Source organism: Collinsella sp. AM41-2BH (assembly GCF_003468085.1).
In the GTDB taxonomy this organism is placed as follows: Bacteria; Actinomycetota; Coriobacteriia; order Coriobacteriales; family Coriobacteriaceae; genus Collinsella.
The window spans coordinates 1-57,671 of the sequence record NZ_QSGH01000004.1; the positions used below are offsets into that span (position 1 = coordinate 1).

Here is a 57,671-nt window from a genome sequence, read left to right on the forward strand (position 1 = left end):
CATCGAAATTTATCGGTGGCCCACTTCAGACTGTAATGGGGTTATAAAAGGCTGTGGTCAAAAAAGGGCAAATATGAGTACTGTTACTAAATAAGTAACAGCAAATTTTGCCCTAAGAGGCTATTTTGGCAACGCCTGGACGTTATATCAAAGAGCATTGCTCCTCACATGTCCAATAAACAGGGTCCCAAATGAGAATAAATCTCATTTGGGACCCTGTTTTAGCCCAAAATAATGCTATCAACCAGACAGCAGTACTCATTTTTGCCCTTTTTTGCCCACAGCCTCTCCGGAGCAGTCATCCGGCACCTGGGGACGTTCCTAAACTGCCGGCAAAAAAGGAACGTCCCCAATGACTAGGGGGCGCCGTGGGATTGATCCCGCGGCGCCCCCTTTGCGTCGGCGTGTCGGTTATGCCTTACAACTCGTACAGCGTGGTGAACTTGTCCTGCAGGTAGCTGCAGTAGTAGCGGGCATCGAACGCCATGCCGCAGGCGCCCTTGATGAGCTCCGGCGCGTCCTTGGCGCGGCCCCACTGCCAAATGCGCTCACCCAGCCAGGCGCGGACGGGCGCCAGGTCGCCGCTCGCACAGGCGCCGTTAAGGTCGACACCGTCGCGGCACATGGCCGGCACAAACATGGCGTCGTAGGCGCTACCCAGCGCATAGGTGGGGAAGTAGCCAAACGAGCCGCCGCTCCAGTGCGTATCCTGCAGGCAGCCGTGCGTGTCGTCGGGAACGGGAATGCCCAAGTACTCGTTCATAAAGCGGTTCCAAAGCGCGGGGATGTCCTTGGCCGTGGCCTCGCCGGCAAACAGCATGCGTTCAATCTCGTAGCGCACCATAATATGCAGCGGATAGGTGAGCTCGTCGGCCTCGGTGCGGATCAGCGACGGCTGCGCAATGTTCACGGCGCGGTAGAGCGTGTCCTCGTCCACGTCGCCGTAGGCCTCGGGCGCGTGACGGCGCAGCACCTGCAGCAGCGGTCCCATAAAGGCGCGGCTGCGGCCCACGGTGTTCTCAAAGAAGCGGCTCTGGCTCTCGTGGATGCCCATGGAGGTGCCGCCCTCCAGGCACGTGCGCGCATAGGCGGGATTGACGCCTAGCTCGTAGGCGGCGTGTCCTGCCTCGTGGATGATGCTGTAGACGTTGGAGATGCAGTCGTCCTCGTAGATGTGCGTCGCGATGCGCGCGTCACCCACGGAAAAGCCCTCGCTAAACGGGTGCTCGGTAAAGGCAAGCGTGGTGTCGTCTAGGTCCAGGCCGACAAGCTTCATAAGGTCGAAGCTCATGGCACGCTGGGCGGCCTCAGGCACGCGGGCGTGCAAAAAGTCGGCAGCCGGCTGCTGGCCGCGCTCGCCGATGGCGTGCACGAGCGGCACGACCGTCGCCTTGACCTCATCGCAAAACGCGTCGAAGCTCTTGGCGGAAAGGCCGCGCTCGTACTGGTCGAGCCAAACATCGTATGGGTCGCGCTTGGGGTCCATGAGCTCGGCCTGATGCTTAAGTTGGGCGACGATTCTATCCACATAGGGCTCAAAGCTCGCCCAGTCATTGGCCGTCTTGGCCTTGTGCCACACGGCGTCGGCCTCGCAGGTGAGCCTGGTCCAGGCCTCGGCTTCCTCGGTGGGGATGACGCTTGCCTCGCGCTGGTCGCGGCCGAGTACGCGAATCTCGTCGAGCAGCTGCGGGTCGTCGATCTTGCCACCGGCGACGGTCTCGCGTGCCAGCGAGCGCACAAGTTCGACAGACTTTTTGCTGGTCAGCAGCTTGTGATGCTCGCCAGCAAGGGTGCCCATAGCATCGGCGCGGGCCGCGGCGCCGTTGGCGGGAGCAATGGTCGCGCCGTCAAACTCGGCAATCTTGAGCAGGTACTCGCGAGTCCACAGCTTGCCCTCGAGCTTACGGAATTTTTTGACAGCCTTATCGACCTTCATGCCTTTGGGCGTCTTATCCGCTGCGGGCTTGGCCATCTTATCCTTGTTCTTTCCCATACCTATATCCTTGATCTCGCAGACCGGACGCCACGGGTGGGCGTACGGCCAGTTTGCACAGCTACCTACCTTGTACCCAGTGCGAACAAAACGGAACGCGGCGATATGCTCGCAGAATGTGTTATCCTATAGCCCAATGCGTTGACGGAGAGGGTTTTGCCCGCCGCGTCGCCGGCAAGAGAGGGAAGGTCATGGGCTGCAAGCCTTCCTGCGGTGGCAAGGGCCAAGCGTTCACTCCCGAGCAGCGACCTCAACGGGCGCGCGGCTAGCGGCGGCGAAGCCCCAGTAGGGAAGCCGTGAGCCTCGCGATAAGGGGTGCAGAGTGGGCACGGCGGGCCAGACATCCGCTGGGTCAAACAAGGTGGTACCGCGGAATTCAACCGTCCTTGGGCAATGCACATGCCCGAGGACGGTTTTTTGTTACCGAACCGGGCCGCGCATCCGCAGCATCGGGCGGCGTCAGCCGTCCCGGAGCGCGGATGCGCGAGAGACGAAAGGGAAGACATGAGTCTGATTGATGATCTGGTCAAACTCGAGGAAGAGGCCAAGGAGCTCGTCGCAGGCGCCGACGACGCAGCCAAGCTCGAGGCTGCGCGCGTTGAGCTGCTCGGCCGCAAGGGCCGCATCACCGGCCTGATGCGCATGATGGGCAAGCTCGCCCCCGAGGATCGTCCCGTGATGGGCAAGCGAGCCAACGAGATGCGCCAGCTGATTGAGGGCATGCTCGACGAGCGCAACACCGAGATGAAGGCCGCCGCCCTCAAGCGCGCACTGGAGCACGACGCCGTCGACATCACGCTGCCGGGCATCCGTCCGCAGATCGGCCACCAGCACCTGATCAAGCAGATTATCGAGGAGGCCGAGGACATCTTCTGCGGCATCGGCTACACCGTCGAGTCCGGCCCCATGGTCGACACCTCCTACTACAACTTCACCGCGCTCAACGCCCCCATGGATCACCCGAGCCGCTCGGCCCGCGATACCTTCTACGTGGTCGACAACAACCCCGGCAGCGTCGCGCACCCCGAGGCTCACGCCCACGGCGAGTCCGACGTGCTGCTGCGCACCCAGACTTCGGGCGTGCAGATCCACACTATGGAGTCGCAAAAGCCGCCCATCTACATGATCTGCCCGGGCACCGTCTACCGTCCCGACACGGCCGACGCCTGCCACCTGCCGCAGTTCAACCAGATCGAGGGCCTGGTCGTCGACGAGGGTATCACCTTTGGCGACCTGAAGGGCACGCTCGACTACTTTGTTAAGTGCATGTTTGGCGAGGATCGCAAGACGCGTTACCGCCCGCACTTCTTCCCCTTCACCGAGCCCAGCTGCGAGGTGGACGTGAGCTGCCACGTGTGCGGCGGCAAGGGCTGCAACTTCTGCAAGCACAGCGGCTGGATCGAGATCCTGGGCTGCGGCATGGTCGACCCCAACGTCCTGATCAACTGTGGCATCGATCCCGAGAAGTACACCGGCTTCGCCTTTGGTATTGGCGCCGAGCGCGTCGCGGCCCTGCGCTACGACCTGCCGGACCTGCGAACGCTCATGACGGGCGATATGCGCTTCTTGAATCAGTTCTAGGCTTGCCCAGGCACCCCATCTTGGCGTTCAAACCGTCGCTCGCGTACCTTTAGTACGCGTCGCTCCTCTTTCACGCCAACCTGGGGCACCTGGACAACCCTAAGGCGAACGTCTTCATTTGATATTTCCTCCCTATGCGGAGATTAAGAACTAGGAGAGCTACATGCGCGTTTCTTACGACTGGCTCAAGACCATGATCGATATTCCGGAGGATCCCAAGACCCTTTCGGACGAATATATCCGTACCGGCACCGAGGTCGAGGCGATCGATACCGTGGGCGAGTCCTTCGACCACGTGGTGACCGCCAAGGTACTCACCAAGACCCCGCACCCCGATAGCGACCACATGTATGTGTGCTCGGTCGACGTGGGCGACAAGAACCTCGACGCTGACGGCAACCCCGCTCCGCTGCAGATCGTCTGCGGCGCGCAGAACTTTGAGGCCGGCGACCACATCGTCACGGCCATGATCGGCGCTGTCCTGCCCGGCGACGTCAAGATCAAGAAGAGCAAGCTTCGCGGCGTCGTGTCCATGGGCATGAACTGCTCTGCGCGCGAGCTCGGCTTGGGTGGCGACCACTCCGGCATCATGATTCTGCCCGAGGACACGCCCTGCGGTATGCCGTTTGCCGAGTACGTGGGCTCGAGTGATACTGTGCTCGACTGCGAGATCACGCCCAACCGTCCCGATTGCCTGTCCATGATCGGCATGGCCCGCGAGACCGGCGCCATTTTCGATCGCGATTTCCACGTTGAGCTGCCCGCCATCAAGGCGGAGACTGGCCGCGCGACCGACGACGAGCTTTCCGTCGAGATTGCCGACGAGGGCCTGTGCGACCGCTATGTCGCCCGCATCGTGCGCAACGTGAAGGTCGGCCCGTCGCCCGACTGGATGGTCAAGCGCCTCAACGCCCTGGGCGTGCGTCCGCACAACAACATCGTCGACATCACCAACTACGTGATGATGCTCACCGGTCAGCCGCTGCACGCCTTTGACCTGGACACCTTTGCCGAGCGCGATGGCCACCGTCGCGTGGTGGTTCGCGCCGCCCAGCAGGATGAGAAATTCACGACGCTCGATGGCGAAGAGCGCGTGCTCGACGCCGGCATGGGCCTTATCACCGACGGCGAGCGCCCCGTGGCGTTGGCCGGCGTTATGGGCGGCATGGATTCCGAGATTGAGGACGACACCGTCGACGTGATGGTCGAGAGCGCTTGCTTCAACGCCGGTCGCACCTCGCACACCAGCCGCGATCTGTCGCTGATCTCCGACGCCTCCATTCGCTTTGAGCGCCAGGTTGACGAGACTGGCTGCGTGGATGTCGCCAACGTTACCTGCGCGCTCATCGAGGAGATCGCCGGCGGCGAGGTTGCTCCCGGCTATGTCGATGTTTTCCCCGCGCCCAAGACCATCGACAGCATCAAGCTGCGCCTGACCCGCGTGCATGCCATCTGCGGTGCCGACATCGAGCCCGACTTTATCGAGCGTTCGCTTACCCGCCTGGGCTGCACCGTCGAGCGCGACGGCGAGGACTTTATGGTTACCCCGCCGAGCTTCCGTCCCGACCTGCCGCGCGAGATTGACCTGATCGAGGAGGTCCTGCGCCTATGGGGCATGGGCCGTGTGACGGCGACCATCCCGGCTGCCAAGAACCACATCGGCGGCCTGACCCGCGAACAGAAGCTCACCCGCAAGGTCGGCGAGATCCTGCGCGCCTGCGGCCTCAACGAGACCACGACCTTTGGCTTTGCCGCCCCGGGCGATCTGGAGAAGATTGGCATGTCCACCGAAGGCCGCGGCTGCCCCGTGGTGCTCATGAACCCGCTGGTGGCCGAGCAGACCGAGATGCGCCGCTCGCTGCTGCCGGGTCTGCTGCAGTCTGTGGCCTACAACGAGGCCCACGGCACGCCTAACGTGCATCTGTACGAGGTCGGCAGCCTGTTCCACGGTCGCGAGAACGCCAGCCTGCCCAAGGAGACCAAGTCCGTGGCGGGTGTGCTCTCGGGTCAGTGGAGCGAGCAGTCTTGGAACATGAAGTACCGCAAGCTGCGTTTCTTCTTTGGCAAGGGCATTGTCGAGGAGCTGCTCGCCCAGCTGCGCATCGAGAAGGTCCGCTTCCGTCCCGTCGAGGGCGAGGGCTACGCTTTCTTGCAGCCGGGTCGTGCGGCCGAGGTTCTGTCCGGCGGAACCGTGCTGGGCTGGGTCGGCGAGATTCACCCCGAGGCGCGCGAGGCGATGGGCATCGATGAGGTCGTCGTTGCCTTTGAGCTCGACTTGGACAAGCTGATCAAGGGCGCCCGCAACCAGGAGAACTACCGTGAGTTCTCGCAGTACCCGGCCGTTGAGCACGACCTTGCCATTGTGGTTGACAACTCCGTGACCTGTGAGGATCTTGAGCGCCGCATTACGAGCGCCGGCGGTAAGTTGCTCGAGGGCGTGCGCCTGTTCGACGTCTACCGCGATCCCATCCGCATCGGAGCGGGCAAAAAGTCCATGGCCTTTGCGCTTACGTATCGCTCCGACGACCACACGCTTACCAGCGAAGAGGTCGAGAAGGCGCACCAGAAGATCGTCACCAAGGTGTGCAAGGGCGTAAATGGCGAGGTCCGCTCGTAATCTTTGCTGTTCGGAACCCGCCCCCTGCGGGGTTTTCACGGCAACGTCCTCGCCGCTTCGCGGCTGCGGGATGTTGCCTTAGAAAACCCCTCTCGGGGGCGGGTTCCTGCGCTAACCTTGTTGCGAGCGGACCGCACCTTCTTCCGGGTGACCGGATAGTTGGGAGTGCAAGGGCCCTTTATTGGGCGGTGCGTGGGCCTGGGTTAATAACGTACGTATTGCAAGGGCGTGCTGCGTTGTGGGCGGGGCGCCTTTTTGTTAGTATGCAGAGTCGGTGTTACGGATTGTTAGAAACGTAATACGCAACGTTCTGATTGAGAGGGCTCATGCATATTCCCGATAATTATCTGTCCCCGCAGACCGATGCCGTTATGGCGGTGGCGATGGTGCCCGTATGGGTTCACTGCATCAAGAAAGTGCGCGCCACGCTCGATCGCGAGCATATGGCCTTTCTGGGTATTTGCGCTGCGTTCTCCTTTTTGCTCATGATGTTCAACGTGCCGCTGCCCGGCGGCACCACTGGTCACGCCGTCGGCGGCGCACTCATCGCGCTGCTGCTGGGCCCCGAGGCCGCGGCTATCGCTGTCTCGGTCGCGCTGGCGCTGCAGGCGCTGCTGTTTGGCGACGGCGGCGTTCTGTCGTTTGGCGCCAACTGCTTTAACATGGCCTTTGTGCTGCCGTTTGTCGCTGCTATCGTGTTCCGTGCGCTCAACAGCCGTCTGCACGACAAGAGCTGGGGCACCTCGGTTTCTGCCATCGTGAGCGGTTGGGTCGGCCTGTGCCTGGCGGCCCTGTGCGCGGCAATCGAGTTTGGTATTCAGCCGATGCTCTTCACCAACGCTTCGGGCGCCCCTCTGTACTGCCCCTTCCCGCTGTCCGTGGCTATTCCGGCCATGTTGATCCCGCATATGCTGGTTGCCGGCGTGATCGAGGGCGTGGCGACGGCCGCCATCTACGGCTTCATTAAGAAGACGGCGCCGAGCATTATCGTCGGCCCCGAGGCTGTCGATGGCCAGCTTGCTGCCGAGGACGCTGCTGCCAAGAAGACCTCGCTGGTCCCCACGCTCATCTTGGTTGCCGTGCTTGTCGTAGCCACGCCGCTGGGCCTGCTGGCCACGGGTGACGCTTGGGGCGAGTGGGGCGCTGAAGGCGCCGCGACCGCCGTTCAGGAGGCTGGTGACGACAGCCTGCAGGCTTCGGTCGGTCTCGATACCCCGACCTTTGCCGATGCCCTGCCCACGGGCGATTATCTGCAGGCCTATTCCGAGGAGCAAGGCCTTGGCTTTGCCGGCCAGGCCGCGATGTATATTCTTTCGGGCGTGATTGGCGTGGCGGTGCTCACCATCGCATTCCGCCTGGTCTCGCTGACGGTCAAGGAAAGCGGTGCTCATGGCAATAGCCGAGCTGCCTAGCTGGCTTACGGTCGAGCAGCGATACGAGCCCGCGGGGGCTCGGCATCGTGTGATGCAAAAGAATGTCCTACACCTGGCGAGCCTGCTTGAGCGGGTTCGCCTGGGTGGAGGCGCGCACGAGGGCGGGTCGATGGTCGACCGCGCCCTTTCTTGCGTTTCGGCTCCGGTGCGCCTGGTGGGGATGTTCGTCTGCGTTCTGTGCGTGTGCCTGACGCAAAGCCCGCTGTATCTGATGTTGATGGCGGCTATCGCGCTGGTGCTCGTTGCCGTGCGCCCCGTACGCGGGCTGCGGGCAACCTTTGTGCCGGCACTTGGCGCTGCGGGGCTCGCGGTGGTTTTGGCGCTGCCTGCCCTGCTGCTGGGCGCTTCTGCCGCGGGCGCCATGCTCAAGATCGCGCTCAAGACGTTCATTAATGTGTCGCTTGTGCTGGGCGTTTCATGGACGCTTACCTGGAGCCGCATGTCGGCGGCGCTCAAGACGTTGCATCTGCCCGACGAGGTCATCTTTACGTTTGATATGACGCTCAAGCATATCGAAGTGCTGGGACGCACGGCGCACGATCTGTGCGAATCGGTCATGCTGCGCAGTGTGGGTCGTGCGCCTGCGGGTTTTTCGCGCACCGACTCGCTGGCGGGTATCATGGGCATGACGTTTATCAAGGCGATGGAATGTAGCCACGCGATGGACGAGGCTATGCTTTGCCGTGGCTTTGCCGGTGCGTATCCGGCGCCCGCGCGCGCCGGGTTTGGCTGGCGCGATGCGGTCTATGCGGCCGGCGTGGCACTGCTGGCAGTGTTGTGCGCCGTGCTGTAGGCGCTGCTGGTTCTTGCTGGGGATGCAAATAGGGAAGGGCGACGTTTTGACGATCGATATGAATAGTGCGGCGGGCACGAACGGTGCGGGCGGCGAGGCCGCGCCGCTCATCGAGCTGCGCAACGTGGTGTTCTCATATACGGGGCATACGGTGGTCGACGGCGTTTCGCTGCAGGTCGATCGTGGTGAACTCGTTGCCCTGCTTGGTCCTAACGGTTGTGGCAAGACGACGATCATGCGCCTTATTAACGGCCTTGAGCTTACGGACGCGGGTGCGTACCTGTTCGATGGGCGCGTGGTCGATGCGGCATATCTCAAGGATTCCGCAGCCGCTCAGCGTTTTCATCAGCGCGTGGGCTTTGTGTTCCAGAATGCCGACGCCCAGCTGTTCTGTGCCACGGTGGGCGAGGAAGTTGCTTTTGGTCCCGCGCAGATGGGGCTGCCGACAGACGAGCTCGAGCGCCGCGTCCGCGATGCCATGGAGCTGTTCCAGGTTGCCGATCTGGTCGATGCCTCGCCCTATCAGCTTTCGGGCGGGCAAAAGAAACGCGTTGCGCTGGCGGCGGTCGTATCGATGAACCCCGATATCCTAGTGCTCGATGAGCCCACCAACGGGCTCGATGAGGACTCGTGCGACATCGTAGTCAACTTTTTGCTGGCCTACGTTGCTGCCGGTAAGACGGTTTTGATGAGTACGCATCATCAGGATTTGGTGCGGCGCCTGGGTGCCCGCGCCATCTATATCGATCGATATCACCATGTGGTCGAGGCGCCGGTGTCGTCGTATGGAACCGAGAGCGGCGCTGCGGAATAGTTGCTGCGTAGAGCGTGCGTAGCCGCCCGCGCGGCTTTGCCGTGATGGTATAGTTATCCAGGTTTTTATGGGGGTGGCTATGCCAAGCTGGAACATTCATATCGCTCAAACGGAGCGCTTGCTGACACGTGCTAGCGTGCTTGCCGATAGCGTGCGCGACCGCAATGCCTTTTTGTTTGGCTGCGTGGTTCCGGATATCTTTGTGGGCTACATGGTTCCCGGCATTGCCGATCCCATCCCGTACCGCATCACGCACTTTGCTAAGCCCGAGCCTATCCCCAAACCACGCGAGCACGAGTTCTGGGATACCTATGTGACGCCGCTGCTTAAAAGTTCGCCCACCGGTGCGCCAGCCGCGGCGACCTCGATTATCGAGGAGCGCGAGCGACTGAACCGCGTGCACTATCCCCAGCGCTACAAGGATGCCGAGCCGGTTGCCGGTCCCGGCGCCTGTGAGTTCTCGCTTGCGCCCGAAGATGTGGCGCAGTCGCTGCTCGATTTAACGCTGGGCGTCTGGTCGCATCTGGTGGCCGATACCGTATGGAATACGCGCGTGAATCAGTACCTGGAGGCGCACGGCGGCAAGCCGTGCGAGGAATTCCGCATTAAAAAGCAGGGCGATTTTGACTGGTTTGGTAAGACGCTCGGCATTGTTTCCATCCCGCGTGCGACCGATCGTCTGTATACCGCTGCGGCACGTTTTGGGCAGTATCCCATCCATAAGGAGTATGTGCTCAAGACCATCGGCGTTATGCACGAGATTGTGCGCGAAAACCCCGGTGAGCCCGATCATCCGCCATACCGCCTGCTAACTGAGGAGTTTTTCGATGCAACGTTTACCGAGGTCATCGAGCTGACCGAGGTGGGCTTTGCGACTCGCGTTGCCGCTTCTGACGTCCCCGCAGTCCCTCTGATCACTAGCTGCTAGCTGGCCGGCTTGACGGCGAACAGCTCATCCCAATCGACCAATAGCTCCCGCCGCAGGGCATCTTCGGTGGTGCGTTTCTGATCGGTCTTTGGGATGTAGGGGAGCCCTGCCTTTTTATGGATGAGTTCGGCGATGTTGTTAAAGCTCTTCGTGTCTTTGATTTGCTCATAGGTTATCTGGATAACGTCATAGCTCATGCTTGTGAGGGCGGTGGTGCGCTCGGCATCGGAGAGACTTGCGGCTTCGCCATCGTGGGCGGAGCGGCCTTGGCATTCCAAGATGACGCCCATGCTGTCGTTGTTGCTCTCGATGAGGATATCGGCGTAGCAGCAGGTTTTGTCATACAGTGAGCGCGCGGCGTCGCTGAGTGGGATGCGCACGTTGTTTGCGATGTTGATGCCCATGCCGCCCTCGTTGCGGGGGAGCGAGACAAGCATAGAGGCCTGTACTTCGAAGGGCGAGGCGGTCTGCCCCGTCATGTGCTCGGCCGCCCAGCGCAGTTGTTTAACGCCGCGCAGGCCTGCAGCCTGCTTGGCGAACGCGGCGATATCCGCCGCGCTGAGGAGCGGCGGGCGCTTCCACAAATTGGTGTCATTGCCCTTGGTGTCGACAACACGCTCCCAGCAGCAGTTGGGTGGAATGAGCTTAAGCGAAATAGCTTCATCAAGTTGTTGTTGCGTTCGCTCGCAGGGCTTAAACACTGCAAAGGAGCCGCACATCTCGTAGCAAGCCATGAGTAGCTGGTTGCGTGAGACCTGCGTAGCAAGGCTGAGCAGCGTAAACTCGGGCGACGTGACATCAAATCCATGTTCAGTTTGCCTAAACGACCCGGGAGGCGGCTCTTGGGTCAGGAGGTGCGATTTAAACAGGCTTCGCGACCCGGATTGTGCTCGAGTGAATACAAACCTGTGAAGCGGTGCGTGAAGTAGGTCTTTTACAACTGCATGACTTCCGAGGCCGCAACATCTGCGATCCATATTGCCAAGGCTAATGGCGGGGTAAAGCCCTAATACCTGCGGCGGGATACAGTGATAGTAAAAAGCGGATTGACCGCATAGCGTCAGGTCCATGATATCCTCCTGGTCGAAATGTGCTTTTGGACCGTGCGATGCCAGCGTCAATTCGGAAGTATGCGGCAAAATCTGAACCCTGTGAGCAGACCTGGCTTTTGAGGCCAGTTTATCAGGCATTTTGTTGCGAAAAAACGGGGTGTGCTCGGAGGTCTCAGAATTTGCCGCATACTTCCGAAAACGCGGTCGATCTGGCTCTTGCTAAAACGATTTAGCAGCGTCGGGTAAGGTGTGGTTTCGCCATCGGGCGAACACTTTTAGCGCTTGGGACTTTATTTTTGGGCCTCGAAAGGTGGATTTCGCGCTTTTGGTAAAGAAATGGGTGCGTGTTTTGCCGTGTGCCGGCATTGACACAGAAAAAGGGCCCGGAAGGCGAAGCCTTCCGGGCCCTTTGCAATGCAAACATGCTTGCAAGTACGACTTAACGCACCTGAGCGACGTAAGCGACGTTGGTCGAGGAGACCTTGTCCTCGAGCTGGACGCTCATGCGGGGATCGCCGGCGGTAGCGACGGTCAAATCGCCAGCCTCGACGTAGCCGAGCTCCTTAGCGGTCTCGATCGCCTTGACGATCGTGCCGTTGACGGTGCCCTGGGTAATCTCGGCCTGATGCGGGATAACGCCCCAGTACATGATCATCTGCTGGACGGCCCACTCGTGGCGGGAGAACGCGCAGATCGGCATGTTGGGACGGAAGTGCGAGATCAGGCGAGCGGTACGACCGGTGGTCGTCGGCACGGTGATGCACTTGGCGCCAACGGTGGTAGCCATGTTCACAGCGGACATACCCACAACGTTGTTGACGACGCGGGTGCCGTGAGCATCGGCCGGAACCTCGAGCGGAGCGTGGGCCGGGAGGTACTTCTCGGTCTCGAGAGCAATGCTGGCCTGCATCTTGACGGCCTCGACCGGGTACTTACCGGCAGCGGACTCGCCAGAGAGCATAACGGCGTCGGTGCCGTCGTAGATGGCGTTAGCAACGTCGGCAACCTCGGCGCGCGTCGGGCGCGGGTTCTGCTGCATGGAGTCGAGCATCTGCGTAGCAGTGATGACGGGCTTGTAGGCCGCGTTGCACTTGGCGATGATCTCCTTCTGGATGTGGGGAACGAGCTCGGGCTTGATCTCGATGCCCAGGTCGCCACGGGCGACCATGATGCCGTCGGAAGCCTCGAGGATCTCGTCGAAGTTCTCGACGCCCAGGGCGCACTCGATCTTCGGGAAGATCGTCACGTGCTCGCCGCCGTTCTCGCGGCAAAGCTTGCGGATGCCACGGACGGACTCGCCGTCACGGATGAAGGAAGCGGCGATGTAGTCGATGTTCTCGGTCAGGCCAAAGAGGATGTCCTGACGATCGCGCTCGGTGATGGCGGGCAGCGAGATGTTGACGTTGGGCATGTTGACGCCCTTGCGCTCGCCGATCAGGCCGTCATTCTTGACGACGCAGGTCATGTCCTGGCCGTCGACGGACTCGACCTCGAGGGCAACCAGGCCGTCATCGATCAGGATGAGGGAGCCCTTCTCGACCTCGGAGGGCAGAGCCAGGTAGTCGAGGGAGATGTGCTCAGCGGTGCCGTGGAAATCCTCGGACGTAGGCTGAGCGGTGACGACGATCTTATCGCCGGTCTTGACGGCAACCTTCTTGCCGTCGACCAGAAGGCCGGTGCGGACCTCGGGGCCCTTGGTGTCGAGCAGGATGCCGACGGGCAGACCGAGCTCCTTGGAAATACGGCGGACGCGCTCGATGCGACCGTGGTGCTCGTCGTAGGAGCCGTGCGAGAAGTTAAAACGGGCGACGTTCATGCCCGCCTTGATCATCTCGCGGATGGTCTCGTCGCTATCGCAGGCGGGACCCATGGTGCATACAATCTTAGTGCGCTTGTACATTCAGACCTCCATCTGACATCGTCTTGCGCTGATAGATAAACCATAAGAAATAAAACCGTGTTGATTATAACGAAATGCTGACCGAATACCCCATAAAATCGACCGTATGCCGAATTAGAAGTTCATTTTTTGCGGGATAAACGGTATATGAAAAAATTTACCAACCGCTCTAACCGCTGCTATCTGGGCGATATGTCAGTTTGGCGATGTGCCGAAGAAAAAACGTTTTACCAATGTTGAGCATCACACGGTCTGCACCGTTGCGTGCGGACCATATTTCCAAACCGATTGTTTTGGCTAGACGCGTCGCTTTGGGGTACCATAGCTCCACTATCAACTGCCGCTCAGCACGGCAGCCTTGATGAGCCCTTGCCCTTCTCCTGGGAATTATGATCGGGCATCAATCTGCTGAGTGGCCCGAATCCCAGGAGGGGACTCTATATGCAAAAGGAATACCTGTCCGCCGCGGCGGAGGTGCTCAGCGACCAAGGTGTCGATGAGAACCTCGGCCTGAGCAACGACGAGGCGTCTTCGCGCCTCGCCAAGACAGGCCCTAACAAGCTCGAGGAAGCTGAGAAGACGCCGCTGTGGAGGCGTTTCTTTGAACAGATGGCTGACCCTATGGTCATCATGCTGATCGTTGCCGCCGTCATCAGTGCGCTCACGGGCATGGTCAAGGGCGAGCCCGACTTTGCCGATGTTGCCATCATCATGTTCGTCGTTATCGTCAACTCGGTGCTGGGCGTGGTCCAGGAAGCCAAGAGCGAGGAGGCCCTCGAGGCCCTGCAGGAGATGAGTGCGGCGCAGTCCAAGGTGCTACGCGACGGCAAGCTCGTGCACCTGCCGAGCGCCGAGCTCGTGCCCGGCGACGTGATCATGCTCGAGGCGGGCGACTCCGTCCCGGCCGACTGCCGCGTGCTCGAGAGCGCCACGATGAAGATCGAAGAGGCCGCGCTCACCGGCGAGTCCGTGCCCGTCGAGAAGCATGCCAACGTGATCGAGCTCGCCGCCGGCACCGACGACGTGCCGCTCGGCGACCGTAAGAACATGTGCTATATGGGCTCCACCGTCGTGTACGGCCGTGGTCGCGCCGTCGTGGTCGGCACCGGCATGAACACCGAGATGGGCAAGATCGCCGGCGCCCTGGCCGAGGCCAAGGAAGAGCTCACGCCGCTGCAGGTGAAGCTCGCCGAGCTCAGCCGCATCCTCACCATCATGGTGATCGTCATCTGCGTCGTCATCTTTGGCGTTGACATCCTCCGCCACGGCGTGGGCAACGTCCTTACCGATCCGACTGCCCTGCTCGACACCTTTATGGTTGCCGTCTCGCTCGCCGTCGCCGCCATCCCCGAGGGCCTTGTTGCCGTCGTGACCATCGTCCTTTCGCTTGGCGTGACCAAGATGGCCAAGCGCCAGGCGATTATCCGCAAGCTCTCTGCTGTCGAGACCCTTGGCTGCACACAGACCATCTGCTCCGACAAGACCGGTACCCTTACCCAGAACAAGATGACCGTCGTCAAGCACGAGCTCGCTGCGCCCAAGGAGAAGTTCCTGGCAGGTATGGCGCTGTGCTCCGATGCTCAGTGGGACGAGGAGCTGGGCGAGGCCGTGGGCGAGCCGACCGAGTGCGCGCTCGTCAACGATGCCGGCAAGGCTGGTCTTACTGGCCTGACTGCCGAGCATCCGCGTGTGGGCGAGGCCCCGTTCGACTCGGGTCGTAAGATGATGTCCGTGGTCGTCGAGACCCTGGACGGCGAGTATGAGCAGTACACCAAGGGTGCGCCCGACGTGGTGATCGGCCTGTGCACCCACATCTACGAGGGCGATAAGGTCGTCCCCCTGACCGAGGAGCGTCGTGCCGAGCTCGTGGCCGCCAACAAGGCCATGGCCGACGAGGCCCTGCGCGTACTGGCGCTGGCAAGCCGCACCTACACCGAGGTTCCCGACGACTGCAGCCCCGCTGCGCTCGAGCATGACCTGGTCTTCTGTGGCCTGTCCGGCATGATCGACCCGGTCCGTCCCGAGGTGGCCGACGCTATCCACGAGGCGCACGACGCCGGTATCCGCACCGTCATGATCACGGGCGACCACATCGACACCGCCGTGGCCATCGCCAAGCAGCTGGGCATCGTCGCCGATCGCAGCCAGGCCATCACCGGTGCCGACCTCGATCGCATGAGCGACGAGGAACTCGACGCGCACATCGAGGACTACGGCGTGTACGCCCGCGTCCAGCCCGAGCACAAGACACGCATCGTCGAGGCTTGGAAGTCGCGCGACCAGATCGTGGCCATGACGGGCGATGGCGTCAACGACGCCCCGTCCATCAAACGCGCCGACATTGGCGTTGGCATGGGCATCACCGGTACCGACGTCACCAAGAACGTTGCCGACATGGTGCTCGCCGACGACAACTTTGCCACCATCATCGGCGCCTGCGAAGAGGGTCGCCGCATCTACGACAACATCCGCAAGGTCATCCAGTTCCTGCTTTCGGCTAACCTTGCCGAGGTGTTCTCGGTGTTCATCGCCACGCTCATCGGCTTTACCATCTTCCAGCCGGTGCAGCTGCTGTGGGTGAACCTGGTCACCGACTGCTTCCCCGCGCTTGCGCTGGGCATGGAGGATGCCGAGGGCGACATCATGAAGCGCAAGCCGCGCAACGCCAAGGACGGTGTCTTTGCCGGACATATGGGTCTGGACTGCGTGGTCCAGGGCCTAATCATCACCGCGCTGGTGCTGGCGAGCTTCTTTGTGGGCGTGTACTTTGACATGGGCTACATCCACATCGCCGATATGATCGCCGGCAATGCCGACGAGGAAGGCGTGATGATGGCGTTCATCACGCTCAACATGGTCGAGATTTTCCACTGCTTCAATATGCGCAGCCGTCGTGCGTCGCTGTTCACCATGAAGAAGCAGAACAAGTGGCTGTGGGCTTCCGCCGCGCTGGCGCTGGTGCTGACGGTGATCGTAACCGTGCAGCCGACGCTTGCTGAGATGTTCTTTGGCCCCGTAACGCTTGAGCTCAAGGGCGTTGTCGCTGCCCTGGGCCTTGCCTTCCTGATTATTCCGCTGATGGAGATCTACAAGGCGATCATGCGCGCGGTCGAGAAGGAGTAAGTTAACCTGTCCGGGCCCGCCCCTGCGTGTTTTCTTCTTCGCTGGTCCTCGCGCTTCGCGCTGCGGGATCGCTCAGAAGAAAACACTCCCGGGGTGGGCCCTACGGTATCCTTACTGGCTTTTCTCCCGCGCGGATGAAAAAGGGCTGAGGGAAAGAAGGTGAGCGGCCGAGCAATTGCTCGGCCGCTCGTTTTGAATAAAGGATGTGCCCTTTGGAAACCCCTCTCGGGGGGCGGGCCCTGCGGTGACGTTGCTGACTTTTCTCCCGTGTGGATGATAAAGGCTGAGGGAAAGTGTGTGAGTCGGTCGAGCATTTGCTCGACCGACTCTTTTTTGTGGGAAAATACCTGCTCAGTTGTGATTTATGGTGCTGGGAGGCGCTTGTGGGCAAGGCTAAGGCTAAAGCGAAGAAAAAGACGACGGGGGCGCGGGCTAAGCGTGACCGTCGTCGGAAGCTTGCGACCGAAGCCCCCGCGTCTGCCGAGGAGTTGTTGACGAGCGTACCGGGGCTCGATGCGTTGCAGGATGTTCCGGCGTTTGACGATCTGCCGGTTGATGCCGCCCAACGGGCAGCCTTCGATGATTTTTGCGCGCAAGCCGAGGAACCCGAGCAGATGCAGTTGGGCGCCGTGGTGCGCCTGGACCGCGGGTTTCCGCTGGTGGCGACTGCCGATGACACGTTTCGTGCCGAGCATGCCGTGGGGTTTGCCAAGTCGCGCGGCGAGGACGAGGTCCTGCTGCCTGCCGTGGGCGACCGTGTGGCGGTGCGCCGCGCTCCCGGGCACGATATGGGCGTGATTGAGTGCGTGCTGCCGCGCCGTACGAGCTTTGAGCGTTGGCGTGGCCGTGCCCGCGGTGAGCGCCAAGTGCTCTGCTCCAACGTTGACAGCGTGCTGATCGTGCAGGCGCTCGGCGCCGGCGAGGTGCTGCTCGATCGCGTGGCGCGCTCACTGGTGTTGGCGCTCGATTGCGATGCCGAGCCGGTGGTGGTGCTCACCAAGGCCGACCGCTGCGATGCCGAGGAGCTCGAGCGCGATCTGGACCGCGTGCGCCGCCTGGTGGGTCCGGACGTGCGCGTGATCGTGACGTCCTCTGCCGAGGGCCGCGGCCTGGACGAGGTCCGTGCCTGCGTGCCTGCCGGGAGCTGCGCCATGATTCTGGGCGAGTCGGGTGCCGGCAAGTCGACGCTGCTCAATGCGCTGCTGGGCCACGATACGTTGGCGACCGGCGGTGTGCGCGAACGCGACGACCAGGGCCGTCACACTACCGTCGCGCGCGTGATGGTGACGCTGCCGGGCGACGCCGGCGTGATCGCCGATGCCCCGGGCCTGCGCAGCCTACCGCTCGTGGGTCACGAGCGGGGACTGGCCCGCGCCTTCCCCGAGATTGTCGAGGCATCGCGCGCGTGCCGGTTTGGCGATTGCACGCATACCCATGAGCCGGGTTGCGCCGTTCGCGAGGCCGAGGACGCCGGGCAGATCGATAGCCTGCGTCTGGAAACGTTCCAAAACCTGGCGTTATCCATGCGCGTGAGTGCTCAAATGCTCGATCCCGATGTCCATCTGTAATTGATTTTTCCTATGACAGCCGTTTCCCAACTGTTCGGGAGACGGCTTTTTGCTGCGGAAAAGCCTCGAAACATGCAGTTTGCTGACGTGCTGACCAAAACCTTGCCACGAGCTTGACGGGCTGGTCAGCTTTTGGTCAGCGATTGGTTTGACATCGAAAACCAAGATTGCGATTGCGCCGCTTTGCACTCTGACCGCCCAGACAATGGTGGTACGGGCATTCGCCCGGCACTGCCATGAGAGGAGCGGCCGTGAACAAGAGCAAGCGCATCGCCATCAGTCTGGTCGCGGGCGTGCTCGCTGCTCTGCTCTGCATGGTTTACGGCTCGTCGATCCGCTCGCAAGCCGAACAGGTCCAGGCTGAGACCTTGGCCAAGTACGGTGGCGATCGCGTCGAGGTATGCGTCGCGGCGCGCGATATCGATGTGGGTGAGACCCTCGATGAGACCAATGTCATAACCCAGGAGTGGCTGACGAGTCTGCTGCCGCGTGACGCGGCGACCGAGCTACGCCAGGTGCGCGGCGACGTGACGACTTCGCGTATTCCCAAAAACGCCGTGATCTGCAATGTCTACACCAAGGCCGAGAGCCACATGCTCGAGGTGCCTAAGGGCAAGGTCGCCGTTTCGGTGGCGGTCGATGCCGAGCACTCGGTCGGCGGTGCTGCGGGCGTGGGCAGCTACGTGGACGTGTACGTGCAAAAAGACGACGTAACCGATCGGCTGTGCGGCGCGTACGTGATCGATACCAGTGAGGATTCCGGTTCCACGCGCGAGGGCAAGATCGAATGGGTGACGCTGGCGGCTGACCCCGAAGACGTCAAGGAACTGCTGGGAGCCTCGGGCAAGGGAACGGTCAGCTTGACGATTCCCGCCACGGCGCGCGGCAAAAAGAGCGGAGGCGACGAGTGATGAAGGCGATCTGGCTTGCGTGCTGCGCGTGCGGCGATTACGGGCTGTTGCAGCGGGAAGTCGAGGGCCGTGATGTGGGTGCACAGGTGCTTCGCGTGGGTGACCTGGACGGGCTGGTTTCCATGGCGCGGGCGTTTCCGTCGCGCCGCGGGGCTGCCATCATCGCGGCGTCTCTGTTTGATACCGAAGATGTGCGCAAGACTGTTGCGCGCCTGACGGCCGAAGGCCGCGTGAGTCGCGTGGTCGTGTTGATAGAAGCGCTCGATCCGTCGGATATCGAGGGGCTGTTTCGCGCGGGGGCGACCGAGGTCATCGCTGCGCACAGTGTATGCGGCAACGGGCGCGCGGGCGAGGGAGCGGTTGATTCCGATCGGCACATGACGATTGAGCCCGATGCTTTTGTTGATAGGGAACCCGGGGCGCCTCGCGCTACAAGAGGCCCGCGTGTTGATGATTATGGAAAAGCGGAAGCCGAGCATGGTCGGCGCCCCCGGAACCCCCTTGTAGACGATGACGCTGGAGGGCCGGCGCAGCATGCTGGCGACTCCCCGGCTGTAGATATGGGATACGTGCACGGCGTGAATCTGGCGGATGAACTCGACGAAGTTGAGGGCTTTGCCGGGTGCGGCGAGTTGTCGCTAATGCAGCATGAGCAGATTGCGCAGAACGAGCCTGCCTCGCAGACCGAACAAGCTGCTATGCCGGCTTGGACGCAGCGTGTGGTTGCGGCGGGGGAGACGGGGGCGCTGTCACCGACGCCCGCCCCGCCGCCTCCGATGCCGCCGGCAGACGCTGCCGCTCCGCCGCATCGAGCTCCGGTCATCTGCGCTATTTCGGGTTCGGGCGGTTGTGGCAAGTCGACGATCGTTGCCACCATGGCACACACATCGTCGCTGTTGGGCTTGCGTGCCGCCGTGCTCGACCTGGACCTGATGTTTGGAAACCTTTACGACTTGTTAGGCGTCGATGCTCCGCGCGATATGGCGGCACTTATCGAGCCGTCGGCGGCGGGCACGCTCACCGAGCCGGATATCGTAGCCACATCGATGCGCGTGGCGCCGGGCGTTACGCTCTGGGGTCCCGTCGCGGCGCCCGAGCAAGCCGAGCTCATGGCGCGTCCGGTGGAGCTACTGCTTGATGTTCTGCGTCGCGAATCCGACGTGGTCTTTATCGATACCTCGGTCTTTTGGGGCGACGCCGTGGCGGCTGCGGTGGCGGCGAGCGACCGTTGCCTGGTCGTTGGCGATGCGGCGGTGTCGTCCGCGACATCGGCGTCGCGCGTCATCGAACTGGCAAGTCGAGTAGGTGTGCCGCGCACGCGCATGAGCGCCGTGTTCAACCGGTTCGGTGCGCGCGGGGCAGACGAGGACGTCGCCATGCGCTTTGAGATTGCCTGTGCGTTGAGCTCCAAGATTCGTATCGCCGATGGCGGGCAGGATCTCGCCGCGCTCATGGCGTTTGGGCGCGCTGACGAGGCGGTGGGGCAGACCAGTGCTTTTGCGACTAGCATGCGCGAGGCCACGCGCGAGATGCTCGTGGAACTGGGGTGCGCCGTCGGCCCTTGGAGCGATATGGTCGCCGACCGTGCAACGCGTACCGAACGCCCGCGTATCCGCCTTCCCTGGTTGCGCGAGGGTGATCAGCGATGAGCCTGCAAACGAGGATTAAGGCTGCCGGCGCTGCAGCGGCGGCAGCGCCTGTAGATGCGGGGCGTCGCCGCGCGGTGAAACGACGCACCAAGCGCGCCGTGATGGACCGCATGGGTTACGACGAAGTGGCGCGTATCAGCGCCTATATCGACCCGGCACTTGCCCGCTCGGAATTGCGTCCTGCGGTGGAGGCGGCGCTCAATGTTGAGGAGCCGACCGATCTCGCGACGCCCGAGCGCGAAACCATCATCGACGAGATTTTGGATGACGTGGTGGGCTTGGGGCCGTTGCAGCCGCTCATCGAGGACGACACCGTTACCGAGATCATGATCAACGGCTGTCGCTCGGCTTTCTTTGAACGCGGCGGCGTCTTGTACCCCATCGAGCATGCGTTTGAGGATGATGAGCAGATCCGTGTGCTTATCGACCGCATTATCTCGCCGCTCGGCCGTCGTATCGACGAGCGTAGCCCCATCGTCAACGCCCGCCTCAAGACGGGTTATCGCGTCAACGCGGTGATTCCACCCGTTGCGATCGACGGGCCAATCCTCACCATCCGAAAGTTCTCGGACCGTATCTGCTCGCTGGACGAGCTCGTGGGGTTGGGATCGCTGCCGCTTTGGTATGCGCAGCTGCTGTCGTGTGCGGTGTCGCTGCGACAAGACCTGGCGGTTGCGGGAGGCACGGGATCTGGTAAGACCACCCTGCTCAACGCGTTGTCATGTGAGATTTCCACCGGCGAGCGCATCGTGACGATCGAGGACTCTGCCGAGCTCAAGTTTGCGCATCATCCGCACGTGGTGCGCCTAGAGGCGCGCGAGGCTTCAATTGAGGGTGAGGGCGCGGTGACGATCCGCGACCTGGTGACTAATGCCCTGCGCATGCGCCCCGACCGCATCGTGGTGGGCGAGGTGCGCGGTGCCGAGTGCTGCGACATGTTGCAGGCCATGAACACGGGCCACGACGGATCGCTCACCACACTTCATGCGGGTTCAGAACAGGAGACCGTGGTGCGTTTGACGTTGCTTGCACGTTATGGGATCGATCTGCCGAGTGAGCTTATCGAGGAGCAGATTGCCATGGCACTCGACGGTATCGTGATGTCCGAGCGCCACGCCGATGGCAGGCGTTTTGTCTCCTCGTATTCGGGGGTGCGACGCGCCGCATCGGGCGGCGTAGAGCTCGAGCGCTATGTGACGTTCGATGCCGCCGAGCGCACCTGGACGCTTGACCGCGAGCCGCCGTTTATCGCAGAAGGCCTGCGGTCGGGGACGCTCACACAAGAGGAGGTGGACGAATGGAGATCGCTGTGCCCCTCGTCGTAGGGGGCTTGGCAGGGCTTTCTGTCGCGACGGCGTGCGGGGCGGAACCTCGTGTGCCGCAGGTACCGCCGGCGGAGCTGGCACGTCAGGCGCTCGAGACGGTGGCAGAGAAGCTGCCGCGTGAGCTGGTGAAAAACGATCTGCTGAAAAAGATCGCCCGTTCGTGGGCATCGCTGGCTCCGGCGCATCGCCTTGGCCTCGTGATCGAGGATGCTTCGGGATGTTTGGCGTTTCTGCTGCTATCGAGCGGTGTCTGCTGCGTTTTACTAACGATGGTGTCGTTATCGCCCCTCGGATTTGCCTTGGGACTTGTTGCTCCGTTTGCCGTTGGTGCCGCTCGGGATGGCTTTGAGAGCCGGCGCGAGCAACACGATGCAGAAGAGGCAATGCCCGAGGCGTTTACCGCACTTTCCATGTCGCTTGCCTCGGGACATTCGCTGGCCCAGGGCATGCGCTTTGTGGGCGCTCATGCGCAAGAGCCAGTGCATAACGAGTTTTTGCGGGTGGCGGCGGCGATCGATTGCGGCATCTCGGCGACCGACGCGCTCGATGACTTGCTCGTGCGTATCGACGCCCCCGGTCTTTCGCTTGTGACCTTGGCGCTTAAGGTGTCTCAGCGCACCGGCGCTCCGCTTGCCGACTTACTGTCCGAGGCGTCGAGCATGGTGGGGGAGCGCATTGAGCTCAAGCGCCGCCTGGATGTTAAGACGTCGCAGGCTCGCATGTCTGCGCATATGGTCGCGGCGATGCCGGCGGGCATGTGCGCGGTGTTGGCGCTGCTTTCGGCAGATTTTCGTCGCGGTCTTGCGACGCCTGCCGGCGCGGGTGCTGTGGTGCTGGGTCTTGCCCTCAACGCCGTTGCCCTGGTGGTTATCCGGCGCATTATGCGGGTGGAGCTATGAGCGCCTCGGTTGCAGTTGCGGCTTGCCTGTGCGCCCTGAGTGTATTTGTCGCGACGGGTTTTGATCGGGCGGATGCACGCAAGATCGCGGGGGCCTGTAAGCGCGAGGCGGTGCTGGTCGCTGCCGCGGGTCGCTCGGTGGTCGATGCTCTGACCGCGCGAGTGAAGGGCGCGGTTGGAGCGGGCGGCCCGGCGCGAGTGTCGCTCGGCGAAGTGTCCGAGATGATCGATGTTGTGCGCTTGGGTCTTTCGGCCGGTCTTTCGTTTGATGCGGCGCTTGAGATTTTCTGCGCCAACCGCCGGTCAGTGCTGGCTCTTCGCCTTGAGCGCGCCTGCATGGCGTGGCAGGTGGGCGTGGGCACGCGTGAGGACGAGTTGTTGGCCGCCGCGCGCGACCTGGACGTGCGAGCGCTCGAGACCTTTGCCATCACGGTGGGGCAGGCGCTCGCCCTGGGTGCCCCACTTGCCGAGACGCTGGCCGCTCAAAGTCGCGAGATCCGTGCGGCTCATCGCGCCGCGGTCGAGCGCGAGATCGAGCGTGCGCCCGTCAAGCTGTTGATTCCCACCGGCACGCTCATCTTGCCGGCGTTGCTTCTGTCCATATTGGGCCCGCTGCTGGGAGCAGGCGGGATGATGTAGGGAGGAATACATGAACACGATGGTCGAAGTTGCTGACAAGGCTTGGAGCTGGGCTTTTTGCCGGGCGATTTACACTCGCCAGCATGCCAAGGAGCTGTTGCAGGAGGAGAGCGCGCAGGGTACCACCGAGTACGCCATTTTGGTGGGCGTACTTGTGGTGATCGCGATTATTGCCATCGTTGCATTTAAAGGCAAGGTTAAAGAGCTATGGGATGCGATCAGCGAGGGCATCAACAGCCTGTAGAGGGCGAGCGCCCCATCGGGGTGCTGCTGGTGTTTGCTTGCCTGACCGTGGCGATAGCGGTGGTGCTTTGGGGGCTTAACGCCGCGCGGCAGCAGCGTCCTGGGACCGCCTCCGATTTGGGCTCAGATTCGGCGGTGGCGTCTCAAAAAGATGAGATGCGAGATGCGGACGATTCGGATGTCGCTGTCACGGCGCAAACCTTTCTGCGGGCGCTCGACAAGCGGTCTGGCACTGCGACGGATTCGCCTGAGGGCAACGCGATTGCGGTCCGGCTTGCATGGTCCGAGGACCGACCGATGACCGAAGCGGCAGCGGATATGCTGCGTGCCTATCGCGAGGTACCCACGGCACAACTTGCTCTGAGCGGCTATCTCGATATCAAGGGCAACGTGTGGGGCGCTATCGTGCGCGACGGACGCGGCTGGGTCGATATGGTGACGGTTGCCGCGGATACTGGCGATGCTTCGTGTCGTCTGCGCGCCGTGCGCCTGGTCCCGCAAACAATAAACTCAAAGGAGGGATCGTGAAATGCATGGCGTTCTGCGTGAAGAGGTTGCCCAAGCGACTGTGGAATACGCCATCGTCACGGTGGCGCTGTTATCGATCGTGCTGGCGATTGCGGGACTTTGGCGTGCTGGCACCGATGGGCGCTTGGCGGCGCTGGTCGAGCGGGCGGCATCCCATGGCGTTGCCTCGATGTCGGTTATCGACGCCGCTGCGGGCGCTAAGGACATCGCGTTGTATTGATATCGCGTGCGAGGACCGGGCGCAGTCTACGGTCGAGGCCGCTTTTTTGCTGCCGACGTTTCTGACGCTCATCCTTCTCGCACTGCAGCCGGTGTGCCTGCTCTATACGCGCGCGGTCATGGAGTCTGCCGCCGCCGAGACCGCGCGGCTCATGACCACGACGACGGCGGAGGACGACGATCTTAAGGAGTTCACCCGCCGCCGGCTTGCCGCAGTGCCCAACGTTTCGATCTTTCATGCCGGCGGGCCGCTGTCGTGGGATATCGAGCTTGGCCGGGCCGGTGCGGGTGGCGTCTCGTCCGTGTCCGTTTCCGGCGAGGTCAAGCCGTTGCCCGTGATCGGTGCGTTTGCGCAGGCTATGGGTGGTGCCGCCGAGGGCGGCTACGTTGAGCTCAAGGTCGATGTCTCGTATCAATCGCGTCCCGAATGGCTGGAGGGAGATTATGATTCGTGGATTGCTGCATGGGATTAGGCGCTGCCTGTTGCGGGTGACGCAAGGGTTTGCGGCCCGCCGTCGACCAGGCGCTCTCCGCAAACGAGGCGGCTTTATGGGTCGAGCCGGTGTCGATCTGTTTATCGAAGACGGCGCCTATACCACGCTTTCTTCTGCCGTGGTCATCCTAGTGGTGCTCACATTGTTGTTTTCGTCGACCGCGGCGATATGGAGCATGTCGCGTGCCGGGGATACTCAGGTGGCGGCTGATAGTGGCGCGCTGGCGGGTGCCAACGTAGTGTCGTCCTATCACACGGCTGCCACGGTGGTTGATGCGAGCATCTTGAGTCTGGGGCTGGCGGGGTTTGCCACGATCGGGACGGGCCTGGTCGCCATCCTCATCCCGGGTGCCGAGCCGGTTGCCGGCAATATGGTCGACACCGGGATTGAGATCATTAAAACGCGCAACAAGTTTGCCAAAAGCGCATCGGAAGGCTTACAGAAAATCGAGACGGCTCTGCCGTATCTGATCGCCGCGCGTGCCACGCAGGCGGTGTCGGCGCAGGATACCGATAGTGTGACCTATACCGGTACGGCGCTTGCCGTGCCCAGGACATCCGAGTCTGACTTCGCTGCGCTCGAGGGGTCCGAGATCTCGACCGATGCCATTAAAGACACATCAGATGATTTAGAGTGTGCGGCCGAGGAGCTGCGGAAGGCTTCTGAGGACACGGCGAAGGCTAAAGAGCGTGCTTGGCTGGCGGATTGTGGTGGGTCTGACAAGGGCTCGGTCGGCAGCTGTTCTTGCATGTGGGAGCGTGCGAAAAGCCTAACGGATCTCTCCGGTGTTCAAAATCCGCATTACTCATCGAGCGTTACGTGGGAGCCCCAAGTTGCCCTTGATCGCGCGAAGGACTACTACCATTGGCGTCTGACAAATGAGAAGCCCCACGGCTCGAGTGTCGAGATGAAGGCAGAGTCTGCGGCGCGTAAGGCGTTTTATACCTATGCGAGCGCGGAGGTCGATCGGGCGCATATAACCGAGAACGGAGACAGGGTTTCCTCCTATATTCCGCTGCTGCCGCGCAACTCTGATGAGGTTCGGGCGACGGAACTCTATACCGATGCGGTGTGGCCGACGAGCGTGAACGATGACAAGGCGTATCTGCATTACGGGACGACCTGCCCTAACTATAAGAAAGGGACGCCGAGCGGATTTGCTTCGGTTGCCGATTACGATGGACAGGATAAATGCAGCAAATGCCATTTTGGCGTTTTGTCGCTTGGTGCTGTTGCGGCGCCTTCAACCTCTATCGAAAACGGCTTCGAATATCACTTCGACGAGTTCAAAAAGGCCTTGGAGGAATACGTCACATGTCGGAACAAAGAGCTTGAGCTCATGCGTCAGACCGAGGATGAGGCCGACCGTGCGAGCAATGCGTTTGACCAGGCCATTAAAGCGCTTTCGGGCGAGCGTCCGCGTATCGCTCCGCCCGGTCGCAACGGCGTGGTTGCCTTTGCGGTTTCGGGTGCCATCTCGAGCCCCGATGAGCTCAACTCTTCGTTTAACACGGCAGTCAGGCTTGGCGATCGCGGTGCCATCTCTGCCGCGGTGCTGGCGCCCGATGAGGCGACGGCGCAAAACAACGTGCTTTCGCGATTTTTCTCGACATTGAAGGAACGCTCGGGTGGCGTTGCCGGCGTACTCGATGGCGTCATGGATGTCTGGGGACGGCTGCTTGTGGGATACGGAGACATCCAAGGTTCGGCCGACGAACTTATGGACGAGATGATTAAAGGCCTAGGAGGGGGCAGCGGCGCGTTGGGCTCCATCGCATCGTGGCTCGGCGATACCGTTTCGGCGTCCGTGGCGGCGCTGGGTTTGGAACCGTGCGACTTGCGCCTGCGAAAGCCGGTGCTGACTGATTCCGCCAACGTCATTAAGAGCCCGGGGTCTGACATTGCTGGTCTCTCTCAAGCGCAAGACAAACTGCGAAGTATTCCGTTGGGCGTGACCGATCCCAAGGCGCTTTGCGAGGCGTTGGAATATCAAGTCGAACGCACCATCAGCGGTACGGTGTTCACGCTTGCGGAGATTCCTCTGCCCGGCGGCGGCTCCATCCCGCTCACCGTCGATGTCGCCACGCTGGTTGGCGCTCTGGGCGGTGGGTCGTAATGAGTATCCGCATGCGTCTGCGCGAGGAGCGCGCCCAAGCGACGGTGGAGATAGCAGTGGTTACGCCCGTTTTGCTGGTGCTGGCACTCATCGTATACAACGTCATGATCTATGCCAGCGCTGTCGCGCGCTTCGACCGCGTGGTGCCCGACATCGTGTTGGCGCACGCCGTGGCGCCGAGCGGGGAGGGCGACGAAAGCTCTGTCGATGCCTCGGCGACGGTTCAGACTCAAATTCTGAATGCCATGGAAGGCTATGACTTGCAGATTGAAGTGTCGAGCGAGCAAGGCGCGGAGGCATCGGATGGTGGCCTGCTCTCCCTATCCGGTACGTTTAGGACCTACACCTGCACCATGCACTATGAGCCGTGGCCGACTTCTCTCAGCATCGCTGGCGTTCCGCTGGGGGCGCCGACAACGTTGTCGCACGAGCGCGCGGTGACGGTCGATCCATGGCGTCCGGGGGTGGTCATGTGACCGCGGTCTCGTCCTACATCGCCTACGCGCGGGCACTCAATAGGCTGGGCTGGACGCCGGCCGAGTTTGCGGTGGCGGAGTCGTTTGCCGTGCGCCTGCGCGGCATGCTGGGACGGTGTCCGGTTGCCGCCAACGGTCTGCCGCTCGTCATGGCATTTCCACGCTGCTCTTCGGTCCATACGTGTTTTATGGCCTATCCCATCGATATCGCCTTTATCGATGCACGTGGCTATGTCCTCGTATGCTACGAAAACGTACGTCCCTGGCGTATGTGCTCCTGCCCCGGCGCCTGGGCCGTACTAGAGCGTCCTTCAATCATTGTTTCGACCCCTGCTCTCCAACGCGTGCCGGCTTAAGAATTGGCGACAGCGGACTTTCGTCATACGAAATTGGGTAAGATGGAGGAGAAGATGCATGGATGTTGAGATCCATCCCAACGCTAAAAAGCACCTGACGGAAAAGCAGGTGCTTAGCGCTTGGCTTGCGGTTACTGAGTGCATTCGTCGCGAGCCGAAGGACGAGCCGCCGAGATGGCTTGCGATTGGATGGCTCCCAGACGGACGAAGCGTGGAGCTTGTCGCGGTCGAGCTTGTCCGTGGGGGCTTATCATTCATGCCTTGTCTCCAGTCCAGAAGAAATTTTGGCAGGAGATTGAACGGGCTCGGCAAAGGGGTCGATGATGGGCAAGACGTATACGGCCGCTAATGGTCAGGTTGTAACGGATGAAATGATTGACGCGTGGTGCGAGTCGTACGAGCGCGGAGAGTTTCCGGATGGCGAACACACCGTTGGTGGGATCGTGCATGGACGGCCCCCACTCTCAGGTGAGGGGACGGCAACGCTGTCGGTCAAGATTCCTCTGGGAATGAAGGAGGCCATTCGTCGACGGGCGGCTGCCGAGGGGATGACGCCAAGTGAGTTTGCCCGTGCGGCTCTGAGCGAAAAACTTCTTGCTGCCGGCTGATGCCTCTGACGTGCCGATTTAAAGAACCGAGGCTGTGCTCAAAAACTTTTTTGAAATTCTCGGTTGACCGGAACGCGTCCTTGGTTATACTAATCAAGCCTTGAAACAAGGCACACCTCAAATGGCTGGGTAGCTCAGTTGGTAGAGCAGAGGACTGAAAATCCTCGTGTCAGGGGTTCGATTCCCTTCCCCGCCACCTTGAATTGACTAGGACCTCTGCAAAGGGGTCCTTTTCTTTTATGCAGCCCCTACATGGAATCGAACCCCGTGAGGGCGCGGAGCTGAGTAAACGCGTAAGCGTTTGCCAGCGCAGCTCGCAAGGCGCGTAAGCGCCGCAGCGGTCCGTCCGCGCAGCGCGCGGACGCGATTCCCTTCCCCGCCACCTTGAATTGACTAGGACCTCTGCAAAGGGGTCCTTTTCTTTTATGTAGGGTTCTGCGGAAACTGCGTCCCAGAATAAGGGCTCAGAACGGGACACACTTTCCGGTGCCTGCCTCCGGCGCGCGTACACACCTCGTCGCACCATTCCGAGTCCGTCTGCTCCCAGACATTCCTCCCACTTTCGCGTCACTTTGCAGACCGTTCGGTCGCCTGTCCGCACACGCGGGTATACTCAAAACGATACTTATCCTACGCAATACGATGCGGGTTCGACCTGCATGATCCGAAGGGGGCAGTGATGGAGAGGATACTCGGCGTTAATCTCTCTGGCTGGTTTATTCCCGAGCCTTGGGTGACCCCGTCGCTGTATGCGGCGACCGGTGCATCCAACGCGGCTGAGCTACAGGAGGCCATGGGTACCGCCGCCTATAACGAGCGCATGCGCCGCCATTACGAGACGTTTGTGAGCGAGGACGATTTTCGCCGCATGGCGCAGATCGGTCTCAATGCCGTGCGTCTGCCGGTGCCCTGGTATGCCTTTGGCTCACAGGAGTCCGATGCCTCCTACATATCGGTTGTCGATTACATCGACCGCGCAATTGAGTGGGCTGCCAAGTACGACATCCGCGTGCTGCTCGATCTGGCAACCGTGCCCGGTGGCCAGGGCGATTCCAACGATTCGCCCACCACGCCGGAGGCTGTTGCCGAGTGGCATTCGTCCACCAACGGCCGTCATGTCGCACTCGACGTGCTCGAGCGCTTGGCCGATCGCTATGGCGAGGCCGAGAGCCTGCTGGGCATTGAGCTGCTGGACACGCCGCAGATGAGCGTTCGCAAGAGCCTCTTCACCATGACGGATGGCATTCCTGCTCACTACCTGCGCAATTTCTATCGCGATGCCTACGAGCTCGTCCGTTCGTATATGCCCGAGGATAAGATCGTCGTCTTCTCGTCGTCGGGGCATCCCAGCGAGTGGAAGCATTTTATGCGCGGCGCCAAGTACAAGAACGTCTACATGGACCTTCACCTGTACCATTACCGCGACGAGTATGCGCTCGACATCACGAGCCCTCGCGGGCTGACGACGGCGATTTCGCGTAACAAGCGCGAGCTTAAAGAAGCGATTTCGACTGGGTTCCCCGTGCTGGTGGGCGAATGGTCGGGCGCGGCGATCTTTGCCAACTCGTCGGTTACGCCCGAGGGCCGCAATGCCTACGAGCGCGTGTTTATCGCCAACCAGCTGGCTTCGTTTGCGCCGGCTGCCGGTTGGTTCTTCCAAACGTGGAAGACCGAGAAGCGCATTGCAGCATGGGACGCCCGCGCGGCGCTCGGTACGCTCGAGCGCGGCATGATTGAATAGGTTGATATGACGCAAAACAGCGCCCATACGGGCAAACTCTATGTGGTCGGCACGCCCATCGGCAACCTGGGCGACCTGTCCCCGCGCGTTGGTGAGGCCTTTGCCGCTGCTGATGCCATCTGCTGCGAAGACACGCGTGTGACGTCAAAGCTACTGATGCACCTGGGCATTTCCAAGCCGCTTGTCCGTTGCGACGAGAATGTGATCGCCAGCCGCGCCGCCGGCCTGGTCGACCGTCTGCTGGCGGGGGAGACCCTCGCTTTTGCCTCGGACGCCGGCATGCCGAGCGTGTCCGATCCCGGCCAGGCGCTGGTCGAGGCGGCGCGTGAGGCCGATGTGCCCGTCGAAGTTATTCCCGGGCCCTCTGCTTGCGTCACGGCGCTTGTTTCGTCCGGCATTCCCTGCGAGCATTTTTTCTTCGAGGGCTTTTTGGGCCGAAAGCACGGCGACCGTGTGCGCCGTTTGCAGCGCCTTGCCGTGGTGCCCGGCGCACTCATCTTCTACGAGTCTCCACATCGCATCGTGGCGACGCTCGAGGCCGTGGCGGAGGTCTTTCCCCAGCGTGAGGTTGCCGTCTGCCGCGAACTCACCAAGCTGCACGAGGAGGTCTTGCGCGGGCCCGCTGACCAGCTTGCCGAGGAGCTGCGTGCTCGCGGCGAGGTAAAGGGCGAGATTGCGCTGGTCATCGCGCCACCGAGCGAGGATGAGGAGGCCGGTATCGTGCCGGTCGGCGTCACGGCAGCGGATCCCGACGAGGCCCTGCGCGAGGATATCCGCGCCGCGCTCGAGGAGGGGGAGCCCGCGTCTGCGGTGGCCAAGCGCCTGTCTCAGAAGTATTCGCGCCGCAAGCGCGATGTCTATGCCATGGTGCTCGATATGCAATAGATGGAGGATATCCAGCCCTTGCGCTAGAATCATCCTCTGTATGCAACGTTTTTCTGGAGGACAAACCCCATGGATCAAAGCAAGCCTTCGTTCTTTATCACGACGCCCATCTACTACGTCAACGCCGATCCGCACCTGGGCACGGCTTATTCCACCATCATCGCCGACGTTCAGGCTCGCTATCGCCGTTCCGCCGGCTATAACGTCAAGTTCCTGACCGGCATGGACGAGCACGGCGAGAAGGTCGCCGAGGCCGCAGCCAAGCATGGCATGACGCCGCAGGAGTGGACCGATAGCCAGGCTCCGCACTTCAAGGAGCTTTGGAGCAAGCTCGAGATTTCCAACGACGACTTCATCCGCACCACCGAGCCGCGCCAGCATCATGCCGTGCAGTACCTGTGGGAGCGCATGAAGGAGTCCGGTTACCTGTATAAGGGCAGCTACGACGGTTGGTATTGCGTGCCTGACGAGACCTACTTCACTGATACGCAGGTCCAGAAGGGCGACGAGGAGTACGGCAGCGTCGGCCAGCATCTATGCCCCGACTGCCACCGTCCGCTTGAGCGCGTCCAGGAGGAGTCCTACTTCTTTAAGCTTTCCGCCTTCCAGGACAAGCTTCTCAAGCTCTATGACGAGCACCCCGACTTTGTCGAGCCTGCGTTCCGCATGAACGAGGTTCGCAGCTTTGTCGAGGGCGGCCTCAACGACCTTTCCGTGAGTCGCACGAGCTTTGACTGGGGCATCCAGGTTCCGTTTGACGAGGGCCATGTGACCTATGTATGGTTTGACGCGCTGCTCAACTATATGACGGCCGTCGGCTACGGTGTCGACACCGACGAGGCGCGTGCCGAGCTGGCCTATCGCTGGCCCGCGCAGTTCCACATCGTGGGTAAGGACATCATCCGCTTCCACTGCGTCATTTGGCCCGCCATGCTCATGGCCATCGGCGAGGCCCTGCCCGAGCACGTCTTTGCCCACGGCTTCCTGACCGTGCGCAATGCCGAGACCGGCAAGGCCGAGAAGATGTCCAAGAGCCGCGGTAACGCCATCGCTCCGCAGGACGTTATCGACATGCTGGGCGTCGAGGGCTATCGCTACTACTTTATGACCGACGTCGTTCCCGGTACCGACGGCGCTATCAGCTTCGATCGCATGGAGCAGGTCTACAACGCCGACCTGGCTAACAGCTGGGGCAACCTTATCTCGCGTTCGCTCAACATGAGCGGCAAGTACTTTGACGGTTGCGCGCCCGCCAAGCCCGCATCGTTCGATGCGTTCGACAACCCGCTGGCAAAGATCGCCGATGGCCTGGTCGACCGCTACATGGCCAAGATGGACGTGCTCGATTACGGCGGAGCCAAGGACGAGGTTATGGAGCTCATCCACGCCGCCAACCACTACATCGAGGACTCCGAGCCTTGGGCGCTTGCCAAGGATGAGGCTAAGGCTGACGAGCTGGCATTTGTGATCTACAACCTGCTCGAGGCCATCCGCATTGCCGCTCACCTGCTGATGCCGCTCATGCCTCAGACCTCTGCCGAAGCCCTGCGCCGCCTGTCCTGCGAGGACGAGGCCGCGAGCGACGACCTCAAGGGCATTTGCGCTTGGGGCCTGCTTGCCGGTGGTCGGCCCGTCGAGAAGGGTGAGCCGCTGTTCCCGCGTCTGGGCTAAGACGCCGCGCGCCATATCGGCAATTTGCTGTTTAGATGTAAGGGCATGGCCGCAACGGTCCATGCCCTTTTGTTTCAAGACGCCGCCATCATGCTAAGGAGGCAACTATGACAACTTCGCCTTTGGCAAACCCCACGGCAACAAGGGAGCTGCTGGAGGAGTTTGGCCTTGCGACCAAGCATCGCCTGGGCCAGAACTTCCTGATCGACAACCATGTAATTGAGCGCATTTGCGAGCTTTCCGAGCTCACGGGCGATGAGCGCGTGCTCGAGGTTGGCCCGGGCGTTGGTACGCTCACGCTCGCGCTGCTGCAGGAGGCGGCGTGCGTCACGTCGATCGAGGCCGATCCCGAACTCGAACCGGTGCTCGATGCCCATGCCGCCGACTATGCCAACTTCCGCTTTATCATGGGCGACGCGCTCAAGGTGACGACGGGGCAGATTGAGCAGGCTGCAGGCGGTGAGCCGACGGTATTTGTCGCGAACCTGCCCTATAACGTGGCGGCGACGATCATCCTGCAGTTCTTCCAGACGATGCCCGCGCTCAAGCGTGCCGTGGTCATGGTTCAAAAGGAGGTTGCCGATCGCATTGCCGCGGTGCCGGGTAACAAGACCTATGGCGGCTACACGGCAAAGCTCGGCCTGTATGCGCAGGTTACGGGTCGCTTTGAGGTGCCGCCACGTTGCTTTATGCCGGCACCGCACGTGGACTCGGCCGTCGTGCGTATCGACCGTGTTGACGGCGTGGCGCCCGAAGGACTCGATCGCGAGTTTGTGGCCCGCGTGATTGATGCTGCATTTGCTCAGCGCCGCAAGACCATCCGCAATTCCATGAGCGCCAACGGCTTTGCCAAGGACGTGCTCGACGCCGCCTTTGAGGCTTGCGGTATCGCACCCACCACGCGCGCAGAAACGCTTGATGTTGCCGACTTTATCCGCCTGGCTCAGGAGCTCATCCATGATGCCTAATGCCGAACGCGTGACGTTTACCAAGAAAAAGAAGACGGTTGCTTGTCCCGTGCCCTTGGCACCGCTTGCTGACACGCATGCGCATCTGCTTTCGTTTTGGGGGAAAGAAGTGCCCGAGACGCTCGTGCGCGCCAAAGCCGCGGGCGTCGACCTGTTGGTGACGATGCTCGACCCCATCGCCGACAAGTGCAGCGTGACGGACTATAGCGACTGGCTCGTGCGCGAAATTCTGCCGATGCGGGATATTCCGCAGATCAAGTATCTCGCTGGCGTTCACCCCTATGGCGCGCCGGATTATACCGATGACATTCACGCGCAGGTTGTTGCTGCGCTCGATGACCCTTTGTGCGCCGGTATCGGCGAGATCGGTCTGGACTACCACATGGATTACGACGACGACATCGCGCCGGCGCCCCACAGTGTGCAGATTGATTGCATGGCGCGTCAGCTCGAAGTTGCCGTGCGCCGCAATGTGCCGGTGGAGCTGCACCTGCGGCACGAGGACTCGGATGGGGAGCGCACCTCGCATATGGATGCGTACAACGTGCTGCGCGAGGTGGGTGTGCCTCAGGCCGGTTGCGTGCTGCACTGCTTTGGCGAGGACCGCGCCACGATGGAGCGCTTTGTGGAGCTGGGCTGCTATATCGCCTATGGTGGTGCGGCCACCTTTAAGCGCAACGACGACGTGCGCGAGGCATTTGCGGCGACCCCGCTCGACCGCATTTTGTTCGAGACGGATTGCCCGTATATGGCGCCGGAGCCCATTCGCGGTCTTGAATGCGAGCCAGCAATGATCTCCATTACGGCAAACGCGCTGGTTAACGACCGTGTCGATCGCACTGGTGAGGACGCCGAAACAATCGCGCATGCCGCTTGGGAAAATGCCTGCAAACTTTTTCAAAAATAGTTCTTGCGTTCGCGGTGGCGCTCCGTTATTCTAATTCCTGCACGCGGGCGTGGCGGAATTGGCAGACGCGTACGGTTCAGGTCCGTATGGGGGCAACCCCATGAAGGTTCAAGTCCTTTCGCCCGCACCATTAAATGAAAGAGCTCCCAGCAATGGGAGCTTTTTTGTTATGCACGATCTCCTTGGACGGGTATCCTAATGGCAACGTGTGCCTATCAGAGGAGAGACCATGCTGTTTTCCGGTATCATCGCCGCCCTTACCAGCCTTTTGATTCCCATCATCATCCTGTTGTTGCTGCTCCCCAACGCCTGCTACGTCGTTGAGCAGCAGCACGCTGTGATCATCGAGCGCTTGGGTAAGTTCAATCGTATCGTCAACGCGGGCTTCCACGTGAAGGTGCCCGTGATTGACCGCAAGGCCGCCACGGTGAGTCTGCGCACCATGAAAAATGGTTTTGGCATCGACGTTAAGACCCAGGACAACGTGACCATTGGCCTTGAGGTCTCCGCTCAGTACCACGTGAGCTATGACATGGGCGCCGGCCCGGCAGATTCGGGCATCTACAAGAGCTACTATATGCTGCAGGAGCCCGTCGACCAGATGCGCGACTTCATCACCGACGCCCTGCGCTCTTCGATTCCTGTCTACACACTCGATGAGGTCTTTGCCAAGAAGGATGACATCGCCAAGGATGTCAACGCTACCGTTTCCGAGCAGATGGCCGCCTACGGCTTCACCCTCGTGTCGACGCTCATCACCAAAATCGCACTGCCGACCGAGGTTGAGAACTCCATGAACGACATCAACGCCGCCCAGCGCAAGCGCGCTGCGGCACAGGAGCTCGCCGAGGCAGACCGCATCAAGCGCGTCACCGAGGCGACCGCCGAGGCTGAGGCGATGGAAAAGGCAGGCGAAGGCATCGCCAACCAGCGCAAAGCTATCGCGTTGGGCATCAAGGATTCGCTCGAGATTATCCAGGAGACAGGCGTTGGCAACGATGAGGCCAACCAGCTGTTCATGTTTACGCAGTGGACCGAGATGATGACGGAGTTCGCACGTACGGGCAAAAACTCGACGGTCGTGTTGCCGAGCGACTTCTCGCAGTCGGCCTCTATGTTCGAGCAGATGCTGGCTGCCGGCAAAGTTCAAAACGATTCGAAGGAGTAGGCGCGCGTGAAATACACCGTCGTTTGTGTTGGTAAGCTCAAGGAGCGCTTTTGGAAGGACGCGTGCGCTGAGTACACCAAGCGTCTGGGTGCCTATGCCAAGGTGGATATCCGCGAGGTGGCCGATATCGACCCGGCTAAGGCGGGCGGTGTGGATGCTGCGCGTGACAAGGAGGGAGCGGCGATTCTTGCTGCCTTGCCGTCTCGAGCGCATGTGATCTTGCTGGCCATTGAGGGCAAGGAGCGTTCGAGTGAGGAGCTCTCGGCGAGGCTCGACGATCTTATGCTGCGAGGTAGCAGCGACATTGCCTTTGTAATCGGCGGTTCGGACGGCGTGAGTGATGAGGTGCGCGCCCGCGCCGACGAGATGCTCAGCTTTGGGCGCATTACCTTGCCGCACAACCTGGCGCGCGTGGTGCTGCTGGAGCAGATCTACCGCGCCTGCAAGATTAGCCGTGGCGAGCCGTATCACAAGTAGGTCGGCAATACGAAACAATAGCGTGGGACAATGACTTTCGTTTTTGAGGAACGCATCTGAGAGGACTGTGTGATATGAAGATCGGATTTGTCGGTTTTGGCAATATGGCGAGTGCTATGGCCGATGGCTGGATTGCCGCCGGCGTGGCCGCGGGCGACATGTGCGCCTGCGCAGGCCGCTACGATGCTTTGGTCGAGCGTTGCGAGGTGCGCGGCATGGTCGCCTGCCACGATGCCGCCGAGGTTGTCGCCGCATCCGATATCGTGGTCGCTGCGGTCAAACCGTACATGATCGAGAAGGTATTCGCCCCGCTCAAGGATGCTCTTGCCAAAAAGGTCGTTCTGTCGGTTGCCTGGACCTGGGACAGTGCCAAGTGGGAGCAGGTCCTGCCGGGCGTCGCGCATATCTCGACGGTGCCCAACACGCCGGTTTCGGTGGGCGAGGGCGTCATCGCCTGCGAGAAGGCTTCGACGCTTAACGACGAGCAGCGTGCTGTGGTGCTCGACCTGCTCGGTAAGCTTGGCGCTGTCGTCGAGCTCGACACAAGCCTGCTGTTTGTGGGCGGCACGGTGGGTGGTTGCGCTCCGGCGTTTGTCGCCATGGCAATCGAGGCCCTGGGCGATGCGGCGGTCAAGCACGGTATCCCGCGTGCGGATGCTTATCGCATTGTGAGCCAGATGGTGCTGGGTACGGCAAAGCTGCAGCTTGCAACTGGCCAGCATCCTGCGGCGATGAAGGATGCCGTATGCTCGCCCGGCGGTGCCACCATCAAGGGCGTCGTTGCACTCGAGGACGCCGGCATGCGCAGCGCCCTGGTCAAGGCAATCGACGCAACCCTCCAGTAAAACCGACCAAAAAAGGGACAGTTTATTTTGGCAGGTTTTTCCTGCGGTTTTGTCCTTTTAGCGAAAAGTGCCCCGCAACTGGCTCAATTCCAGTTGCGGGGCACTTGCGTTTGCCCAGATAAAACCGACCAAAATAAACCTGTCCCTTTTTGGCAGGTTAGTCCCAGAAGCTGTCTTCTTCGTCCTCGGACTTGGGGCCGCGGTCGACATACATCTTATGGGTGCGCTTCTCCATTACAAAGGCAATAATCGCAAACAGCAGGATGCCGCCGGCGAAAAGGATGGCAAAACCGGTGCGGGTGCCAAACAAAAAGGAAAAAACTGCGTCCATTGGGTGCCTTCTTGCGTAGTTGAGTTGGGTCGTAAACGCTCATAAGTATATACTTGCCCATACATGTACAAGGTTGCAACCTAAATGGAATGTATATCGCCGGAGGATCTAATGCTTGATATCAAGTTTGTTCGCGAGAACCCCGATGCCATCGATGTCGCCATGGCTAACCGCCAGACGTCTTGGGATCGCGAGAAGTTCTTTGAGCTCGACGACGAGCGTCGTGCCGTCATCACCGAGGTTGAGGAACTTCAAGCCACGCGCAATGCCGAGTCCAAGAAGATCGGCGCCCTGATGAAGGAGGGCAAGAAGGACGAGGCCGAGGCCGCCAAGGAGGCCGTGCGCGCCGTCAACGAGAAGATTGACGGTCTGGCCGAGCGCCGCACCGCCCTCGAGCAGGAGCAGTACGACTTCATGGCTCACCTGCCCAACATTCCCTGCGAGGCCACGCCGTACGGCAAGGACGAGGACGAGAACATCGAGCGCCGTCGTTGGGGCACCCCGCGCGAGTTCGACTTCGACTTTAAGCCGCACTGGGATCTGGGCACCGACCTCGACATCCTTGACTTCGAGCGCGGCAACAAGCTCTCCGGCAGCCGCTTCACCGTTCTCGGTGGCGCCGGCGCCCGTCTTGAGCGCGCCCTCATCAACTTCTTCCTCGATACGCACACCAGCCGTGGTTTTAAGGAGTGGTGGCCGCCCATCGTCGTCAAGCGTCAGACCATGTTCGGCACGGGCCAGCTGCCCAAGTTCGAGGACGACGCCTATCACGTCTCGGGCGACAACTTCCTGATCCCCACCGCCGAGGTCGTGCTCACCAACCTGCACGCCGGTGAGGTCCTCGACGCCGACACCCTGCCGCGCCGCTACACCGCCTTCACCCCCTGCTTCCGCGAGGAGGCCGGTTCCGCCGGTCGCGATACCCGTGGCATCATCCGTCAGCACGAGTTCGACAAGGTCGAGATGGTCAAGTTCGCTAAGCCGGAGGAGTCCGACGAGGAGCTCGAGAGCATGACCGCCGAGGCCGAGTACCTGCTGCAGCAGCTGGGCCTTCCGTATCGCGTGATTAGCCTGTGCACCGGCGACTTGGGCTTCTCTGCCCGTCAGACCTACGACATCGAGGTCTGGCTGCCGAGCTACAACGCCTACAAGGAGATCAGCTCCTGCTCCAACTGCGGTGACTTCCAGGCTCGCCGCGCCAACATCAAGTATCGCGACCCCGAGAACTTCAAGGGTTCGCGCTATCTGCACACCCTCAACGGTTCCGGCCTGCCGGCTGGCCGTACCATGGCTGCCATTCTGGAGAACTACCAGAACGCCGACGGCACCATCACGATCCCCGAGGTCCTGCGTCCCTACATGGGCGGCCTCGAGAAGATCGAGCCGGTCGCGTAACTTGGCTGCATAGGCGATATGCAAGGGCGCTCCTTCGGGGGCGCCCTATTTCGTGCGCAGGTCCATACCATGCCGTGCGGACAGCTCAATAGAAAACACACGAACAACTGTTCTGTATACAGCAATCTACCTGCTATGCTTTTGCTAAATAAGAGCGAGAGAAAGGGGACGCGATGGAGCTGTTTGATGATCGGGTGGTTTTGTTTGAGAGCGACGAGGGCGGGGAGTACCTGCTTGTAACGTGTGAGCCGTCTGGCATGGGTGGCCTGGTGGTTCGACAGACGAGCGGGGGTCCGTTGACCCAATGGTGCTTTGAGGAGTCGCCTCATGTGGTTGAGACGTTTGTGGCGCACGAGGGGCTTGTGGCCCTGGAGCATTTCTATGGGGTCCGGACATCTAACCAGGTTGCTCGCATGTTGAGTATCTCGTTTGCCGATTATGATTGTGCCCAGCGGGTGAGATCGCTCCTGAGGGAACTTGATGCTAAGTTTGACGTGATCGAAAAGCCAATCGATCGTACGGGGAACGACGGTATATGCGGAGCAGCATGACAAGACTGCGTTCCACAAAAAAGTTTGAAATTGTGCTTGACTCCAATAAGCTAAAGTGGTTTTATATGTCTTGCGCTGCGGCGTTACCTCAGCTGGATAGAGGGTCTGACTACGAATCAGAACGTCATAGGTTCGAATCCTATACGCCGCACCAATTGAAATTGAAAGCCTCCGGCAACGGGGGCTTTTCTTTTAGGCAGTCGCCGCATGGATTCGAACCTCGGTCGAGGCGCGAGCGTGAAGCGGACGCGGAGCGTCCGGTAGCGAGCGGGCGAGTCCGCCGGCAGGCGGGCGAAGCCGGTGCGGATCCGCGAAGCGGATGCGCGGAATCCTATACGCCGCACCAATTGAAATTGAAAGCCTCCGGCAACGGGGGCTTTTCTTTTAGGCAGTCGCCGCATGGATTCGAACCTCGGTCGAGGCGCGAGCGTGAAGCGGACGCGGAGCGTCCGGTAGCGAGCGGGCGAGTCCGCCGGCAGGCGGGCGAAGCCGGTGCGGATCCGCGAAGCGGATGCGCGGAATCCTATACGCCGCACCAATTGAAATTGAAAGCCTCCGGCAACGGGGGCTTTTCTTTTATGGCAGCACCGCATGGATTCGAACCTCGGTCGAGGCACGAACAACTTAATTATCACTCCGTAAAATTTTTTTCTAATTGTCGCTTGACCCATCGGGGGCTCGCGTGCATAATAATCCGTGCGTTGCGGCGTTACCTCAGCTGGATAGAGGGTCTGACTACGAATCAGAACGTCATAGGTTCGAATCCTATACGCCGCACCAATTGACTTTAAAGCTCCCGGCGACGGGGGCTTTTCTTATATCGCGATGCGTCGAAGATCGCGCCAAGCCCTCCAAATGATTAAAAATCAAATTCGATAACTTTTTTTGAAAAAATGCTTGACCATTATTCAGTCTCTGTGCATAATAATCAACAAGTCGCGGCGTTACCTCAGCTGGATAGAGGGTCTGACTACGAATCAGAACGTCATAGGTTCGAATCCTATACGCCGCACCATTTGAGATTAAAGCTCCCGGCAACGGGGGCTTTTCTTTTACGTAAACACCGCATGGATTCGAACCTCGGTCGAGGCGCGGGCGTAAAGCGGACGATTTCCTGTCGACTCGTGTAAGATTCCGAGTAGATGTCGCGACTTATTCGCGACCACTCCTTCTTCAAGCGACCGATCAGGGTGATACTTCGTGGCAGAGCGTCCGACATACAAGCTCAGGTTTCTCGATCCCAAAAAGCGCTTTCCGGCGATGCCCGAGCAGCCTGCGGGACGCTCATATGGCGTGGTCTGGAAACTCTTTGGCGAGGATCAGCATGAATCTTGCTATGTCGTCGAATTCGTTGGCAAAAGTCATGTGTCGCTTTTGGGTTACGTAAGCGTTTCGGGCGAGGTGTACAAGGTGGACCGCCCCGTTAGCGAGACTCCGCTGCCCAACGATCCCGACATGGAACTGGTCCTTGACGAGTCGGACTCCGGTATTGGTGAGATTGTGGTTCGGGGAGCCAACGGCACAATGCGCGCGTGCGCGCGAACCGTCGGCTCTCCCGAAGGCCCCATGCGCGAGCAGTCCGACCACGAGACATGGAATTCGACCCGCTCCCTTCCTTACGGCGAGTTCATGGCATCGATGTTCCTGCGCTATGTGATATTCGCTGACTCCGAAAATGCCATTGCGAGCACGGCGGACGCCGGCGGACTCGACGAGGGTATGCAAAATGTTATCGACAAGATCAAGCTCGTAAAGTTGCCCGAGCCGGTCGAGGTGTTTTTGGGCTTTAACACGGCACCGCTACCTGACGCTATCGAGACGCTGCTCTACCGCGTTGACCATGCCGAGAACCCGAGCGGTATCGAGCGCTATGCCGCCGCCCTTATGAGTGAAATTGACTTGCCCCGCTTGCGCACCATCGCCGCTAAGTCCGAGATGAGCCTGGCTCGCATCGATCGCTCAAAGCTTTTCTATCTCAATTTTGATCGAAGCCTGCTAGACCAGGACGAGATTGACACGCTGCTCGCCATCGAGTGCCGTCTCAACCGCCTCTCCGGCATCCTTGAGCGCATTGGGGCTGGATTGGCCCCCGCGGCCTCGTCGCCGAGCCTTGAAGGCTGTGCGCTCTTTGATTCGTGGCATATCGCCAAGACGACCAACGATGTTCCCCGACTGCTCGATACAACCTCGAGCGACAACCCGTGGTCCAAACCGGGAACGGTGGCTTGTCAGCCGGGCGGTGAGTGGGATGTGCGTACCCGCTTCGCGCGTATTGTCGAGGCACTTAACGTGGTCACGCGGCTCGACTATACCTATCGGGCAAACGTTGCCGAGGGGATCATGCTCGTTCGGTTTGGGCAGTCTGTCGTTGATGCCATGCCGCAACGTGAATACGACGCTCAAGATGACGCCTGGCGCGAGTTGGACGAGGACGCGCGTGCGATCTGGGCCGCGGAGCACGATGCGCGCGTGGCACTCACGCTTGCAGCAGCGTGTTTTGCCGCGGGCACCTGCATCACGCGCTGCTATGTGCAGATTGCTGCTCCCGACAGTGAGCAGGGCGAGCGCGTTGTTGCAACGTATTTCTTTGGGCGCGCGGCCTATCTGGCCGATTGCGTGCCTGTCGCCAAGGATCTTGAGAGCATGGACATGGACGATATGCCGTGCAAGCGTGTGCTTGAGGCATATGAGTCAACCGCTCCGGAGACGATTGAACCTGCGGAGGTTCATGCTCGTCCGCGTGATGACCATCGCATGCTGCCGCCGGCGCTGCGCGATCTGCTGCTTGCCGATACGGCTGACGAGTTGGAGGTCATGGAAGAGGACGACGACCCATACGTGGCCCGTGTTGTTGAATTGCGCGAGCAGGCAAAAGTCGACCGTACAGGTGCTTTTGAAGGCTTTTCCCGTCTTGTCGAGGAGTTGGAGGCTAAGTGCGCCGTCGCCGAGCTTTTGGCGACAGGTCCGGTTCAAACGCAGTTTTGCGATAATCAGCTGGTGCGCATGGTGCTACCGGTGTTGGAAGAAGACCGCTCTGTGCGAATCCTTCGTGCGCCCGATGCGCTGTACTTTGCCCAGCACGAGATTTGCAGTTTTTACGCCGAGCAAGAGGACTTTGAACGAGCACTGCCCGAGGTGCGCCATCTTTACGATCTGGCGCGCTCGTCCATGCAGTCGCACTTTGCGCTCATCAACGTGCTCGCGCGTCTGGAGCGCTTTGACGAGATTATCGAGGTGGCGCGCCACGGCCTACGTATTGCCAGCGATCGTTCTGCAATCGGCTACCTGTTCTATCGCTTGGCGTTTGCCTATTGGAATTGCGATCAGCTCGACCTGGCGCTGGCTTGTTACCGTCTGGTGCCGCGCGGCGAGGAGTCGGGCAGCAGCGCGCTGGAAGAAATGCAGGGCCTTATGAACGAGATGGGTGTCAGCGAGCCTCCGACGTTCGAGGAAGCGGTCGAGACCATCCGCAGGGCTGGACTCGAATTGCCGCCCGTGCCCGCGGTGGCCAACCAGCTTGCGGATGCCGCCGTGCAGCTGGTCGATAACGGCTTCTTTTTCCTGGCGCGCGGTTGTATCTTCCAAATGTGGCGTACCATGGGCAACGACGAGCTCGGCTCCCTCAACCGCTCGCTGGGGTAGGGGCGAAAACTGCAAGGAGGAAAGGCCGCTGGGCAATTAGAAAATTCCCTCTTGCCCAACTTCGACTGTTTGGTTACTATAGAACGGCTGTTACGGAGAGCTGACCGAGAGGCCGAAGGTGCTCGCCTGCTAAGCGAGTATGCCCCAAAAGGGCATCTGGGGTTCGAATCCCCAGCTCTCCGCCAGTATGACTTGAAAGAAGGGTCCCATTTGGGGCCCTTTTTTGTGCGGAGAAAGGAGGCTGGGGATTCGAACCCGAGAGGGCACGGGCGTTAAGCAAACGCGAAAGCGTTTGTAGCCCGTGGGCGAAAAGCCGCCAGGTTTTGAAGCCGGAGGGCATGCGCAGCATGCCCGGACATCCCCAGCTCTCCGCCAGTACGAATTTGAAGAAGGGTCCCATTTGGGGCCCTTTTTATTATCAAGAATGGCATCTGGGGATTCGAACCCTCAAAAAAAGAGGCATCCTTTCGGACGCCTCCCTTCAGTGGGCTTATTATTCTTGCGCACTACACCTCGGGCGCCTTGGCGACGGTCTCGCTTTCTGTCGTGAGCGGGCGGTTGTCGATGCGGCGGCCCAAGCGATCGAGCTTCACGAGTAGCCACTCAATGGGATTCGGCCCTGCGCCTTCCTCGTCGGCAACCAGGTCCATGACGGCGATCTTGGTGCCATCCTGCTTGAGCGTAACGCTGCCCACCTTGTCGCCCACATGCACCGTGCCCGAAAGATCGTCGTAGCTAACCTTTTCGGTCACCTCGCCGGCAAGGGAAAACACGGTCGCTTGCGCCGTAGGATCGGCGAGCGTGGCGTCGATCGTCTTATCCGTCCAGTCGGTTTGGCCAATGCGCGCCATAAGTGGGTTGCCGTTGGCGGTCTTTTCCTGCGTGTTGGCGATTGCGACCGTCACCTTGTGACCGTAGTACCAATTGGCAAGGGTTGCGGTATCGGTAAAGCGCTGGTCGGTGGTGGTGGAGTTCAAAACGACGGTGTAGATCTCGTCGCCATCGCGGTTGTAGGCACCCGTAAAGCAATAGCCTGCATCATCGGTGGTGCCGGTCTTGCCACCGATGTTGCCATCTTGGCCTAGCAAATAGTTATGCGTGTCCATGGAATGCGAATGGTCGGTGCCGTCGGCGCCCGTGACCTCGATCCAGGAATCTTCGCTCGCTACGACCTCGCGGATCGTGTCGTTTTTCATGGCCTCCTGCATCATCAGCGCTACGTCGTGTGCGGTTGAGTGCATATCACCAGCCCACTCATCAAAGTCCAGACCATGCGGGTTTTCAAAAAGCGTGCCGGTGCAACCGAGCTTCTTAGCGCGCTCGTTCATGGCTTTCACAAATGTTGCCTCGGCGTCTTTGGTCTTAGGGTCGATCTTCTTGCCCACATATTCGGCGAGCACGATGGCGGCGTCGTTGCCCGAGGGAATCATCAGGCCGCGCAGTGCCTGCTTCACGGTGAGCTCGTCGCCTTCGAGTAGGCCGGCTGTTGAATTGCCCACGGTGGCTGCGGCGTTGCTCACCGTGGCCTTCTCGTCCATCTTGCAATTCTCGACGGTTAGGATTGCGGTCATGACCTTGGTGATCGAGGCAATCTTGACCTGCTCATCGGCGCCGCGGGCATAGTAGACGGTGCCGTCTTTGCCCATGACGAGGGCATTGGTCGCATCGATATCGGGCAGGTTTTCGGCCGTGATGCCGCGCGCATCGGCGGTTTTGCCGCAAACATTGTCGGTCGTGAGTACTTGGGCGCCGGCGACGGTGGGCACGCCAGCGGCAAGGGCGATAGCGCAGACAAAGCCGGCGGCAAGCTGGGCTGAGCGCTTTGCAAAAGAGGTGAGGGACTTCACGGATTTCGCTTTCGACGGGATGGTCTCTTCTGGAACTAGAGTATATCGTTTGCCGGCGTCGGCGATCATCGCGTGCGTGCGTGGCCCACATCCGCGCCCGAACGGGCACAAGGGTGCTTAAGGCCGACTTAATCACCCACGCTTGTTGTGTGTGGCGTGCGTCGCCTCGGGCATAATGGAGCGCGAGAGGAGCACGCATGAACGAGCGCATTTTGGTAGTTGATGACGAGAAGGCCATCGCCGACTTGGTTGGTATCTACCTTACAAAAGAGGGCTTTGATGTCCAGATTGCCTATAGCGGGGCCGATGCTGCCAAGGCAATCCTGGAGCAGGAGTTCGATCTGGCACTGTTGGATGTCATGCTGCCCGATATCGATGGCTTTGAGCTACTGCGTACGATCCGTTTCAGCCATACCTATCCTGTGATCATGCTGACGGCGCGCGATGCCCAGCAAGACAAGATCGAGGGCCTTTCGCTTGGCGCGGACGATTACGTGGTTAAGCCGTTCCGTCCGCTGGAGCTCATCGCGCGCGTGCACGCTCAGCTTCGCCGCTACACCAGCTACGGTAGCCGCTCGCAGGCGGCCGAGTCGCCGACCATCCAGCTCGACGGCCTGGAGATCAACCGCGATGCTCGTTCCGTAACGGTGGACGGTGCACCGGTACGCCTCACGCCCATCGAGTATTCCATCTTGCTGTATCTGGTTGAGCATCGCGGCAGCGTGGTAGCCGTGGAGGATCTGTTCCGCGCGGTGTGGAACGAGGATTTTATGCCCGGCTCCAACAATACGGTGATGGTGCACATCCGCCATCTGCGCGAAAAGATCGGCGACGATGCTCAAAAGCCGCGCTTTATCAAAAACGTCTGGGGCGTCGGCTACATAATCGAATAACGCCTTTGGTGGTGGGGAAGTGGATATGACAAAAGACGATAGGCGGGTATTCGAGGTGCCCGATCGACTCTTTGAATACATAAGGGCGGTCGTCGACAATCGCGCGCTTGCGACGGTGCTGCTCTTTTCGCTGAGTCTGCTACTCATTGGCATTGACAATATCGTTGGCATCCTGGCAGTTCTGCTTATTGGCTTCTTGCTGATCGATCGATTTGAAATCGTTCGCCGCTGCGTGGTAATCGGCGGTGCCGCGTGGACGATTGCGCTGGCGATCGGGGCCATGGCGCTTGGCGGTATTGGCGAGCCCGTGTTCTTTGACGCCGCCTTTGTATTCAACATGCTCGGCTTTGTGCTGGCGCTTGCCGTGTGCGTCCTGTTCTTTTGCGGACGCGCCCTGTATTACCAGGGTTATGAGCAGGGCGAGCGGCATGCCGACCGCGTGATCGCCGCCCGTATTCAGGACCGTCTGATCGATAGCCCCGACACGTGGGATACCATCGACGGCGACTTTCTCGAGGTCGAGGGCGCGCTCAATCGGGCGCGCGATTGCGAGCGTAAGGTTCAACAGGCCCTGCGCGACGAATCGCATCGCAAAGATGACCTGGTTACGTACCTGGCGCACGACCTGCGCACGCCGCTCGCCAGCGTGGTGGGCTATCTTTCGCTCCTGCAGGAGGCTCCCGATTTGCCGCTTGAGCAGCGTGCACGCTTTACGGGCGTGGCGCTCGACAAGGCCCATCGGCTCGACGCGCTCATCGAGGAGTTCTTTGACATCACGCGTTTCGATTTCCACGATATCGTGCTTACCCGCGCCTACGTCGATTTGGGGCTATTGCTGGCGCAGGTGGCCGACGAGTTCTATCCCATTCTCAACGAACAGCACAAGGAAGCCCAAGTTGATATCTGCGAGGACCTGACGGTACTCGTGGACGGCGACAAGATGGCTCGCGTATTCAACAACATCATGAAAAACGCCGTTGCCTATAGCTATGAAGGCTCGATGATCACGATTGAGGCCAGGCGCCAAGACGATGGCGGCGTGCGCGTACGATTTATAAACCAGGGCGATCCGATCCCTGCGGCAAAGCTCAAGGTGATCTTTGAGAAGTTCTATCGCCTGGATGCGGCGCGTGCAACCAATCGCGGTGGCGCCGGTCTGGGCCTTGCTATTGCCAAGGAGATCATCGCGGCACACGGCGGTACCGTTGCATGTGAATCGACGCCCGAACACACGATATTCACCATCGAGCTGCCCGCCGCATAGCCAGCGTGCCCTTACAAACACTTGACAATGTGCTCACGTGCGTATGAGCCGCGATTCCTACTATCGATACTGCTGAATTGATATCGATATGGAGGTATGCGGTATGACGGCTGCTGCGGCTGTGGAGCCCACGGAGCTTGAAGAACTCATGGAAGCGCAGGCCGAGGCCGCGCATGAGCGCGAGGTTGGGGATGCGACTCGCCCCACGGCAGAGGATCTTGCCGCCTCGCCGACGCGCATCGATGTCGAGGGCCTCGACCTGTTCTATGGCGACCACCATGCGCTCAAGGACGTGAATATCAAGATCCGCGACAAGCAGATCACCTCGTTCATCGGGCCTTCGGGCTGCGGAAAGTCCACGTTGCTGCGCTGCTTTAACCGCATGAACGACGGCATCAAGGATTGCCGCATCGAGGGCAAGATCGCGCTCGATGGTCAAGATATCCTGGGCGATTACGACATCTGCCGTTTGCGCCAGCGCGTGGGCATGGTGTTCCAGCGCCCCAACCCGTTTCCCATGAGCATCTACGACAACGTCGCCTACGGTCCTCGCGGTATGGGTGTGCGCGAGCGCGCCGTGCTCGATGAGCTGGTCGAGGACTCCCTGTGTCGCGCTGCCCTGTGGGACGAGGTCAAGGACAAGCTCAAGGAGTCGGGCCTGGGTCTTTCGGGTGGACAGCAGCAGCGCCTGTGCATCGCCCGCGCACTTGCCGTGCAGCCCGACATTCTGCTGATGGACGAGCCGACCTCGGCGCTCGACCCCGTGTCGACGCTCGTGGTGGAGCAGCTTGCCTGCGAGCTCAAGGAAACCTGCACGCTGGTGGTCGTGACGCACAACATGCAGCAGGCCGCGCGTATTTCCGATTCGGTTGCGTTCTTTTTGCTGGGTGAGCTGGTGGAGCACGCGCCTACCGCGCAACTCTTCAAAAATCCGTCCGATCCGCGCACGGCGGATTATTTGACGGGGCGTTTTGGCTGACGCTGTCTTTTACAGGTGCTTTTAGGGTTAAGATGCGGTCATATCGGCCGCAAAGGGGTTCAACATGATCTATTACGTCGAGGACGATGACAACATCAGGGATTTGACGGTCTACGCGCTGCGCAAGCAGGGAATCGAGGCCGAGGGCTTTTCGTGCGATGGCGAGTTTAAAGCTGCCGTGGCGCGACGGGTGCCCGATGCTGTGCTGCTCGATATCATGCTGCCCGACACCGATGGCTTGGCGATTATGCGCCGCCTGCGTGCCGATCGCCTGACGGCGACGGTGCCCATCATGATGCTTACCGCCAAGGACACCGAGCTCGACAAGGTGATGGCGCTCGATGGCGGTGCCGACGATTACCTGACTAAGCCGTTTTCGCTCATGGAGCTTGCGAGCCGCTGCCGCGCACTGCTGCGTCGCGGCGGCATGGTCAAGCAGGCGAGCGATGTGCTCAGCGTGGGGGACATCGTGCTCTCGCCCAGCCATCGCGAGGTGACCGTTGCCGGCGAGCCGCTTAAGCTCACCCTGCGCGAGTTCGACCTGCTCGAGTACCTCATGCGCAAGCCCGGCGTGGTCTTTACCCGCGAGTCGTTGCTGCAGAGCGTGTGGGGCTGGGACTTCGACGGCGGTTCGCGCACCGTTGACGTGCACGTGCAGACGCTTCGCCAAAAACTGGGCGAGCATGCCAGCGCCATCGAGACCGTGCGCGGCGTGGGTTATCGCCTGGCCGAGCCTTCTGCCGGTGATGGTGCCGAAGGTGACGACACCGCGTCCACCGCATCGGGGGAGTAACCCGTGGTCTTCGCCCCCCAGGGAAAACATACGCTGTCGCACCGCGTTTTTGTGACGATCTTTGTCTGCGCCATGGCGGTTATCGTGGCGTTTACGGTGCTGGGTGCGTTCTTTGTGCAAAACACTTTGGCGGATGCCACGAGTGCCAATCTGGCGCAGGAAACTGAGCTCATTGCTGCCGCCCTCGACGAGCAGCAGGAGCCCATTCCGTTCTTGCGAAGCCTCGATCGCGAGGATCTTCGTATCACGCTGATCAATAAGGACGGATCTGTTGCCTACGACAACGAGGCGTCGCCTTCCACACTGCCCAACCATGGCGATCGCCCCGAGGTCATCGAGGCCTTTGAGAGTGGTTCGGGTTCCGCGGAGCGCGCAAGCTCTACACTCGACGAGATTATGCTGTATCGCGCCGTCACCCTTGATAACGGCCAGGTCGTTCGCTTGGCGCAGGCCCAGCCTGGCGTTGCGGCGATTTTGCTGTCGATGCTGGCGCCGATGCTGCTTATCGCAGCAGCGGGTGCAGTACTCTCGTTTTTTATGGCGCGCCGTGAGTCCCGTGCCATCATCGCGCCGTTACAAGAGGTGGATTTGGATCACCCACGCCGTAGCTATGAGCACGCCTATGCCGAGATGGTTCCCATGCTTGAGCGCATCGAGTCGCAGCGCCAGGAACTCAAGCGCCAAATGGCGGTGCTAGCGGACAACGACCGTATGCGCCGCGAGTTCACGGCGAATATCACCCATGAGCTCAAGACGCCGCTTACGGCGATTTCGGGCTATGCCGAGCTCATCGCAAATGGCATGGTCGAGGGCGAGGACGACCTGCGCAACTTTGGCGGTCGCATCTATCGTGAGGCGGGCCGCTTGGCAGCGCTTGTCAACGACATCCTTACGCTGTCTAACTTGGACGAGGCCGAACGTGCGACTGAAGGCGAGACAGTGCCCATTGGTTCCACGGAGCCTATTGAGCTCTCGCGTGCGATCTACGCGGTTGAGCAGCGTCTTGAACAGGTCGCCCGTCAAGCGAATGTGACGATAAGTCATGAGACCAAGCCTGTGGTCATCGAAGGCGTGTCGCGCTTGATCGACGAGCTCATCTATAATCTGGCAAGCAACGCCATCCGCTACAATCGACCCGGCGGTACGGTTACGTTGCAGTGCGGCACCAACGACGAAGACCATCCGTTCCTCGCTGTCGCCGACACGGGAATCGGTATCGCGCCTGAAGAACAGGGCAAGGTATTTGAGCGGTTCTATCGCGTGGACAAGAGTAGGTCCAAGGCACGCGGCGGAACCGGCCTGGGGCTTGCCATTGTCAAGCATGCGGCCCTGTATCATCACGCCACGCTCGATCTGTCGAGTGAGTTGGGCGTGGGAACCACCATCACGGTGACGTTTCCCATACAGCAGGACGAGCCATTCGCATAGCGATACAACATAGATATTGATGTAGACGCCGCATTTGACTTTCGGGTGCGGCGTTGTTGCGCAATTTTACGATTGATTCCGACATTTTTACAGGAGAGCCTGTTTCTTATGTATAGAGTTTGGTCTCGGTAAAAAGATGCGATAACATACGGACAGTTTTGTCAATCCGAACTGGGGAAATGAAAGGCAAGCTGCATGACCCTTCTCGAACTGTTCCAGCTGCTGAAGAAGCACCTCAAGCTGGTCATCACCCTTCCGGTGGTCTGCGCGATCGCCATGGGCATCGTGTCCTTCGTTGCGATGGACAACACCTATACCGCGACGACGAGCATGTACATTCTCGCCAAGACCGACGATAGCGGTCAGATGAGCTACAACGATCTCTCGGCGAGCCAGATGCTTTCCAACGATATCGCCACGCTGCTGGATAGCGATAGCGTTAAGAGCGGCGCCGCCAAAGAACTGGGCCTTACCGATCTGGATGACTACAAGGTGTCTGTTTCCTCCGAGACCACCACGCGTGTCATTACGCTTTCGGTTACCGGCACCGATGCCAAGGAGACGGCTGAGGTCGCAAAGGCCATTGCCAGCTCGGTGAGTACGGTCGCTCAGAACGTCGGCGCTGCCCAGAGCATCAACGTTATCGACGAGGCTAAGACCCCCGAAGCCCCCAGCGGCCCCAAGCGCACGCTGTATATTGCCGTCGCGTTCCTCGCCGGTATCTTTATCGCAGTTGCCTATGTCGTTTTGGCAGACATGCTCAATACCCGCATCCGCGGTGCCGAAGAGGCAGAAGAGCTCCTGGGTATTCCCGTTGTTGGCCGAATTCCGGCTATGAAAGGTGGTAAATAGGCATGGCTAAGGCAAAGAACACCGATAAGCTCGTTGTGCAGAATGCCGCCAAGACCCTTCTGGCCAACATCCGCTTTGCGAGCGTGGATGACCCCATTCGCACCATCACCGTTACCTCCTCGATTCCCAACGAGGGCAAGTCTACGGTTTCCATTAACCTTGCTCAGGCAATCGCCACGAGCGGCAAGAGTGTCCTGCTGGTCGAGGCTGATATGCGTCGCAGGTCCCTTGCCGATATGCTCGGCGTCCGCTCCCGCGGCGGACTCTATGCAGTCCTGTCCGAGCAGGTTTCTATCGACCAGGCGATTGTCGAGACGGGTCAGAAGAACTTCTACTTCCTCGATGCCGAGCCGCACATTCCCAATCCTGCCGACATCATCGTCTCCCATCGCTTTGCCAAGCTGGTAAAGGCACTGTCCGCCAAGTTCCAGTACGTCATCTTCGATGCTCCCCCGGTCGGCACCTTCATCGATGCTGCCGAGATCGCAAGTCTGACCGACGGTGCGCTTTTTGTCGTGCGTGAGGATTTCACCAAGCGCGAGGAGGCGCTCAACGCCATCGGTCAGCTTAAGAAGTCCGAGAAGGTCAAGCTCATCGGTACCGTCATGAATTACTGTGAGACCGAGACCAGCGAGTACTACTATTCTTACTACACCAAGGACGGTAAGAAGGTTAAGAAGGGCTCCGATCAGGGCACTTCCAAAAAGGGCATCTTCACCAACCGAGCAAACGTTTAGTTGATTAAGGCTGACCTATGCGTGACATTCATTGCCATATCTTGCCGGGTGTAGACGACGGCGCCGCCGATCTCGAAGAGAGCTTGGCGATGCTCGAGGCTGCCAAGCGGGCCGGTGTAACCAGAATCGTTTGCACTCCTCACTGCCGTGATCCCTATTTTGATTACGACAAGATGTGGGATGCCTTTGAGCTGCTGCGCGATAACGCTGACGGTTTTCCGCTCCAGATGGGCTTCGAGGTCAACCATCGAAAGCTCGTTGAGCTTGGTATCGATGCCGCGGATCACTTGCATTTCGATGGGACCAACGAGTTTCTGCTCGAGCTTTCGACGCATGCCGATGCGTATGCGTTTAGAGAGTACGAGAACACGATTTACGATTTGCAGTGCCGTGGCTACCAGGTGATCATCGCTCATCCTGAGCGCTATCGTGCGGTTCAAAAGGATGTAAGCGTGGCGGAGCGCCTGGTCGATATGGGCTGCAAGCTGCAGGCTTCGGCGGACTTTATTGCCGGCGGTCGCTTTGGTCGCGAGAAAAAGCCGGCACAGCGCCTGTTCGATCAGAACCTGTACAGCTTCATCGCGAGCGATGCCCATAACGTGGGTCATTACGATTGCCTGGCGAAGGCTCGCGCGAAGTTTAGCGTGCGCGGAGCTCATTTTCGCTAAAATCTGTCCCTAACGTTCGCATTGAATGAAAGGGCAGCCATGGATATCCAACTTAAGACGGGATGCTTTGATGACGCGGCGTTGGTGCGCCGCGTCGTTTTTATGGACGAGCAGGGCTACGAGAACGAGTTTGACGCTATCGACGAGGATCCGAACTGCATTCATGTGACGCTCTATGTAGACGGCGAGCTTGCCGGTTGCTCGCGCGTGTTTCCCGAAGAGCTTGAGCGCGCGGCTGACGCAGAGGCTCCGGTGTCGCCGGCGTGCGACTTGGACGAAGGCGTCGCAGCGGGGGAGACCTACATTATGGGGCGCGTCGCCGTGCTGCCGGCTATGCGTCGTCGTGGTTTGGCGAGCAAGATTGTCGAGGCCAGTGATACCGCCGCGCGTGATGCCGGCGCCAAGCTCATTAAGCTGCACGCGCAGGAATACGTGCTGCCGCTCTATGCCAAGGCGGGTTACACGCAGATTGCCCCGGTGGACTATGAGGATGAAGGCCAGCCCCATGCCTGGATGGCCAAACGGGTCGAGGGTGGCAGATAGGGACGTTCCTTTTCTGCCGGCAGTTGGGGACACTCCTTGGCAATTGGCGCATCAGAGCGTTTGGACATACAGTTTTTCGATTCCGTATGTATATATGCGCGCTAATGGGTTATAAAATCTAAGTCTGAACATAGCAGGTCTGCGATGCGGCTCGGGCAACCGGGCCGTTTTTGCGGACGGGGGTAGCGCGAAAGGACTGCACATGCGTCAATTTAAGACCGAGAGCAAAAAACTGCTCGACCTCATGATCAACTCCATCTACACCAATAAGGAAATCTTCCTGCGCGAGCTTATCTCTAACGCGAGCGACGCCGTCGACAAGCTCAACTTTAAGAGCCTGCAGGACCCGAGCGTCAAGCTCGACCAGGGCGACCTGGCTATTCGCGTCTCCTTTGATAAAGACGCCCGCACCATTACCATCTCGGATAACGGCATTGGCATGACCGCCGAGGAGCTCGAGCGCAATCTGGGCACCATCGCCCATTCCGGCTCCGAGGAGTTTAAGACCGAGAACGCCGAGCAGCAGGGTTCCGATGTCGACATCATCGGTCAGTTTGGCGTGGGTTTCTACTCCGCCTTTATGGTCGCCAGCCACGTGAAGGTTGTCAGCCGCGCTTATGGCGAGGATACCGCCCACGTTTGGGAGTCCGACGGTCTTGAGGGCTACACCATCGAGGATGGCGAGCGCGCCGAGCACGGCACCGATGTCATCCTGACGCTGCGCGAGAACGAGAAGCTCGACGCCGACGGCGAGGCCGAGACCTACGATCGCTTCCTGACCGAGTGGGGCCTCAAGAGCCTGATTCAGCAGTACAGCAACTATGTGCGCTACCCGATACAGATGATGGTGTCCAAGAGCCGCCAGAAGCCCAAGCCCGAGGATGCTGGCGATGACTACACGCCCGAGTACGAGGACTACCAGGAGCTCGAGACCGTCAATTCCATGACACCGATCTGGAAGAAACGCAGCTCCGATGTCGAGCAGAAGGACTACGACGAGTTCTACAAGTCCACATTCCACGACTTTGACGATCCCGCGCGCACTATCAGCTTCCACGCCGAGGGCACGCTTGAGTACGATGCGCTGCTGTTTGTGCCGGGTCGCGCCCCGTTCGATCTGTACAGCAAGGACTACGAGAAGGGCCTGGCGCTCTACAGCTCTAACGTGCTGATTATGGAGAAGTGCGACGACCTGCTGCCCGACTACTACAACTTTGTCCGTGGCGTCGTGGATTCTGCCGACGTGTCGCTCAACATCTCGCGTGAGACGCTGCAGCAGAACCGTCAGCTTAAGGCTATTGCCAAGCGTGTGGAAAAGAAGATCACCGCCGACCTTGAGGATATGCGTGACAACGATCGCGAGGCCTACGAGAAGTTCTTTGAGAACTTTGGCCGCGGTCTTAAGTACGGCATCTACTCGAGCTATGGCATGAAGGCCGATGAGCTCGCCGACCTGCTGCTGTTCTGGTCTGCCAAGGAACAGAAGATGATTACCTTGGCCGAGTATGCCAAGGGTATGCCCGAGGATCAGAAGGCCATCTACTACGCCGCCGGCGACTCGCGTGAGCGCTTGGCCAAGATGCCCGTGGTAAAGGGCGTGCTCGAGCGCGGCTATGACGTGCTGTTGCTGACGCAGGATGTGGATGAGTTCACGTTCCAGGCTATGCGTGAGTACGTTGCCGCCGATATGCCTAAGATCTACGAGGACGACGCCGCCCGCGAGGCTGCCGAGAAGGCCGTTGCCGACGGTGCCGAGCCCGAGGTCGAGGATCGTCACCTGGAGCTCAAGAACGTCGCGACTGGCGATCTTGATCTGGCGACCGAGGACGAGAAGAAGGAGGCCGAGGACGCCACCAAGGAAAACGAGGACCTCTTTAGCGCCATGAAGGAGGCGCTCGGTGACAAGGTCGAGAAAGTTGCCGTCTCCGCGCGCCTGACCGATGCCCCCGCTTGCATCACCACCGAGGGTCCGCTTTCGCTCGAGATGGAGAAGGTGCTCCAGAAGGGACCCGAGGGCGCGCCCGACGGTATGCCCAAGAGCCAGCGCGTGCTCGAGCTCAACGCCAAGCACCCGGTCTTTGACAAGCTTGTCGCTGCCCAGAAGGCAGGCGACGCCGACAAGATCAAGCAGTACTCCGGTCTGCTCTATGACCAGGCTCTGCTGGTCGAGGGCATTCTGCCTGAGGACCCCGTTGCCTTCGCGGCGGCTGTCTGCGAACTTATGTAACTAGGGTGTTACGCGGTTCTACGAACCGCGTAACCACTCGACGCTGCAAGCCCGCCAGAGCGGCAATCTGCCTTTCAACTTCGGCGGCATGACCAGAAGGTCAATGCCGCCTTGTTTCAAGGCACCTTGCTCGCTCTGGCGGGCTTTCGCTGTCCGCGCCAAAACATCGGCGTTGTTATGGGTAGTCGTTGGGGACGTTCTTAAATGACTAGTCGTTGGGGAATGTGGCACTTGGGGACGTTCCTTTTCTGCCGGCAGTTTGGGACATTCCTTGCACCATTAGTCGTTGGGGACGTTCTTGTTTGACTGGTCGTTTAAGAACGCCCCCGATGACTATTCGGATTGTTAATTTGTGCGGGTTGTGGTTTTGCGACCTGCTGAAATTTGAGATACTGTACAACTGTACGTTAACTAATCTTCGTAGTATATTGCTACCCGCAAAACTCAATACCATTGTGCTTCGAGACGCTAAAGCGCCTACGTACAATGGTTTTTGATAGTACGATTTGATTCAACGACAGGATGGATGGTCCAAGCGTGAGTCTCGGCAGCAAACTATCTAACGCAAAGGTCTCCTTTGCGATATTTAAGCGCGACATTAAGCGACTGCTTATGAACCCCGTCGCCCTGGTGGTTACCTTGGGCGTGTGCGTCATTCCCTCGCTGTATGCCTGGTACAACATCGTTGCCAACTGGGATCCGTACGGAAATACCCAGGGCATTAAAATCGCCATCGCCAACAACGATCAGGGCACCCAGAACGACCTAGTGGGCGAGCTCAATGCAGGCGATAAGGTGGTCGACCAGCTCAAGGAAAACGATCAGCTGGGCTGGACCTTCGTCGACTCGGCTGCCGATGCCAAAGAGGGCGTCGAGAGCGGGGAATACTACGCGGCGATCGTAATCCCCAAGAACTTCTCCGACAATCTTGTCTCGATGCTCGATGGCAATTACCATCAGCCGAAGCTCACCTATTACGTCAATGAGAAGAAGAGCGCCATTGCGCCCAAGGTCACCGATACCGGTGCCAACACCATCGAGGAGCAGATCAACTCGGAGTTTGTCTCCACGGTGGGCGAGACTGTTGCCAGTATCGCCAAGGATGCCGGTGTCGATTTAAAGGACAAGGCAACCCAGACTCAGGACTCGCTGACAAGTTCGGTGTCCGAGGCATCCGACACCTTGGGTGAGGTGCGCGATTCGATTGGCGATATGAATGCCGCCATCGATAAGACGAGTGGCGCTATCGCCTCGGCTGATGCGGCGCTTGCCGGCTTGCAAGGTCAGGCACCGTCGCTGACGCAGGCAATCTCCCAGGGCAACGACCTGCTGGGCGAGGCTCGCGCCACGGCGGGCAACTCTATCACCTCGCTCTCCAAGGCACTCTCGGAAGGTAGCCTTGCACTCACCAAGACGTCAGCCTCCGCGAACGCTGCGATTGGCAAGCTAACGGGTACGGTCACATCTACGACCACCCGCATCGACAACTCGCTCGAGTCTCTCCAGGCGACGATCGATCACAATAAGGCCGTTATCGGGCACTTGGAGATTCTCGTTAATGACACGTCGACAGGTTCCGAGGAAATTGACGCGCGCATTGTATCGACCATCGATTCGCTTCGCGAGCAAAACCAGAAGCTGCAGAGCATCAAGGATGGCCTTTCTGCACAGTCGAGCGCCATGGCAAACGACGCTACGGCAATCTCGAACGCGAGCAACGCACTCAACGCGGCAATTCAGACCGGTACGGCTAACCTCGGTCAGGCTCAGACCGATCTGGGTCAGAACGCACTTCCGAAGGCTTCGAGCGCGCTTGACTCCTTTGCCGCCGTTTCGGGCGATTTGACCGGCATTGTGTCGGGTGTGACCCCCACGATAGCGAGCGCGCGCGGCACGCTGGCGCAGCTCGACGCCACGCTCAAGCAGGCAAAGACCACGCTGTCCCAAACCGACGCCTCCCTTGCCAAGGTTCAGGACAAGCTCGCGACCGCCGCCAATGACATTGCGGCGCTGCAGACCTCTGAGTCTATGGGCGAGTTAGCCGACCTCATGGACGTCGACGTCAATGACGTGGCAGATTTCATGGCATCTCCGGTTGAGCTGACGTCCAAGTCAATCTATCCGGTCAAGAGCTTTGGCTCGGGCATCGCGCCCTTCTACACCAATCTGGCGCTGTGGGTAGGCGGCTATGTGCTCATCGCTATCTATAAACTCGAGGTCGACCGCGAGGGCATCGGTAGCTTTACGGCGCGTCAGGGCTACTTTGGCCGCTGGCTGCTGCTGGTGATCCTGGGCGCGTTCCAGGCCATTATCGTTACGGTGGGCGACCTGGTCATTGGCGTTCAGTGCGTCAATCCGCTGCTCTTTGTACTGGGCGGCATCGCTATTTCGTTCACCTACGTCAACATCATCTATGCGCTGTCCACCACGTTTAAGCATATCGGTAAAGCCATTGGCGTCATCCTCGTCATTGTGCAGATCCCCGGCTCGTCGGGCATGTATCCCATCGAGATGATGCCCGGCTTCTTCCAATGGCTGCATCCGCTGCTGCCCTTCACCTATGGCATCAACCTGCTGCGCGAGACCGTCGGTGGC

The 57,671-nt window shown here is 60.2% G+C and carries 48 protein-coding genes and 6 tRNA genes (1 of these 54 running past the window's edge); 49 read left to right on the top strand and 5 right to left on the bottom strand.

The genetic code is table 11. The features are described 5' to 3' along the window. Window positions 1-418: 418 nt before the first annotated feature. The gene (locus DW899_RS02955; protein WP_117799952.1) at window positions 419-1,993 is read right to left on the bottom strand and encodes a carboxypeptidase M32; all 1,575 of its coding nucleotides are present in this window, start codon (window positions 1,991-1,993) and stop codon (window positions 419-421) included. Between the two features lie 504 nt (window positions 1,994-2,497). Between DW899_RS02955 and pheS the strand changes: the two genes are divergently transcribed. From pheS to DW899_RS02985, 6 genes are all read left to right on the top strand, one after another. After that, window positions 2,498-3,574 carry a phenylalanine--tRNA ligase subunit alpha gene (pheS, locus tag DW899_RS02960; RefSeq protein WP_055250566.1) on the top strand — a complete coding sequence of 359 codons (1,077 nt, stop codon included), beginning with the start codon at window positions 2,498-2,500 and terminating at the stop codon, window positions 3,572-3,574. A gap of 163 nt (window positions 3,575-3,737) precedes the next feature. Beyond that, window positions 3,738-6,191, top strand: coding sequence for a phenylalanine--tRNA ligase subunit beta (gene pheT / locus DW899_RS02965; RefSeq protein WP_117799953.1), 2,454 nt, complete (start codon window positions 3,738-3,740; stop codon window positions 6,189-6,191). 326 nt (window positions 6,192-6,517) lie between these two features. After that, the gene (cbiM, locus tag DW899_RS02970; RefSeq protein ID WP_117799954.1) at window positions 6,518-7,603 is read left to right on the top strand and encodes a cobalt transporter CbiM; all 1,086 of its coding nucleotides are present in this window, start codon (window positions 6,518-6,520) and stop codon (window positions 7,601-7,603) included. Continuing rightward, complete coding sequence (locus tag DW899_RS02975) at window positions 7,581-8,417, top strand: energy-coupling factor transporter transmembrane protein EcfT (RefSeq protein ID WP_117799955.1); 837 nt, start codon at window positions 7,581-7,583, stop codon at window positions 8,415-8,417. The genes cbiM and DW899_RS02975 overlap by 23 nt, the downstream gene beginning before the upstream one ends. Window positions 8,418-8,463: 46 nt before the next feature. Next, window positions 8,464-9,231, top strand: coding sequence for an energy-coupling factor ABC transporter ATP-binding protein (locus tag DW899_RS02980; protein WP_233539880.1), 768 nt, complete (start codon window positions 8,464-8,466; stop codon window positions 9,229-9,231). A 79-nt stretch (window positions 9,232-9,310) separates the two neighbouring features. Next, a complete protein-coding gene (locus DW899_RS02985) occupies window positions 9,311-10,159 on the top strand; it encodes a hypothetical protein (RefSeq protein WP_117799957.1) in 849 nt (282 codons plus the stop codon). Here the strand turns inward: DW899_RS02985 and DW899_RS02990 are convergent. Then, window positions 10,156-11,229: a hypothetical protein gene (locus tag DW899_RS02990; protein ID WP_147349716.1), complete on the bottom strand. Its 1,074-nt coding sequence runs from the start codon at window positions 11,227-11,229 to the stop codon at window positions 10,156-10,158. The genes DW899_RS02985 and DW899_RS02990 overlap by 4 nt on opposite strands. Window positions 11,230-11,650: 421 nt before the next feature. Continuing rightward, a complete protein-coding gene (gene pyk / locus DW899_RS02995; RefSeq protein WP_089572705.1) occupies window positions 11,651-13,111 on the bottom strand; it encodes a pyruvate kinase in 1,461 nt (486 codons plus the stop codon). A gap of 441 nt (window positions 13,112-13,552) precedes the next feature. On the opposite strand from pyk, the gene DW899_RS03000 reads away from it, so the two are divergent. The 25 genes from DW899_RS03000 (at window position 13,553) to proC (ending at window position 36,926) form a co-directional block, all read left to right on the top strand. Then, the gene (locus tag DW899_RS03000) at window positions 13,553-16,234 is read left to right on the top strand and encodes a cation-translocating P-type ATPase (protein ID WP_117799959.1); all 2,682 of its coding nucleotides are present in this window, start codon (window positions 13,553-13,555) and stop codon (window positions 16,232-16,234) included. 614 nt (window positions 16,235-16,848) lie between these two features. Continuing rightward, window positions 16,849-17,802: a ribosome small subunit-dependent GTPase A gene (gene rsgA, locus DW899_RS03005; protein ID WP_199570253.1), complete on the top strand. Its 954-nt coding sequence runs from the start codon at window positions 16,849-16,851 to the stop codon at window positions 17,800-17,802. A gap of 251 nt (window positions 17,803-18,053) precedes the next feature. Then, window positions 18,054-18,713 carry a Flp pilus assembly protein CpaB gene (gene cpaB / locus DW899_RS03010; protein WP_233539881.1) on the top strand — a complete coding sequence of 220 codons (660 nt, stop codon included), beginning with the start codon at window positions 18,054-18,056 and terminating at the stop codon, window positions 18,711-18,713. Next, window positions 18,713-20,362: a P-loop NTPase gene (locus DW899_RS03015; protein WP_117799961.1), complete on the top strand. Its 1,650-nt coding sequence runs from the start codon at window positions 18,713-18,715 to the stop codon at window positions 20,360-20,362. The genes cpaB and DW899_RS03015 overlap by 1 nt, the downstream gene beginning before the upstream one ends. Continuing rightward, entirely contained in the window at window positions 20,359-21,687 is a 1,329-nt protein-coding gene (locus DW899_RS03020) for a CpaF family protein (protein WP_006235095.1), read from the top strand. Before DW899_RS03015 ends, DW899_RS03020 begins: the two co-directional genes overlap by 4 nt. Then, window positions 21,660-22,586, top strand: coding sequence for a type II secretion system F family protein (locus DW899_RS03025; protein WP_117776651.1), 927 nt, complete (start codon window positions 21,660-21,662; stop codon window positions 22,584-22,586). The genes DW899_RS03020 and DW899_RS03025 overlap by 28 nt, the downstream gene beginning before the upstream one ends. Beyond that, a complete protein-coding gene (locus DW899_RS03030; protein WP_117759583.1) occupies window positions 22,583-23,224 on the top strand; it encodes a type II secretion system F family protein in 642 nt (213 codons plus the stop codon). Before DW899_RS03025 ends, DW899_RS03030 begins: the two co-directional genes overlap by 4 nt. A gap of 10 nt (window positions 23,225-23,234) precedes the next feature. Continuing rightward, a complete protein-coding gene (locus DW899_RS03035) occupies window positions 23,235-23,468 on the top strand; it encodes a hypothetical protein (protein WP_117799962.1) in 234 nt (77 codons plus the stop codon). Next, entirely contained in the window at window positions 23,432-23,995 is a 564-nt protein-coding gene (locus DW899_RS03040) for a hypothetical protein (protein WP_147349717.1), read from the top strand. Before DW899_RS03035 ends, DW899_RS03040 begins: the two co-directional genes overlap by 37 nt. A 1-nt stretch (window position 23,996) precedes the next feature. Beyond that, window positions 23,997-24,215, top strand: a complete 219-nt coding sequence (locus tag DW899_RS10440; protein ID WP_006235089.1) for a hypothetical protein — start codon at window positions 23,997-23,999, stop codon at window positions 24,213-24,215. Further along, complete coding sequence (locus DW899_RS03045; RefSeq protein WP_117799964.1) at window positions 24,151-24,687, top strand: TadE/TadG family type IV pilus assembly protein; 537 nt, start codon at window positions 24,151-24,153, stop codon at window positions 24,685-24,687. The genes DW899_RS10440 and DW899_RS03045 overlap by 65 nt, the downstream gene beginning before the upstream one ends. Window positions 24,688-24,763: 76 nt before the next feature. Continuing rightward, a complete protein-coding gene (locus tag DW899_RS03050; protein WP_117799965.1) occupies window positions 24,764-26,824 on the top strand; it encodes a hypothetical protein in 2,061 nt (686 codons plus the stop codon). Continuing rightward, a complete protein-coding gene (locus DW899_RS03055) occupies window positions 26,824-27,300 on the top strand; it encodes a TadE/TadG family type IV pilus assembly protein (RefSeq protein WP_117799966.1) in 477 nt (158 codons plus the stop codon). Before DW899_RS03050 ends, DW899_RS03055 begins: the two co-directional genes overlap by 1 nt. Further along, window positions 27,276-27,656 carry a DUF192 domain-containing protein gene (locus DW899_RS03060; protein ID WP_089572686.1) on the top strand — a complete coding sequence of 127 codons (381 nt, stop codon included), beginning with the start codon at window positions 27,276-27,278 and terminating at the stop codon, window positions 27,654-27,656. Before DW899_RS03055 ends, DW899_RS03060 begins: the two co-directional genes overlap by 25 nt. Window positions 27,657-27,979: 323 nt before the next feature. Then, entirely contained in the window at window positions 27,980-28,264 is a 285-nt protein-coding gene (locus DW899_RS03070) for a ribbon-helix-helix domain-containing protein (protein ID WP_035137167.1), read from the top strand. Window positions 28,265-28,387: 123 nt separating this feature from the next. Further along, a tRNA-Phe gene (locus tag DW899_RS03075) sits at window positions 28,388-28,460 on the top strand. Window positions 28,461-28,943: 483 nt separating this feature from the next. Further along, window positions 28,944-30,005 carry a glycoside hydrolase family 5 protein gene (locus tag DW899_RS03080; RefSeq protein ID WP_055309641.1) on the top strand — a complete coding sequence of 354 codons (1,062 nt, stop codon included), beginning with the start codon at window positions 28,944-28,946 and terminating at the stop codon, window positions 30,003-30,005. Between the two features lie 6 nt (window positions 30,006-30,011). Beyond that, window positions 30,012-30,890: a 16S rRNA (cytidine(1402)-2'-O)-methyltransferase gene (gene rsmI, locus DW899_RS03085; RefSeq protein ID WP_117799967.1), complete on the top strand. Its 879-nt coding sequence runs from the start codon at window positions 30,012-30,014 to the stop codon at window positions 30,888-30,890. A 69-nt stretch (window positions 30,891-30,959) separates the two neighbouring features. Further along, window positions 30,960-32,561: a methionine--tRNA ligase gene (gene metG / locus DW899_RS03090; protein ID WP_117799968.1), complete on the top strand. Its 1,602-nt coding sequence runs from the start codon at window positions 30,960-30,962 to the stop codon at window positions 32,559-32,561. 107 nt (window positions 32,562-32,668) lie between these two features. After that, window positions 32,669-33,529, top strand: coding sequence for a 16S rRNA (adenine(1518)-N(6)/adenine(1519)-N(6))-dimethyltransferase RsmA (rsmA, locus tag DW899_RS03095; protein WP_117583810.1), 861 nt, complete (start codon window positions 32,669-32,671; stop codon window positions 33,527-33,529). Next, window positions 33,519-34,436, top strand: a complete 918-nt coding sequence (locus DW899_RS03100; protein ID WP_117799969.1) for a TatD family hydrolase — start codon at window positions 33,519-33,521, stop codon at window positions 34,434-34,436. The genes rsmA and DW899_RS03100 overlap by 11 nt, the downstream gene beginning before the upstream one ends. 43 nt (window positions 34,437-34,479) lie before the next feature. Beyond that, window positions 34,480-34,566, top strand: a tRNA-Leu gene (locus DW899_RS03105). Between the two features lie 99 nt (window positions 34,567-34,665). Beyond that, window positions 34,666-35,604: an SPFH domain-containing protein gene (locus tag DW899_RS03110; protein WP_117757556.1), complete on the top strand. Its 939-nt coding sequence runs from the start codon at window positions 34,666-34,668 to the stop codon at window positions 35,602-35,604. Between the two features lie 6 nt (window positions 35,605-35,610). After that, window positions 35,611-36,081, top strand: coding sequence for a 23S rRNA (pseudouridine(1915)-N(3))-methyltransferase RlmH (gene rlmH, locus DW899_RS03115; RefSeq protein WP_035136824.1), 471 nt, complete (start codon window positions 35,611-35,613; stop codon window positions 36,079-36,081). Between the two features lie 74 nt (window positions 36,082-36,155). After that, window positions 36,156-36,926 carry a pyrroline-5-carboxylate reductase gene (proC, locus tag DW899_RS03120; RefSeq protein WP_117655499.1) on the top strand — a complete coding sequence of 257 codons (771 nt, stop codon included), beginning with the start codon at window positions 36,156-36,158 and terminating at the stop codon, window positions 36,924-36,926. A gap of 157 nt (window positions 36,927-37,083) precedes the next feature. On the opposite strand, the gene DW899_RS10640 is transcribed toward proC, so the two are convergent. Continuing rightward, window positions 37,084-37,257: a DUF6724 family protein gene (locus tag DW899_RS10640; RefSeq protein ID WP_168170424.1), complete on the bottom strand. Its 174-nt coding sequence runs from the start codon at window positions 37,255-37,257 to the stop codon at window positions 37,084-37,086. A gap of 111 nt (window positions 37,258-37,368) precedes the next feature. Here DW899_RS10640 and serS point away from each other — a divergent pair, with 111 nt between their 5' ends. The 7 genes from serS (at window position 37,369) to DW899_RS03155 (ending at window position 43,030) form a co-directional block, all read left to right on the top strand. Beyond that, complete coding sequence (serS, locus tag DW899_RS03125) at window positions 37,369-38,652, top strand: serine--tRNA ligase (protein ID WP_055285929.1); 1,284 nt, start codon at window positions 37,369-37,371, stop codon at window positions 38,650-38,652. 173 nt (window positions 38,653-38,825) lie between these two features. Next, window positions 38,826-39,203: a hypothetical protein gene (locus DW899_RS03130; protein ID WP_117628981.1), complete on the top strand. Its 378-nt coding sequence runs from the start codon at window positions 38,826-38,828 to the stop codon at window positions 39,201-39,203. Window positions 39,204-39,280: 77 nt separating this feature from the next. Beyond that, a tRNA-Arg gene (locus DW899_RS03135) sits at window positions 39,281-39,357 on the top strand. A 549-nt stretch (window positions 39,358-39,906) separates the two neighbouring features. Continuing rightward, window positions 39,907-39,983: transfer RNA gene (locus DW899_RS03140), tRNA-Arg, on the top strand. Between the two features lie 158 nt (window positions 39,984-40,141). Beyond that, window positions 40,142-40,218 (top strand) — tRNA-Arg (locus DW899_RS03145). A 185-nt stretch (window positions 40,219-40,403) separates the two neighbouring features. After that, window positions 40,404-42,845, top strand: coding sequence for a lipopolysaccharide assembly protein LapB (locus tag DW899_RS03150; protein ID WP_117799970.1), 2,442 nt, complete (start codon window positions 40,404-40,406; stop codon window positions 42,843-42,845). 94 nt (window positions 42,846-42,939) lie between these two features. Further along, a tRNA-Ser gene (locus tag DW899_RS03155) sits at window positions 42,940-43,030 on the top strand. Between the two features lie 321 nt (window positions 43,031-43,351). Here DW899_RS03155 and DW899_RS03160 read toward each other — a convergent pair. Beyond that, window positions 43,352-44,692 (bottom strand): D-alanyl-D-alanine carboxypeptidase family protein, encoded by a 1,341-nt coding sequence (locus DW899_RS03160; RefSeq protein WP_158566556.1) that lies wholly within the window; start codon window positions 44,690-44,692, stop codon window positions 43,352-43,354. A 197-nt stretch (window positions 44,693-44,889) separates the two neighbouring features. Here DW899_RS03160 and DW899_RS03165 point away from each other — a divergent pair, with 197 nt between their 5' ends. From DW899_RS03165 to DW899_RS03215, 11 genes are all read left to right on the top strand, one after another. Then, the gene (locus tag DW899_RS03165; RefSeq protein ID WP_117799972.1) at window positions 44,890-45,585 is read left to right on the top strand and encodes a response regulator transcription factor; all 696 of its coding nucleotides are present in this window, start codon (window positions 44,890-44,892) and stop codon (window positions 45,583-45,585) included. A 25-nt stretch (window positions 45,586-45,610) separates the two neighbouring features. Then, on the top strand, window positions 45,611-46,849 hold the full coding sequence (locus tag DW899_RS03170; protein WP_117799973.1) for a sensor histidine kinase KdpD: 1,239 nt from the start codon (window positions 45,611-45,613) through the stop codon (window positions 46,847-46,849). 103 nt (window positions 46,850-46,952) lie between these two features. After that, a complete protein-coding gene (pstB, locus tag DW899_RS03175; protein WP_199570251.1) occupies window positions 46,953-47,828 on the top strand; it encodes a phosphate ABC transporter ATP-binding protein PstB in 876 nt (291 codons plus the stop codon). Between the two features lie 64 nt (window positions 47,829-47,892). Next, entirely contained in the window at window positions 47,893-48,621 is a 729-nt protein-coding gene (locus DW899_RS03180; protein WP_117799974.1) for a response regulator transcription factor, read from the top strand. Window positions 48,622-48,624: 3 nt separating this feature from the next. Continuing rightward, on the top strand, window positions 48,625-50,049 hold the full coding sequence (locus DW899_RS03185; protein ID WP_117799975.1) for a cell wall metabolism sensor histidine kinase WalK: 1,425 nt from the start codon (window positions 48,625-48,627) through the stop codon (window positions 50,047-50,049). 195 nt (window positions 50,050-50,244) lie between these two features. Continuing rightward, a complete protein-coding gene (locus DW899_RS03190; RefSeq protein WP_055250503.1) occupies window positions 50,245-50,901 on the top strand; it encodes a YveK family protein in 657 nt (218 codons plus the stop codon). A gap of 2 nt (window positions 50,902-50,903) precedes the next feature. Continuing rightward, window positions 50,904-51,638: a CpsD/CapB family tyrosine-protein kinase gene (locus tag DW899_RS03195; RefSeq protein WP_117799976.1), complete on the top strand. Its 735-nt coding sequence runs from the start codon at window positions 50,904-50,906 to the stop codon at window positions 51,636-51,638. Between the two features lie 17 nt (window positions 51,639-51,655). Further along, window positions 51,656-52,306, top strand: a complete 651-nt coding sequence (locus tag DW899_RS03200) for a tyrosine-protein phosphatase (RefSeq protein WP_055250497.1) — start codon at window positions 51,656-51,658, stop codon at window positions 52,304-52,306. A gap of 39 nt (window positions 52,307-52,345) precedes the next feature. Further along, window positions 52,346-52,849: a GNAT family N-acetyltransferase gene (locus DW899_RS03205; protein WP_117799977.1), complete on the top strand. Its 504-nt coding sequence runs from the start codon at window positions 52,346-52,348 to the stop codon at window positions 52,847-52,849. Between the two features lie 202 nt (window positions 52,850-53,051). After that, window positions 53,052-55,076, top strand: coding sequence for a molecular chaperone HtpG (gene htpG, locus DW899_RS03210; RefSeq protein WP_117799978.1), 2,025 nt, complete (start codon window positions 53,052-53,054; stop codon window positions 55,074-55,076). A gap of 537 nt (window positions 55,077-55,613) precedes the next feature. Beyond that, window positions 55,614-57,671, top strand: partial view of a YhgE/Pip domain-containing protein gene (locus DW899_RS03215; protein WP_233539883.1) — the 5' portion only. The gene runs 717 nt beyond the window's last position; 2,058 of the gene's 2,775 nt are visible here — the first part of the coding sequence; it begins with the start codon at window positions 55,614-55,616; its stop codon lies beyond the right edge, outside the window.

Coding starts and splice junctions, on each gene's coding strand:
- DW899_RS03195 (WP_117799976.1), top strand. CDS start 50,904: ATGGCTAAGGCAAAGAACACCGATAAGCTCGTTGTGCAGAATGCCGCC.
- pheS (WP_055250566.1), top strand. CDS start 2,498: ATGAGTCTGATTGATGATCTGGTCAAACTCGAGGAAGAGGCCAAGGAG.
- pstB (WP_199570251.1), top strand. CDS start 46,953: ATGACGGCTGCTGCGGCTGTGGAGCCCACGGAGCTTGAAGAACTCATG.
- DW899_RS03190 (WP_055250503.1), top strand. CDS start 50,245: ATGACCCTTCTCGAACTGTTCCAGCTGCTGAAGAAGCACCTCAAGCTG.
- DW899_RS03040 (WP_147349717.1), top strand. CDS start 23,432: ATGGGATGCGATCAGCGAGGGCATCAACAGCCTGTAGAGGGCGAGCGC.
- DW899_RS03035 (WP_117799962.1), top strand. CDS start 23,235: ATGAACACGATGGTCGAAGTTGCTGACAAGGCTTGGAGCTGGGCTTTT.
- rsmI (WP_117799967.1), top strand. CDS start 30,012: ATGACGCAAAACAGCGCCCATACGGGCAAACTCTATGTGGTCGGCACG.
- DW899_RS03165 (WP_117799972.1), top strand. CDS start 44,890: ATGAACGAGCGCATTTTGGTAGTTGATGACGAGAAGGCCATCGCCGAC.
- DW899_RS03130 (WP_117628981.1), top strand. CDS start 38,826: ATGGAGCTGTTTGATGATCGGGTGGTTTTGTTTGAGAGCGACGAGGGC.
- DW899_RS03060 (WP_089572686.1), top strand. CDS start 27,276: ATGGCGTCCGGGGGTGGTCATGTGACCGCGGTCTCGTCCTACATCGCC.
- DW899_RS03200 (WP_055250497.1), top strand. CDS start 51,656: ATGCGTGACATTCATTGCCATATCTTGCCGGGTGTAGACGACGGCGCC.
- serS (WP_055285929.1), top strand. CDS start 37,369: ATGCTTGATATCAAGTTTGTTCGCGAGAACCCCGATGCCATCGATGTC.
- DW899_RS03205 (WP_117799977.1), top strand. CDS start 52,346: ATGGATATCCAACTTAAGACGGGATGCTTTGATGACGCGGCGTTGGTG.
- metG (WP_117799968.1), top strand. CDS start 30,960: ATGGATCAAAGCAAGCCTTCGTTCTTTATCACGACGCCCATCTACTAC.
- DW899_RS03030 (WP_117759583.1), top strand. CDS start 22,583: ATGAGCGCCTCGGTTGCAGTTGCGGCTTGCCTGTGCGCCCTGAGTGTA.
- pheT (WP_117799953.1), top strand. CDS start 3,738: ATGCGCGTTTCTTACGACTGGCTCAAGACCATGATCGATATTCCGGAG.
- pyk (WP_089572705.1), bottom strand. CDS start 13,111: ATGTACAAGCGCACTAAGATTGTATGCACCATGGGTCCCGCCTGCGAT.
- DW899_RS03000 (WP_117799959.1), top strand. CDS start 13,553: ATGCAAAAGGAATACCTGTCCGCCGCGGCGGAGGTGCTCAGCGACCAA.
- rsmA (WP_117583810.1), top strand. CDS start 32,669: ATGACAACTTCGCCTTTGGCAAACCCCACGGCAACAAGGGAGCTGCTG.
- DW899_RS03070 (WP_035137167.1), top strand. CDS start 27,980: ATGGGCAAGACGTATACGGCCGCTAATGGTCAGGTTGTAACGGATGAA.
- DW899_RS03050 (WP_117799965.1), top strand. CDS start 24,764: ATGGGTCGAGCCGGTGTCGATCTGTTTATCGAAGACGGCGCCTATACC.
- DW899_RS10440 (WP_006235089.1), top strand. CDS start 23,997: ATGCATGGCGTTCTGCGTGAAGAGGTTGCCCAAGCGACTGTGGAATAC.
- DW899_RS02985 (WP_117799957.1), top strand. CDS start 9,311: ATGCCAAGCTGGAACATTCATATCGCTCAAACGGAGCGCTTGCTGACA.
- rsgA (WP_199570253.1), top strand. CDS start 16,849: ATGCAGTTGGGCGCCGTGGTGCGCCTGGACCGCGGGTTTCCGCTGGTG.
- DW899_RS03180 (WP_117799974.1), top strand. CDS start 47,893: ATGATCTATTACGTCGAGGACGATGACAACATCAGGGATTTGACGGTC.
- DW899_RS03100 (WP_117799969.1), top strand. CDS start 33,519: ATGATGCCTAATGCCGAACGCGTGACGTTTACCAAGAAAAAGAAGACG.
- DW899_RS02990 (WP_147349716.1), bottom strand. CDS start 11,229: ATGGACCTGACGCTATGCGGTCAATCCGCTTTTTACTATCACTGTATC.
- DW899_RS02955 (WP_117799952.1), bottom strand. CDS start 1,993: ATGGGAAAGAACAAGGATAAGATGGCCAAGCCCGCAGCGGATAAGACG.
- proC (WP_117655499.1), top strand. CDS start 36,156: ATGAAGATCGGATTTGTCGGTTTTGGCAATATGGCGAGTGCTATGGCC.
- htpG (WP_117799978.1), top strand. CDS start 53,052: ATGCGTCAATTTAAGACCGAGAGCAAAAAACTGCTCGACCTCATGATC.
- DW899_RS03170 (WP_117799973.1), top strand. CDS start 45,611: ATGACAAAAGACGATAGGCGGGTATTCGAGGTGCCCGATCGACTCTTT.
- DW899_RS03080 (WP_055309641.1), top strand. CDS start 28,944: ATGGAGAGGATACTCGGCGTTAATCTCTCTGGCTGGTTTATTCCCGAG.
- DW899_RS03025 (WP_117776651.1), top strand. CDS start 21,660: ATGGAGATCGCTGTGCCCCTCGTCGTAGGGGGCTTGGCAGGGCTTTCT.
- DW899_RS02975 (WP_117799955.1), top strand. CDS start 7,581: ATGGCAATAGCCGAGCTGCCTAGCTGGCTTACGGTCGAGCAGCGATAC.
- DW899_RS03045 (WP_117799964.1), top strand. CDS start 24,151: ATGGCGTTGCCTCGATGTCGGTTATCGACGCCGCTGCGGGCGCTAAGG.
- cbiM (WP_117799954.1), top strand. CDS start 6,518: ATGCATATTCCCGATAATTATCTGTCCCCGCAGACCGATGCCGTTATG.
- DW899_RS03015 (WP_117799961.1), top strand. CDS start 18,713: ATGAAGGCGATCTGGCTTGCGTGCTGCGCGTGCGGCGATTACGGGCTG.
- DW899_RS10640 (WP_168170424.1), bottom strand. CDS start 37,257: ATGGACGCAGTTTTTTCCTTTTTGTTTGGCACCCGCACCGGTTTTGCC.
- DW899_RS03055 (WP_117799966.1), top strand. CDS start 26,824: ATGAGTATCCGCATGCGTCTGCGCGAGGAGCGCGCCCAAGCGACGGTG.
- DW899_RS03020 (WP_006235095.1), top strand. CDS start 20,359: ATGAGCCTGCAAACGAGGATTAAGGCTGCCGGCGCTGCAGCGGCGGCA.
- DW899_RS03110 (WP_117757556.1), top strand. CDS start 34,666: ATGCTGTTTTCCGGTATCATCGCCGCCCTTACCAGCCTTTTGATTCCC.